At 58.5% G+C, this 56,762-nt stretch carries 50 protein-coding genes, 1 tRNA gene and 6 pseudogenes (1 of these 57 running past the window's edge); 27 read left to right on the top strand and 30 right to left on the bottom strand.

Annotated elements, in window-relative coordinates:
* The 3 genes from acpA to AACY52_RS21780 form a co-directional block, all read right to left on the bottom strand.
* Positions 1–1,436 carry the 5' portion of an acid phosphatase gene (acpA, locus tag AACY52_RS21790; protein ID WP_339427204.1) on the bottom strand. The gene continues 265 nt to the left of window position 1, outside the view, so the window shows 1,436 of its 1,701 coding nt (coding positions 1–1,436); its start codon is at positions 1,434–1,436; its stop codon lies beyond the left edge, outside the window.
* A 93-nt stretch (positions 1,437–1,529) separates the two neighbouring features.
* A complete protein-coding gene (locus tag AACY52_RS21785) occupies positions 1,530–1,850 on the bottom strand; it encodes a hypothetical protein (protein ID WP_339427203.1) in 321 nt (106 codons plus the stop codon).
* Between the two features lie 151 nt (positions 1,851–2,001).
* Positions 2,002–3,420 carry a TIGR00366 family protein gene (locus tag AACY52_RS21780; protein ID WP_339427202.1) on the bottom strand — a complete coding sequence of 473 codons (1,419 nt, stop codon included), beginning with the start codon at positions 3,418–3,420 and terminating at the stop codon, positions 2,002–2,004.
* A gap of 185 nt (positions 3,421–3,605) precedes the next feature.
* On the opposite strand from AACY52_RS21780, the gene AACY52_RS21775 reads away from it, so the two are divergent.
* On the top strand, positions 3,606–4,895 hold the full coding sequence (locus AACY52_RS21775) for an MFS transporter (RefSeq protein WP_339419682.1): 1,290 nt from the start codon (positions 3,606–3,608) through the stop codon (positions 4,893–4,895).
* Between the two features lie 100 nt (positions 4,896–4,995).
* Here AACY52_RS21775 and AACY52_RS21770 read toward each other — a convergent pair.
* Positions 4,996–5,211 (bottom strand): annotated as a pseudogene (locus tag AACY52_RS21770) (gluconate transporter); the annotation flags it as partial.
* Between AACY52_RS21770 and AACY52_RS21765 the strand changes: the two are divergent.
* Positions 5,190–5,654 (top strand): annotated as a pseudogene (locus AACY52_RS21765) (flavin reductase family protein); the annotation flags it as partial. The pseudogenes AACY52_RS21770 and AACY52_RS21765 sit on opposite strands and share 22 nt — an antisense overlap.
* 78 nt (positions 5,655–5,732) lie before the next feature.
* Here AACY52_RS21765 and AACY52_RS21760 read toward each other — a convergent pair.
* Positions 5,733–6,542, bottom strand: a complete 810-nt coding sequence (locus AACY52_RS21760; RefSeq protein ID WP_339427200.1) for an AraC family transcriptional regulator — start codon at positions 6,540–6,542, stop codon at positions 5,733–5,735.
* A 99-nt stretch (positions 6,543–6,641) separates the two neighbouring features.
* Between AACY52_RS21760 and AACY52_RS21755 the strand changes: the two are divergent.
* Positions 6,642–6,782: pseudogene (locus AACY52_RS21755) on the top strand (helix-turn-helix domain-containing protein); the annotation flags it as partial.
* A 66-nt stretch (positions 6,783–6,848) separates the two neighbouring features.
* Here AACY52_RS21755 and AACY52_RS21750 read toward each other — a convergent pair.
* The 3 genes and pseudogenes from AACY52_RS21750 to AACY52_RS21740 form a co-directional block, all read right to left on the bottom strand.
* Positions 6,849–6,941: pseudogene (locus AACY52_RS21750) on the bottom strand (D-alanyl-alanine synthetase); the annotation flags it as partial.
* Positions 6,942–6,991: 50 nt separating this feature from the next.
* A complete protein-coding gene (gene ggt, locus AACY52_RS21745) occupies positions 6,992–8,821 on the bottom strand; it encodes a gamma-glutamyltransferase (RefSeq protein ID WP_339439066.1) in 1,830 nt (609 codons plus the stop codon).
* Positions 8,822–8,857: 36 nt separating this feature from the next.
* Positions 8,858–9,637 (bottom strand): PhzF family phenazine biosynthesis protein, encoded by a 780-nt coding sequence (locus AACY52_RS21740; protein ID WP_339419677.1) that lies wholly within the window; start codon positions 9,635–9,637, stop codon positions 8,858–8,860.
* Between the two features lie 319 nt (positions 9,638–9,956).
* On the opposite strand from AACY52_RS21740, the gene AACY52_RS21735 reads away from it, so the two are divergent.
* Positions 9,957–14,129, top strand: coding sequence for an AvrE-family type 3 secretion system effector (locus tag AACY52_RS21735; RefSeq protein ID WP_339506823.1), 4,173 nt, complete (start codon positions 9,957–9,959; stop codon positions 14,127–14,129).
* Positions 14,130–14,861: 732 nt separating this feature from the next.
* Here AACY52_RS21735 and AACY52_RS21730 read toward each other — a convergent pair.
* Positions 14,862–15,275, bottom strand: coding sequence for a hypothetical protein (locus tag AACY52_RS21730; protein ID WP_339419675.1), 414 nt, complete (start codon positions 15,273–15,275; stop codon positions 14,862–14,864).
* On the opposite strand from AACY52_RS21730, the pseudogene AACY52_RS32325 reads away from it, so the two are divergent.
* Together AACY52_RS32325 and AACY52_RS21715 are read left to right on the top strand one after the other, a co-directional pair.
* Positions 15,265–16,124 (top strand): annotated as a pseudogene (locus tag AACY52_RS32325) (DUF692 domain-containing protein). The gene AACY52_RS21730 and the pseudogene AACY52_RS32325 sit on opposite strands and share 11 nt — an antisense overlap.
* A complete protein-coding gene (locus AACY52_RS21715) occupies positions 16,114–16,911 on the top strand; it encodes a DNA-binding domain-containing protein (RefSeq protein ID WP_339560771.1) in 798 nt (265 codons plus the stop codon). The pseudogene AACY52_RS32325 and the gene AACY52_RS21715 overlap by 11 nt, the downstream one beginning before the upstream one ends.
* Before the next feature lie 6 nt (positions 16,912–16,917).
* Here the strand turns inward: AACY52_RS21715 and AACY52_RS21710 are convergent, their stop codons facing one another.
* From AACY52_RS21710 to AACY52_RS21680, 7 genes are all read right to left on the bottom strand, one after another.
* Positions 16,918–18,870 carry an aconitase family protein gene (locus AACY52_RS21710; RefSeq protein WP_339419672.1) on the bottom strand — a complete coding sequence of 651 codons (1,953 nt, stop codon included), beginning with the start codon at positions 18,868–18,870 and terminating at the stop codon, positions 16,918–16,920.
* 111 nt (positions 18,871–18,981) lie between these two features.
* Entirely contained in the window at positions 18,982–20,217 is a 1,236-nt protein-coding gene (locus AACY52_RS21705) for an MFS transporter (protein WP_339419671.1), read from the bottom strand.
* 76 nt (positions 20,218–20,293) lie between these two features.
* A complete protein-coding gene (locus tag AACY52_RS21700; RefSeq protein ID WP_339560770.1) occupies positions 20,294–21,328 on the bottom strand; it encodes a cyclase family protein in 1,035 nt (344 codons plus the stop codon).
* 79 nt (positions 21,329–21,407) lie between these two features.
* Entirely contained in the window at positions 21,408–22,052 is a 645-nt protein-coding gene (locus AACY52_RS21695) for a glutathione S-transferase family protein (RefSeq protein ID WP_265042990.1), read from the bottom strand.
* A gap of 52 nt (positions 22,053–22,104) precedes the next feature.
* A complete protein-coding gene (locus AACY52_RS21690; protein ID WP_258627766.1) occupies positions 22,105–22,323 on the bottom strand; it encodes a 4-oxalocrotonate tautomerase family protein in 219 nt (72 codons plus the stop codon).
* Positions 22,311–23,588, bottom strand: a complete 1,278-nt coding sequence (locus AACY52_RS21685; RefSeq protein ID WP_339419662.1) for a pyridoxal phosphate-dependent aminotransferase — start codon at positions 23,586–23,588, stop codon at positions 22,311–22,313. The genes AACY52_RS21690 and AACY52_RS21685 overlap by 13 nt, the downstream gene beginning before the upstream one ends.
* Before the next feature lie 18 nt (positions 23,589–23,606).
* Positions 23,607–24,671: an iron-containing redox enzyme family protein gene (locus AACY52_RS21680; protein WP_339560769.1), complete on the bottom strand. Its 1,065-nt coding sequence runs from the start codon at positions 24,669–24,671 to the stop codon at positions 23,607–23,609.
* Between the two features lie 422 nt (positions 24,672–25,093).
* Here AACY52_RS21680 and AACY52_RS21675 point away from each other — a divergent pair, with 422 nt between their 5' ends.
* The 6 genes from AACY52_RS21675 to AACY52_RS21650 all read left to right on the top strand — a co-directional run bounded on the left by AACY52_RS21675 (position 25,094) and on the right by AACY52_RS21650 (position 32,212).
* Complete coding sequence (locus tag AACY52_RS21675) at positions 25,094–25,996, top strand: LysR family transcriptional regulator (RefSeq protein ID WP_339419658.1); 903 nt, start codon at positions 25,094–25,096, stop codon at positions 25,994–25,996.
* Between the two features lie 130 nt (positions 25,997–26,126).
* The gene (leuC, locus tag AACY52_RS21670; RefSeq protein ID WP_339419656.1) at positions 26,127–27,554 is read left to right on the top strand and encodes a 3-isopropylmalate dehydratase large subunit; all 1,428 of its coding nucleotides are present in this window, start codon (positions 26,127–26,129) and stop codon (positions 27,552–27,554) included.
* Positions 27,555–27,572: 18 nt separating this feature from the next.
* Complete coding sequence (leuD, locus tag AACY52_RS21665; protein WP_339419654.1) at positions 27,573–28,220, top strand: 3-isopropylmalate dehydratase small subunit; 648 nt, start codon at positions 27,573–27,575, stop codon at positions 28,218–28,220.
* Positions 28,221–28,389: 169 nt separating this feature from the next.
* A complete protein-coding gene (locus tag AACY52_RS21660; protein WP_339419652.1) occupies positions 28,390–29,379 on the top strand; it encodes a LysR family transcriptional regulator in 990 nt (329 codons plus the stop codon).
* Between the two features lie 12 nt (positions 29,380–29,391).
* Positions 29,392–30,801, top strand: a complete 1,410-nt coding sequence (locus AACY52_RS21655; protein ID WP_339419650.1) for an SUMF1/EgtB/PvdO family nonheme iron enzyme — start codon at positions 29,392–29,394, stop codon at positions 30,799–30,801.
* A 79-nt stretch (positions 30,802–30,880) separates the two neighbouring features.
* Positions 30,881–32,212, top strand: coding sequence for an MFS transporter (locus AACY52_RS21650; protein ID WP_339419648.1), 1,332 nt, complete (start codon positions 30,881–30,883; stop codon positions 32,210–32,212).
* Positions 32,213–32,267: 55 nt separating this feature from the next.
* On the opposite strand, the gene AACY52_RS21645 is transcribed toward AACY52_RS21650, so the two are convergent.
* Positions 32,268–32,534, bottom strand: a complete 267-nt coding sequence (locus tag AACY52_RS21645; RefSeq protein ID WP_339419646.1) for a hypothetical protein — start codon at positions 32,532–32,534, stop codon at positions 32,268–32,270.
* A gap of 985 nt (positions 32,535–33,519) precedes the next feature.
* Here AACY52_RS21645 and AACY52_RS21640 point away from each other — a divergent pair.
* The 4 genes and pseudogenes from AACY52_RS21640 to AACY52_RS21625 form a co-directional block, all read left to right on the top strand.
* The gene (locus AACY52_RS21640; RefSeq protein WP_339419645.1) at positions 33,520–34,926 is read left to right on the top strand and encodes a YfjI family protein; all 1,407 of its coding nucleotides are present in this window, start codon (positions 33,520–33,522) and stop codon (positions 34,924–34,926) included.
* The gene (locus AACY52_RS21635; RefSeq protein WP_339419643.1) at positions 34,913–35,266 is read left to right on the top strand and encodes a hypothetical protein; all 354 of its coding nucleotides are present in this window, start codon (positions 34,913–34,915) and stop codon (positions 35,264–35,266) included. The genes AACY52_RS21640 and AACY52_RS21635 overlap by 14 nt, the downstream gene beginning before the upstream one ends.
* The gene (locus AACY52_RS21630; protein WP_339419641.1) at positions 35,250–36,230 is read left to right on the top strand and encodes an integrase domain-containing protein; all 981 of its coding nucleotides are present in this window, start codon (positions 35,250–35,252) and stop codon (positions 36,228–36,230) included. The genes AACY52_RS21635 and AACY52_RS21630 overlap by 17 nt, the downstream gene beginning before the upstream one ends.
* Positions 36,227–36,484: pseudogene (locus AACY52_RS21625) on the top strand (hypothetical protein); the annotation flags it as partial. The gene AACY52_RS21630 and the pseudogene AACY52_RS21625, both read left to right, overlap by 4 nt.
* A gap of 139 nt (positions 36,485–36,623) precedes the next feature.
* On the opposite strand, the gene AACY52_RS21620 reads toward AACY52_RS21625, so the two are convergent.
* From AACY52_RS21620 to AACY52_RS21610, 3 genes are all read right to left on the bottom strand, one after another.
* Positions 36,624–37,847, bottom strand: a complete 1,224-nt coding sequence (locus AACY52_RS21620; protein WP_339419639.1) for a tyrosine-type recombinase/integrase — start codon at positions 37,845–37,847, stop codon at positions 36,624–36,626.
* A 165-nt stretch (positions 37,848–38,012) separates the two neighbouring features.
* Positions 38,013–38,089 (bottom strand) — tRNA-Met (locus AACY52_RS21615).
* 191 nt (positions 38,090–38,280) lie between these two features.
* Complete coding sequence (locus AACY52_RS21610) at positions 38,281–38,832, bottom strand: RNA polymerase sigma factor (RefSeq protein WP_339427196.1); 552 nt, start codon at positions 38,830–38,832, stop codon at positions 38,281–38,283.
* 262 nt (positions 38,833–39,094) lie between these two features.
* Here AACY52_RS21610 and sctW point away from each other — a divergent pair, with 262 nt between their 5' ends.
* Genes sctW through sctU form a run of 11 tightly spaced genes read left to right on the top strand, consistent with a single transcriptional unit; the run spans position 39,095 to position 49,232 of the window.
* Positions 39,095–40,159, top strand: a complete 1,065-nt coding sequence (gene sctW, locus AACY52_RS21605; protein WP_339419636.1) for a type III secretion system gatekeeper subunit SctW — start codon at positions 39,095–39,097, stop codon at positions 40,157–40,159.
* Complete coding sequence (gene sctV, locus AACY52_RS21600) at positions 40,156–42,249, top strand: type III secretion system export apparatus subunit SctV (protein ID WP_339419634.1); 2,094 nt, start codon at positions 40,156–40,158, stop codon at positions 42,247–42,249. Before sctW ends, sctV begins: the two co-directional genes overlap by 4 nt.
* Before the next feature lie 34 nt (positions 42,250–42,283).
* Positions 42,284–43,183 carry an FHA domain-containing protein gene (locus AACY52_RS21595; protein ID WP_339419632.1) on the top strand — a complete coding sequence of 300 codons (900 nt, stop codon included), beginning with the start codon at positions 42,284–42,286 and terminating at the stop codon, positions 43,181–43,183.
* Complete coding sequence (locus AACY52_RS21590) at positions 43,180–44,538, top strand: FliI/YscN family ATPase (RefSeq protein ID WP_339560768.1); 1,359 nt, start codon at positions 43,180–43,182, stop codon at positions 44,536–44,538. Before AACY52_RS21595 ends, AACY52_RS21590 begins: the two co-directional genes overlap by 4 nt.
* Positions 44,525–44,953 carry a YscO family type III secretion system apparatus protein gene (locus AACY52_RS21585; RefSeq protein ID WP_065879669.1) on the top strand — a complete coding sequence of 143 codons (429 nt, stop codon included), beginning with the start codon at positions 44,525–44,527 and terminating at the stop codon, positions 44,951–44,953. The genes AACY52_RS21590 and AACY52_RS21585 overlap by 14 nt, the downstream gene beginning before the upstream one ends.
* A complete protein-coding gene (locus AACY52_RS21580) occupies positions 44,950–45,408 on the top strand; it encodes a type III secretion system HrpP C-terminal domain-containing protein (RefSeq protein WP_339419627.1) in 459 nt (152 codons plus the stop codon). Before AACY52_RS21585 ends, AACY52_RS21580 begins: the two co-directional genes overlap by 4 nt.
* Positions 45,405–46,418, top strand: a complete 1,014-nt coding sequence (locus AACY52_RS21575; RefSeq protein WP_339419625.1) for a FliM/FliN family flagellar motor switch protein — start codon at positions 45,405–45,407, stop codon at positions 46,416–46,418. The genes AACY52_RS21580 and AACY52_RS21575 overlap by 4 nt, the downstream gene beginning before the upstream one ends.
* Positions 46,415–47,068: a type III secretion system export apparatus subunit SctR gene (gene sctR / locus AACY52_RS21570; RefSeq protein ID WP_339419623.1), complete on the top strand. Its 654-nt coding sequence runs from the start codon at positions 46,415–46,417 to the stop codon at positions 47,066–47,068. The genes AACY52_RS21575 and sctR overlap by 4 nt, the downstream gene beginning before the upstream one ends.
* Positions 47,069–47,075: 7 nt before the next feature.
* On the top strand, positions 47,076–47,339 hold the full coding sequence (gene sctS, locus AACY52_RS21565) for a type III secretion system export apparatus subunit SctS (RefSeq protein WP_339419621.1): 264 nt from the start codon (positions 47,076–47,078) through the stop codon (positions 47,337–47,339).
* Between the two features lie 10 nt (positions 47,340–47,349).
* Positions 47,350–48,138: a type III secretion system export apparatus subunit SctT gene (gene sctT, locus AACY52_RS21560; protein ID WP_339427194.1), complete on the top strand. Its 789-nt coding sequence runs from the start codon at positions 47,350–47,352 to the stop codon at positions 48,136–48,138.
* A complete protein-coding gene (gene sctU, locus AACY52_RS21555) occupies positions 48,135–49,232 on the top strand; it encodes a type III secretion system export apparatus subunit SctU (protein ID WP_339419618.1) in 1,098 nt (365 codons plus the stop codon). Before sctT ends, sctU begins: the two co-directional genes overlap by 4 nt.
* Here sctU and AACY52_RS21550 read toward each other — a convergent pair whose 3' ends face one another.
* From AACY52_RS21550 to AACY52_RS21505, 10 genes are all read right to left on the bottom strand, one after another.
* Positions 49,233–49,571 carry a transcriptional regulator gene (locus AACY52_RS21550; RefSeq protein WP_339419617.1) on the bottom strand — a complete coding sequence of 113 codons (339 nt, stop codon included), beginning with the start codon at positions 49,569–49,571 and terminating at the stop codon, positions 49,233–49,235.
* 11 nt (positions 49,572–49,582) lie between these two features.
* A complete protein-coding gene (gene hrpT / locus AACY52_RS21545) occupies positions 49,583–49,786 on the bottom strand; it encodes an HrpT family type III secretion system protein (protein WP_339419615.1) in 204 nt (67 codons plus the stop codon).
* Positions 49,783–51,918 (bottom strand): type III secretion system outer membrane ring subunit SctC, encoded by a 2,136-nt coding sequence (gene sctC / locus AACY52_RS21540; RefSeq protein ID WP_339419613.1) that lies wholly within the window; start codon positions 51,916–51,918, stop codon positions 49,783–49,785. Before sctC ends, hrpT begins: the two co-directional genes overlap by 4 nt.
* Positions 51,919–52,326: 408 nt before the next feature.
* Complete coding sequence (locus AACY52_RS21535) at positions 52,327–52,545, bottom strand: hypothetical protein (RefSeq protein WP_339419611.1); 219 nt, start codon at positions 52,543–52,545, stop codon at positions 52,327–52,329.
* A 94-nt stretch (positions 52,546–52,639) separates the two neighbouring features.
* On the bottom strand, positions 52,640–53,227 hold the full coding sequence (gene sctL, locus AACY52_RS21530; RefSeq protein WP_339427192.1) for a type III secretion system stator protein SctL: 588 nt from the start codon (positions 53,225–53,227) through the stop codon (positions 52,640–52,642).
* Positions 53,227–53,784, bottom strand: coding sequence for a type III secretion protein (locus AACY52_RS21525; protein WP_339427191.1), 558 nt, complete (start codon positions 53,782–53,784; stop codon positions 53,227–53,229). The genes sctL and AACY52_RS21525 overlap by 1 nt, the downstream gene beginning before the upstream one ends.
* Complete coding sequence (sctJ, locus tag AACY52_RS21520) at positions 53,777–54,598, bottom strand: type III secretion system inner membrane ring lipoprotein SctJ (RefSeq protein ID WP_339427190.1); 822 nt, start codon at positions 54,596–54,598, stop codon at positions 53,777–53,779. Before sctJ ends, AACY52_RS21525 begins: the two co-directional genes overlap by 8 nt.
* Before the next feature lie 6 nt (positions 54,599–54,604).
* Positions 54,605–54,967 carry a type III secretion apparatus protein RspB gene (locus tag AACY52_RS21515; RefSeq protein WP_339419606.1) on the bottom strand — a complete coding sequence of 121 codons (363 nt, stop codon included), beginning with the start codon at positions 54,965–54,967 and terminating at the stop codon, positions 54,605–54,607.
* Between the two features lie 112 nt (positions 54,968–55,079).
* Positions 55,080–55,283 carry a hypothetical protein gene (locus AACY52_RS21510; protein WP_339419605.1) on the bottom strand — a complete coding sequence of 68 codons (204 nt, stop codon included), beginning with the start codon at positions 55,281–55,283 and terminating at the stop codon, positions 55,080–55,082.
* Positions 55,284–55,463: 180 nt separating this feature from the next.
* On the bottom strand, positions 55,464–56,390 hold the full coding sequence (locus AACY52_RS21505; RefSeq protein ID WP_339419603.1) for a sigma 54-interacting transcriptional regulator: 927 nt from the start codon (positions 56,388–56,390) through the stop codon (positions 55,464–55,466).
* Between the last annotated feature and the right edge of the window lie 372 nt (positions 56,391–56,762).

Raw genomic sequence — 56,762 nt, 5'->3', positions numbered from 1 at the left:
TTTTCGTCGACGGTCACCACCACCACCATATTTTTCCACTGCGGGCTGTCTTGCAGGACTTTCAAGGCGCGGACGATGTGGCGGTCGCCCGAGGCCACGTCGGCATAGCCCGCGTGCATGTTCAGGTTGCCCTGAGGCTTGTAGAAGGTCACGGCGGGCAGCTTGCCGGCTTGGGCGTCGGCGAAGAACTTGTTGGTGCTCGACTCATCACCCAAGCCACCGTCGCGCAGGCGTTTATCACGTTCGGCGCGGTTCTCGGGGCCTTGTTTTTTGAAGTAGTTGAACGGCTGGTGGTGATACTGGAAGTTCGGAATCTTCGGAATCCCGCCCGAATCCCTGAACTGGTCCAACGTCGCTTGCCACGCGCCGGCGTACCACGCCCAGTCGACGTTCTTTTTCGACAGCTTGTCGCCGATGTGTTCGTGGGTTTGCGGCACCAGCACGTTGGGCAGGTCGGGCTTGGAGTAATCCGGATTTTCCGGATCGCGAATCCAGGTCGGCCAGTAGGGCGGTGCCAGGGTGTTCACGCCGTAGCCATCCGGGGTCAGGGCGCTGGGGCCGAACTGCGGGGGGCCAGTCATGGCGCTGGCCGGGGACTTGTCCAGCGGCTTGAGGCGCGGGTCGGTGGGATCTTCACTTTGCAGCGTGGCGATCTGCGCCTTGGCTACCGATTGAGCAGCATTCGGGTAAAACGGCGCGGTGGCGCTGATCAGGTACTGGTGGTTGAGGAACGAGCCACCGAAAGCCCCCTGGAAGAAGTTATCGCAGAGCACAAACTCCTTGGCCACGTCCCACAGGCGCAGCGAATAACGGCTCTGGGCGTAATGGCCCATCACCAGCCCGCCGGAGTCCGCCCAGGCGACGAAGTTATCGTTCTTGCCGCCGTTGATCTGCATCTGGTTTTGATAGAACACATGCCACAAGTCGCGGGTGACCAGGCTCAAGGGCAAGTCTTCAGCGTTGGGGCCCTTGAGGGCAAATGGCGCGTTAGGCAGGTTTTCCTGGAATTGCACTTCGCTGGGGTACGTCACCCCGTCCACAGTCTGCGGGCCGACTTGCAATACGCCGCCCCATACCGGGGGCAGAGTGCTCAGTACGCTGGCGTCGCGGTCGCGTTGTTGTGTGTCGGCGGCAGAAAGTGCCGACAGCGGTTTCTCCACCCCGGGGAAATCGGCAAATAAATTGTTGAAGCTGCGATTCTCTGCGTAGATGACCACCACGGTTTTCACCTGGTCACGCAGCGCTTTGTCGAGCGCCTGCGGCGTGAGCGGCCGCGTCACCGGTTTGCCTGGCGCTTCGCTGGTGTTGCCGCAGGCACTCAAGGTGGCGCCAACCCCCAACACCGCCGCCCCCCCCAGGAAGCGCCGGCGGCTGGTGTCTACTGGCGGTTGGGCTACGGAATCGGGGGAAGAGCGGTCTTCGTGATCGTCACTCATAGCGGGGAATCCCTGGCGAGTTGTTGCAAGATATTTCGCCAGGACGGTAGCAATGCAATATGACGGAAAGAAGACAGTTATTGAGTCAGAGGCTCACAACAGGCGCAGTGCCAACTGGCTGCCGGCACGCAAGTACTCCATCTGTGCCGTCAGCGCATCTTTGACGATGGCCTCGCCCGTGTCGGTCAGCTTGGCCTTTTTCGAATCGATAACCGTGGTCTGCAACAGCTGCATCGCCACGTCGATCGACTTCTGGAAGGCTGTGACGTTGTTGTGCAGGCCAAACTCCTTGATAACGGTCGCCATGCGCCGGTCGGCATCGTCTCGCAAAGCGCGGTACTCCGTGACCGAAACGTTGTCGTCCTTATAAATATCAGTGATCAACGCTTCCAGCGATTTTGATAGGGGCGTCATCGGATTTTCCTTGGTGTTTTGTGAGTGGGGATCCGAGTCAGGTTAATCAAAGAGGTTGGCGGGAGGAGTCAGGTATTGCCATCGCGTGGGGTGAGACAACCCCACGCGATTCATCAGAAACAGGCTTCAATCGACAAGCTGACTGCTGTCGTTAAGGCATCACCGGCGGCAAATACTTCAACGTCGTGCCCAACGCCCACAACAGGAACAACACCAGCGGCGTATGCACCAGTAACTGCACGAACGAAAAGCCGATCAAATCCCGCGCCTTCAACCCCAATACCCCCAGCAGCGGCAGCATGTAGAACGGGTTGATCAGGTTCGGCAACGCTTCAGCGGCGTTATAAATCTGCACCGCCCAGCCCAAGTGGTACTGCAGGTCATTGGCCACTTGCATCACATAGGGCGCTTCGATGATCCACTTGCCACCGCCTGACGGGATAAAGAAGCCCAGCACCGCCGAGTACACGCCCATCAGCAGCGCGTAGGTGTCATGGGAGGCGATGGAGGTGAAGAAGGTCGAGATATGGTGTGCCAGCGTCTGGCCGTCGCCGCCCTTGACCACGGTCATCAATGCCGCGATCGAGCCGTACAGCGGGAACTGGATCAGTACACCGGTGGTGGTCGGCACCGCACGGGCCACTGCATCGAGGAAGCTGCGCGGGCGCCAGTGCAACAGGGCGCCGACCATGATGAACAGGAAGTTATAGGTGTTCAGCCCCGAGATGGCGCTGATCGCCGGCTTGGTCGAGAACTCATGGAACAGCCAACCGGCCGCCAGCAACGCCAGCAGGATAGTCAGCAATGGGCTGTGTTCCAGCCATTCGCCCGGTCGGGTCGGTGCTTGTAGCTTGGGCAGGTTGAACGCCGGGTCGACGCCGCAGGCCTTGGCATCGCGCGCGCTGTTCGGACCGGGCGCAGTGGCGTAGGCGATGATCAGCGACACCACGATCAGCGCCAGCAACAGCACGCCCGATTGCCACAGGAAGATGGTGTCCGTAAACGGGATCATCCCGGTAATCGACAGAATCGACGGCGGTAGGCTCGCCGGGTTGGCCTGCAACTGCGCGGCCGACGACGACAGCCCCAACGCCCACACGGCACCGAGCCCCAAGTAGGCCGCGGCACCGGCCGCGCGATAATCCATGCGCAAATCGGTACGACGCGCCAACGCCCGCACCAGCAACCCAGCAAACACCAGAGACAAGCCCCAGTTCAACAACGAGGCGACCATCGAGATCAACGCCACCCAGGCCACGGCCGAGCGACCGTTCTTGGGGAAACGCGCCAGGCGGTCGATCAGCTTTACCGCAGGCGGCGAGCTGGCCACTACATAACCTCCGATCACTACAAAGGCCATCTGCATCGTAAAGGGGATCAGGCTCCAGAACCCATCACCAAAGGCTTTGGCCGCGTCGGTCGGCGCGGCGCCCATGCCCAGGGTCGCCACGGCGACAATGATCACGGCGAGGGCGGCAAACACCCAGGAGTCTGGAAACCAGCGTTCGGCGAAGTTGGAACAGCGCAGGGCAAATCGGGCATAGCGGCTTTCTTCGATAGCATCGGCCACGGGGCATTCCTCTTGTAGTTATTAGGTGGGAGGCAGTTTTCCGGCATGTTCCGCTACGGTCTTTGATATGGGAATGCAGTTATCTTCATCGATCCATGAGGAAAACAAATATATCTGTCGTGATTGCCATCATTGGACTCAGCTCATAACCTGCACGCCATTTTGTTTGTCTGCCGAGCCTTCATATGACTGCTACCTTTTCTTCACAGGCGCAGCGTTTTTCCCGCTCCGACTACAAAACCCTGGGCCTGGCCGCCCTGGGCGGTGCCCTGGAAATCTACGACTTCATCATCTTCGTGTTTTTTGCGCTGACCTTGAGCCAACTGTTCTTCCCCCCGGAAATGCCCGAGTGGCTGCGCCTGCTGCAAAGCTTCGGCATCTTCGTCACGGGTTACCTTGCGCGACCGTTGGGCGGCATCCTGATGGCCCATTTCGCCGATCACCTGGGACGCAAGCGCGTGTTCAGCCTGAGCATCCTGATGATGGCCTTGCCTTGCCTGTTGATCGGGATCATGCCGACCTACGCGCAAATCGGCTATTTCGCACCCTTGATCCTGCTGGCGCTGCGCGTGTTGCAAGGCGCCGCGGTGGGCGGGGAAGTCCCTAGCGCCTGGACCTTCGTTGCCGAACACGCGCCGCCCCATCATCGTGGCTACGCCCTGGGTTTCCTGCAGGCCGGCCTGACCTTCGGCTACCTGCTTGGCGCACTCACTGCCACATTGCTGGCGCAAGTTTTCACCCCGGCTGAAATCCTCGATTACGCCTGGCGCTTCCCGTTCCTGCTCGGCGGGGTATTCGGTGTGATCGGCGTATGGCTGCGCCGCTGGCTCAGCGAAACCCCAGTGTTCCTCGAAATGCAGGCTCGCCGCCAGGCCGCCGCAGAGATGCCGCTGCGCACTGTATTGCGCGACCACCGCGCCGTGTTGCTGCCGGCGATGATCCTCACCTGCGTCCTGACCTCAGCCGTGGTCGTCCTCGTGGTTATCACCCCAACCATGATGCAAAAAACCTTCGGCATGAGCCCCAGCCACACCTTCGCCTTGAGTGCCTTGGGCATCGTTTTCTTGAACATCGGCTGTGTATTGGCTGGCTTGCTCGTAGACCGCATCGGCGCCTGGCGTGCAGTGCTGGTCTACAGCCTGTTGCTGCCAGTGGGGGTTGCGGTTCTGTACGCAAGCCTGATCAGCGGCGGCACCTGGCTGGGCGCGGCCTATGCCGTGGCGGGCCTGAGTTGTGGCGTGGTGGGCGCGGTGCCATCGGTGATGGTCGGGTTGTTCCCGGCGCCGGTGCGAGTGTCGGGGATTTCCTTTACCTACAACATTGCTTATGCGCTGTGGGCGAGTACCACGCCGTTATTGCTGATTGCGTTGATGCCGACCAGCCCGTGGATTTGCGTGGTTTACTGCGTGGTGATGGGCGCGGTGGGGGTGGTGAGTGTGGCGCTGTTTGGTAGGCGCCACACCTTGGCCGCCTAGATATCAGGTCAATAAGTGCCAGAACAGCAGCGTACCCGCCAAGCCGACGACAGACACAATCGCCAGCGCCACCAACGAGCTTTGCGTCGCCGCCAACCCCGCCCTTATCGGCACGCGGCATGCCAGCGGCCCTTCCCATGCAGATCACGGCGGCGATCAGCGGTTCATCGAGGCATTTCAGGGTCAGGCCGACGGTGCTTTCGGCCGGCAGGGCGACCTTGGTCATGGTGCTGCCCAGCGTCAGGATCACCGGCAATAGAATGATCAGCAACGACACACCAAAGCTCGGATGGCGCGGCGCCTTGGGCGATGCCGTTGAATTTTGAACCGCCGACAGTCGCCGTGGTGTTGGACAAGGCAACATGGACCCGCCAACTGCTGGAAGGCGCCGGCACCTTTGTGCTTCAGGTGCCTTGCGCGGCTCAGGCGGATCTCGTGCAGACGGTCGGCAACACCACCGGCTCCGAGACTGACAAGTTTGCAGCTTACGGTTTGCAAGCGTTCAAGGGTGAACACACCGAAGCGCCGCTGCTGGAAGGCTGCGTGGCGTGGCTGGAATGCCGCCTGCTGCCTGAGCCTCGCAACCAGCAGACTTACGATCTTTTCCTGGGTGAAGTCGTCGCGGCCTATGCTGACGACCGCGTGTTCAGCGGCGGCCGGTGGCACTTCGAAGGGCATGATGAACTGCGCACGTTGCACCATGTGGCGGGCGGGCATTTCCTCACTATCGGTCAGCCGATTGATGGGCGCCAGCTCTAAGCCTTGCCAGCGCGCGTTTGCCAGCGCTTCGGCAAACGCCATCAGCTCCCACATTGATCGCATTTCAGGTTGGGGGTTTCAGCGCCCGAGCATCTTCACCCAACGCGACGGTGGCATGCCGTAGGTGCTGCGAAATTGCCGGGTCATGTGGCTCTGGTCGGTGAACCCCGCGGTCAACGCCGTGTCCACCAGCGACCGGCCCTGGGCCAACAGGCTGCGCACCAGGTCCAGCCGACGCATGGTCAGGTAGCGGTAGGGGCTGGTGCCGAACAGCAAGCGAAAATCCCGCGATAGCGCCCAGCGATCCCGGCCGGCGTGGTCGGCCATTTCATCCAGGGTGATGGTGCGGCCCAAGGCGCTGTGGATAAACGCCCGGGCGCGCTCGGCGGCGACGTAATCGAAGGTCTTGCGGCTGACGATACCGCCCGAGACGTTGCTCAGCGCATGGGCCAAATCGAATAGGGCGTCCTGCTCCAGCAACGGGTCGAGGGGGTTATCCAAGTTTTGCAGCAGCACTTCGCTGGCGCGGAACAGCCTTGGGTCTGTGGATAGACCACTGGGGATAAACGGCAACGGCTTGCCGCCGAGGATCTGCTGGATCAGCGATGGCTCGACGTAAATCATCCGGTACTTGAAACCTTCATCACTGCCGGCGTGACCGTCATGGGTCTCATCCGGGTGAAGCACCATGGTTGTGCCAGGCAGGCTGTGGATCATGGCACCGCGATAGTGAAAGCTTTGCACGCCAGTCAACGTGCGCCCGATCGCGTAGGTGTCGTGGCGATGCGGGTCAAAGGCGAAGCCGGCAAAGTACGCCTCGATACGGTCCAGGCCATTGGCGTGCGGGGCGCGGTGCAGCCAATCGAGGGTGACGGAGGGTTTGCCCATGGTGAGTGGTCACAAAAAAGAGGTGGAAACACGTTAACCCAGTCTGCGGAAGGTTGTCTGCCGGGTCTTGAACGATTGTGCGAGTGTGTCGCCGTGGAAGCAGCCGCCATCGGGATTACCGAACAAAACCTGTTGTTGCTTAAACAAGGCAAGGTCAAAGGCATCAGGTTGGGGACGCTGGATGCTATCTGCGCCTATCTGGATTGCCAGCCCGGTGATTTGCTTGTACATATGCCATAGCCGGCTGCCGACCCGTAGGGTCTTGTTCACACCGCGAAGAAGGATCATTCGATGCTGCTCACCCACCTGCCGTACGCTGCTCCGTTGCGTGGGTGAGGTGCAGTAAGTACATACCTTACTCACCTCGATCTGCTCTCGTCGAACGCCTGCTGCATGCAGATGAACACCTCTGGCTGCTGCACGGGCGCTTTCTCCGTTGATTGAAGTGTTCAGTCGCCGACCGCCTGGCCTTCACGCCGAGGGTCGGCGCCGCCGCTCAGTGACACCTTCCCCTGGGCATCCCGCGTGCGAACGATGGCCTGGATGCCGCTGGTCATATCGATCTCGCTCACTGCATGGCCCTTGTCCTTGAGCGCCTGCTTCAATGCGGGACTGAACATACCAGCTTCCAGCTCGGTCGCACCGTTGCGGCTGCCAAAGTTGGGCAGGCTGATGGCGGCTTGCGGGTCGAGTTTCCAGTCGAGCATCGCCACCAGGGACTTGCTCACGTATTCGATGATCTGCGATCCGCCGGGCGAGCCGACCGCGGCCAGTAACTCGCCGCTTTTGCGGTCGAACACCAGCGTCGGCGCCATGGTCGAGCGCGGGCGTTTGCCGGGCTCGACACGGTTCGCAACAGGCTGGCCATTCTCTTCGGGAATAAACGAAAAGTCGGTCATCTGGTTGTTAAGCAAGAAGCCCTGGACCATGACATGCGAGCCAAACGCCGCTTCCACCGTGGTGGTCATCGACACGGCGCCTCCCTGGTCATCCACGGCCACCACTTGCGAGGTAGAGATGCGCAGCGGCGAGCGATCGGGTGCGTAAGCCACCTGGATACCTGCTGGCAAGCCTGGCTTGGCGATGCCCATGCTGCGCTCGCCGATCAAGGTGGCGCGCTTGGCCAGGTAGTCCGGTGCAACAAGGCCCGCCACCGGCACAGTGACGAAATCGGTGTCGGCGACATAGAGCGCGCGATCAGCAAAGGCCAGGCGACCGGCTTCGGCCAGCAGGTGCACCGCTTCGGGTGTCGGCTCAAAACCTGCGTGCGATAGGCTTTTTACCGGTTGCATCGCTGCGATGGCCAGCCCAGGATCGCGGCCTTCCAGCGCTTGCAAGGTGCCGAGGATTTGCGCGATGGCGATCCCACCCGATGACGGCGGCGGCATGCCACACACCTTCCATTGTCTGTAGTCAGTACACAGTGGCGTGCGTTCCTTGGCGGCGTAGCCCTTCAGATCTGCCAGCGACAGGCTGCCCGCATTACGATTGCCCTGCACTTTGCGGGCGATCTCATCGGCAATCGGCCCGTGGTACAGCGCATCCGGTCCTTCCTTGGCGATGCGCTTGAACACGTCTGCCAGTGCCGGGTTTTTCAACACGCTGCCGATGGCTTTCGGCGTGCCATCGGCGTTCAGGAAGTACGCCGCCATGTCTGGCGATTGCGCGATGTAGCGATCGGCCGCGATCAAACTGTGCAGGCGCGGAGAAATCGCGAAGCCTTGTTCCGACAGCCGGATCGCCGGTTCGAACAGCTTGGCCCACGGCAGGTGGCCGGTCTTTTCGTGTGCCATTTCGAGCGCACGCAAGACACCTGGCGTACCGACCGAGCGCCCACCGATCTGCGCCTCGGGAAATGTCATTGGTTTGCCGTCGGCCTTCAGGAACAACCGCTCGGTTGCCCCGGCTGGTGCGGTTTCACGGCCGTCATACGCCTGCACATTTTTGCCGTCCCACAGCATGATGAATGCACCCCCGCCGATGCCCGATGATTGCGGCTCCACCAGGGTCAATACCGCTTGCATCGCAATCGCCGCATCAATCGCCGAACCGCCCATGCGCAGCATTTCGCGTCCGGCCTCGGCCGCCAGAGGGTTGGCGGCGGCGGCCATATGACGCTCGGCGTGTTGGGTCGTGAGGTCGGTGCGATAGCCTGAACCCAGCTCCGGTGCCGGTGGCTGTTCGTTGACAGGCGTGTGGCAGGCAGCCAGGGCGAGGGCTGCGGCAACCACTGACAGTTGACGGCGAGAAATCGAAAACACGCGCTGAACTCCGTTCATTTTGAGAATGATCTGTTGTCCTTGGTTACTGCGTTTTTACAGATAAATCGTGCCTTGCAGGTAGAGCACCGCATGACCGGAAATGATCACGCGGTCACCCTCGAGTTCACAGCGCAATTGGCCTCGGCGCTTGCCGCCTTGTTCTGCGGTCAGTTGCGACTTGCCCAAGCGTTCGGCCCAGAAAGGCGCCAATGAGGTGTGGGCCGATCCAGTAACCGGGTCTTCATTCACGCCCACATTCGGGCCGAACCAACGGGAGATAAAATCAAACGGCGTGCTTTTGGCCGTTACCGCAATCCCGCGCTTGGGCAGGCCCTTGAGGGCTGCGAAATTCGGCGTCAATGCGGCAACTTGGGCTTCGTCTTCGAGCAGCACGATGTAGTCATCGGTGCAGAACACTTCGGCCTGTTCAATGCCCAGCGCGCTCAACATGCCCGCGGGCGGTTCGCAGCGCTGAGGTTGCTTGGCGGGGAAGTCCATCGCCAGTTCATCGCCCTGACGCGTTACCCGTAGCTCGCCGCTACGGGTAGCAAAGCGCAAAACGTCTGGCGCATCCGCGATCTGGTGGATCAGCACCCACGCCGCCGCGAGCGTGGCATGGCCACACAGGTCTACTTCGACTTGCGGGGTAAACCAACGCAACTCATAGAACCCCTCACGAGGGACGAAGTAGGCGGTTTCGGAGAGATTGTTTTCCGCTGCAATGTTCTGCAGTTGCTCATCGCTCAGCCACTCGGTCAGCGGGCAGACCGCCGCCGGGTTGCCGCCGAAGACGGTTTGGCTGAAAGCGTCGACTTGAAAGATATCCAGTTTCATCGAGAGCACTCCGTTGAGGGGGGAGCCGGACACTAACAGTGGGTCAAGCGAGCGTCAAAATACAGATGGAAGGTTTTTTCGAGCGCATGAAGGTGGCGTGGTGATCAGGCATAGGTGGAACCAAAAATAGCGAGTACCCACTAGACAGCTGTGATTCATTTTGTTTGGGAGCATTACCATGCACACAGGATTAGATCCGCTTCTCAAATTACAGCAAGCCCTTGGAAATTGCTCGACGAAATGGCACCAGCAAACACCTCCGCGTAAAAGCCCGCCGCCAGTGTCGTTGCTCCACTATCAAACACTGCAACCCACCTCAATGCAGTTCGATGCCCGACTCATCAACGGGAAGGTGCAGGCTGATACGACGCTTGCGGGGCGTGATATCGCCCAGCACCTCAACCAGCCGAATAAACACTATGTAGCCGATGGTTCTTCTGCAGCGGGTACCTATACGTTGCGGATGAAGGATGAACGCCAGTACCTGTTTCATATTCAGTCCACGCCTGCTGTTGCAGCGGTGTTCAAAAGCAGCCTTCCCGATGCTGCCGATGGCGCCGGTAACGGCCCGGGTCGCGCGCATTTGGGGCGCGTCAGCGCCATTCAAACAACTGCGCAGGGCCAGCAGTTTCGCCTGGATGGCGCACGGCTGTTTCGATTCGAGCCGCTCACGCTTTCCTGGAAACCAGACGCAGATACCCGTGCATTCTCCCGTATTGGCCTGAGCAAAGAAGGACAGCTGCTGAAGACGCCCGAAGGGTTTGCAGACAGCAGCGCCCAAGGGGGCACCACGGTGCTGCTGAGTCAGGACCGGGATATTTCTGTTGTGCATCTTCAAGGGGCTGGCGCTCACACTGTGTGTCCGGTCGATGAGGTAGGTTTGCCGGTGCAGCTCATGCGTATCGGGGTGTCGGGAAACACCTTGTTTGGGGCGACCACGGACGGTGAGTTGGTCCGTGCCGACCTGCGCATGGCACGAGATGACAAGCTGCCCATGGTCAGGCAAACGGTCGACGCGCTGGAGCGGGCGCTGAAGGGCGCCGTCAATGTGGAAGGCTTCTTTCATGATGACGCCGGGCAACTCAATGCTCAGGTGCGCGACGCACGCCTTCAAGTGCACAGCGTGCCCTTGAGTGACGCACAGGCACTCCGCCCGCAATGGAACCTCAGCGATGTGCTGGTCAAACACATCGAGAAAGGTTTGCCCCTGCCCAGCCTGCAGGCGCTGTCGACGGCAGTGGACCTCGGGCAACGAGGCAAGATTGCACTCGATGCAAGCCACCTGTTGACCTGGGATGCGACGGCCCAACGTTGGGAGAACGCTGGGCAGCCTGGTGTCGAGCATCTGGCGTGTGGGTTGGATGGTCGCGCCTATGTGCTGCAAGAGGGGCAATTGAAGGCGGTTGCCATCAGTAAAGTGTGCGACCCGTTGATTGAGGGCGCCAGTCACGACTTGGCCGCACTTCCCGCGCCGCGCCCACACGTATCCCTTGGCGAGGTGCTCGCCGGGGATAGTCAAAAGCCCGTGACCGGATTCGCTGTAGCGGACGGCCGAAATTTTGTGACGGTCAATCGGGAAAACCAGCTGCAGGTCCATCAGGACGGCGTCGCCAGGGCGTTGGAACTGACCCCCTTGATTGACATAAAGACACTCGCCTTGGATCACGCGGGAAACCTGTATGCACATACCCAGGAAGGCGACTTGTTCAGGTTGGATCGCCAGGCCTGGCAGGGCAAAACCGAGCACGCGCAACGCTGGAGCAAGGTTGATCTACCGAATCGCCAGCCCTTGGAGTCCCTGCGGATGGGTGCCGATAAGCACTTGTTTGGCGGGTGGGACAAGCAGTTTCACCGGCTGGAGAACGCCACCGCCAGCACGATGAAGTGGGGCCCGGTGCAATCGATGAACCAGGCACCGTCATTGGCCGATACATTCGCTGATACGTCGATGCGTGCGCAGTTCAATGGTGCCGCGCTGACCGTCAGCAGCAAGGTGATGGGCCAATCCCATGAAGGGGGGCGGCTCAAGCGCAATTTTATCGAAGGGATCAAAGCGCACTTCCACCCACTGGAAGGCCTTAGCCAGGTGGGTAAGGATATTCAGCACCATTTCAAAGGCCGTAAGGGGCTGGAAGGGATCTACGCTGACGATAAACGCCTGCATGAACAGCTCAAGGTGCTGGCGCAGAGTAGGCCAGTTCCTGCTGACCTGGGTGTGCGGCTCGCAGCCCTGAGCAAGCCGGGGCCGCGTCAGGCGTTGGCCGAGCAGATCCGCCAAGCGCTGACTGACGTAGAACACAGTAGCCATTCAAGCGCACATCGCCTGGCAGACGTGCATGGCGTGGCGTTTGACGCTCGGCCCACGTTGAGCCGGGCGGCGATTGATCCCCGTTCGACGCTGCATCAACTGTATGAAGTGTTTAAAAGAGTCTCCCCCTCGACGCAAAAATCGACCGCTGCGCTATTGGCCAACCTTGAGGGCCAAGGCTTGGCGCTTCCCGCCTGGGCGCCCGAGCGCAAGCGCAACCTTGACCACCCCTCGGCACTCATCGAGGGCGACCTGATTCATCATGCAAGCGCGCTCAAGCAACTGGCGGATCTGGCACGGGCGCTCGACGATATGTCAGGCGTTAGCCCAAGCGGCCTGGAGCGCCTGGAAACCTCCCTGCGCGAGACGATGCAGGCGTTTAAAGACAGCCCTGTCCACACACTGGCCAGCCAAGGTATTGCCAGTTACGAGCAGGCGGAATCGTTGTATGGCAACTTCAAACTGTTGGCCAAGGACCTTGGAACACCTGGCTCTGCGCTTCACTGGCATCTTTCGGGCCTGTTGGGGTTGCCCACCGATGCTTCCATCAAGGCGGCAATGACGCAGCAGGTACAGCAACTGGGCAGTGGCCAGACCCTCGCGCCGAGCCGGGCCCAAGGTCAAAGCGTGGGGTTGATGGTGACGGGGGTAAAACCCATAGCCCCCGTGGAGTTTTTCTTGGGAGCCTCCAAGTCGCATACCCACGGTGTGAGTATCAGCCGTACCGATAAAGGCGCGCGGGTTGAGATCAGTACAGACGACATGCGGCGGCTGGCCGGCTCGGTGGCCTCGGGCCTGACGCTAGGGCGAGGCCCGGAGGCGGTGGGGCCGGGCTTGAGGGTGGGTGCGGAATTGACTGCAGCGGTGGCGAAAAACACCGGGTCGAGCATCGCCTTTGACGTGAAAGAGGCAGACTTTGGCACGATGATGTCGATCCTTACCGGCGAGAACGGTACCGTCTACGACTTGCTCGCGTTGGGTGAGGAGCACGCGACAGGCAAGAGTTCCAAGGTCAGTGGTGACGTCAACCTGGACGTACTCGCCCAATTGCGCTTGATGTACACCCCGCAAGAAAACATCGCCGAGTTGGACTCAGTGATCCGCGCTGGCGTCGGTGTGGTAGGCAACCTCAATCTCGCGCATGCGGACAAGGGCCAGTCGACCACGCACACCGCAACAGGTACCCGCCAAGGTACGACAACCAGCGCTCAATTATTCAGGCAGGCTGGCGTGGGCGCCAACACCGCGCCAATCAATGCGTTGGCGTTAGGCCGGGCCGACGGTGACTGGCCCAGCGCGGCGGCGGCCTCGTCGCCGGAACTGTCGGTGATGGTGAAGTTTGATCGCGGGGAGTCGCAGGCTTTCAGTTTTTCGTTCAAGCATCCGCAACCGGTTACTCAGTCGCAGATGGATGAACTCATACGCAGCGTGTCGCTTTACTCGCCGACTTTCAGGCGGGAGCTGGCTGCGATCGGGCTGTCGGGGAACACCGTTGATCAACAGTTGGCCACGGTGCAACGGTTTCTCACGACTCATTCGCCTATAGCAACGAAGCCGGACGCTTATCACGGCATCAGCCAGTCACTGGATAAATTAATCACCCAGCAGGACCTGGTGAAGAACGGGCTGCGCCAACTGACGTCGGTCGAGTCTTCCGTCACGCGTGTGGGGTTACGGGACGACGGGCGCCATGCGTGGCTGGATGATGTGGCGCCGGCCAACAAGGCGGCCATTGAACAGTGGTTGAAGGATGACCCCCAGTTTGCCCAGGTACTTGATCAGTGGCGCCAGAGTGAGGGCACTTCAGTGAAGCTCGGCATGGAGCTCAAGCCGCAGGTAGTGCGCGCAATAGAGCGTAGCCATCTTGCCGGTGAAAGTACCGAACCGCTGATCCGGCGTGCCCTGAGTGATCGCACCAATCTGCGTGTCAAAAACCTGAGCTTGAGCTACACCACCACGCAATCCCACGGCATGTCGATACCCACTATGAATCTCAGCTTTTCCAGCAGCGCTGGGCTGAGTCTCACGCAGAAGCGCGTCAATGCTGACCTTGAATACGGAATGGACCCCGATAAACCTTTGCGCATGAACTTGAACGATACGCTGGGCAGTCTGCCCCGGCATGATCTGACTATTGACCTGGCAGATCAGCGGGTGAGGACACAAACCCAGCCGATCATCTGAATCACTTCGGCGAGTGAGCTGGGCGTCGAGGTGCTGCGTCAGGCGGTCCCAGCACTTTCCGCGAGGCATAAAAAAACGGCCTACCTTTCGGTAAGCCGTTTTTAGTACTTGGTGGTACACAGTCATTTGAACGAAGCTACTAATATGATGTATTTAAAATGGTTTTTTATTATCAAATCAATTAGGCATACACACAGGCATACATGCTACGGGGATCTGAGTGAGCGTTCCCTTATAGCTGCGCTCGGGCATGATGCCATCTGTCTGAAACAAGGCCTAGATGTCGGATTGACCATAGAAAGATGTCATTCAGTCTCTCTCAGTGGCATTACTAGCCAGATAAACTGGAGAATCTGGTTTACTGCCGGTGCCGGTGCCGTTGTATTGCTGATTTATCGTTCATCGTGATTCGATTTGAGCCCCTGAACATAGGAGTGCGTAACCTTCCTATGTCCAGGGGCATGGTCTGAAAGATCTGAGTAAGCTTTATGTGTATGACATACCTCACGAAATAGCGTTCCCCCTCTGCTTGTATTTGATCTGGCAACATTTCTTCGCATCCATGATAAGCGGTGACGTATTTACCGCTTTCGGGACAGCGTGCAGAAACCGGACGATTGTGTTGAAAAAGTCGGACCGCCCAAACTGCCAGATCATTGACTGGTGAAACGCTTTTTTTGCACGCTGTCACGTGAAATCAGAGTCCGGAAGCCTCTGCCAAGAGTAAAGATTTCAATCTCGGATGAGTACTTTCCTGATGTGCAAACCATGGACGATTTTTTCAACAGGATCGGACAATACCGGGGCAATCATGTCGATTCTGCGTTCACCAACGGCCATGATGAGATCCAAGTTGGCGTAACGACGTGCGAGGGTAATGACCGCCCACCAGAAATCCAACTGCACCGTAAACAGCATGACTGCCCACACCAGTCGAGCGCGGCGGCACGGCGGATGCGGAACACCGTCAACGCGCCCAGCAGCACGCAGGTGAAGGAGATATTCGGGAAATTGCTCGCGGCGCCCACTCACGTATTGGCTACCGTTGACTCTAAGTGGTGTTGTCATTTCGCCCGCAACGTCGCCGTTGTCTTCAGCCGGTTGCGCAGTTGCACAGATTGATTCCGTCCGCATAATGGGGGTCATGAATCCATTGCCCGACGAGTCACGAATGCGCCCGTTACCGCCGATTGGTGTTGGTCTGCGCGCTGCGCATTACCCCGACTTTCTGCAGACATTGCCGCCCGTCGACTGGCTTGAAGTGCATACCGAGAACTACTTCGGGCCCGGTGGCTGGGATCTGCATGTGTTGCGGCGCCTGGCCAATCACTATCCGATCAGTCTGCATGGGGTGGGATTGGGCATCGGCTCGGTACATGGGTTTTCCATGGAACATGTCGAGCGCATTCGCCAGTTGGCAGCCAGCGTCAGTCCCTTTCTGATTTCGGAACACCTGACCTGGGGCGCGGTGGAGGGGCGCTGCATTAACGATCTATTGCCGCTGCCGCTGACCGAAGCGTCTCTGAGTCTGGTCTGTGAGCGCGTCGATCAAGTGCAGAGCGCCCTCGGTCAACAACTGTTGCTGGAAACGTGTCGACCAGTCTGCGCTACAAGGGTGATACCTTGGGTGAGACGCAGTTTCTTGCGGAAGTCGTGGCGCGCACCGGGAGTGCGGTGCTGCTGGATCTGAATAATCTTTACGTCAATCAATGCAACCACGGCGAACCGGCGCTGGCCGCCATGCAAGCGCTCGCTGTTGGCTGCATGGGTGAATTGCATCTTGCGGGTCATAGCCATGAACAGGGCTTGCTGGTGGATGATCATGGCAGTGCGGTTGCCGAGCCGGTCTGGGCGCTGTATCGCAGCGCATTGCGCCAGTTTGGCAGCGTGCCGGTGCTGATCGAATGGGACACTCGTCTGCCGCCGTTTGAAGAGCTATTGGGTCAGGTCGAGATTGCTCGGGCGATTGCTGCGGAGGTGCCGATTGACGCGTGAAGAGTTGGCGTCGCTACAAGCCGATTTCGTTGCAAGCCTCGACGAATCGTCAGCACCCGCGATTCTGCCGCAGGGTTGGTTTGACGCTGCCAGTTCCGATGATCTGCTACGTTTTTCGCGTTACCGCAGTGCTCTCTGGCAGCACCAGGAGCGCTCGCTGGCGTTGACTTATCCGGTGATCAAGGCGTTGGTCGGCGATGAGTTTTTCCGCACGCTTGCGCATACTTATGGCCAGCGATATCCATCGCGCCAGGCCGATCTGAAAACGTTCGGCGCGCAGTTTGCGGCGTTTCTCAATGATTACTTGGCCGTTCACGCCTACCCGTATTTCGCTGACGTGGCGGCGCTGGAGTGGTCGGTGCAGTGTGCGGCGTTCGCTGCTGACGCTGTGGCATTGAGTGCTGGCGAACTAGCTGCGCTGAGCAGCAGTCAAATCGATGCCCAACGTTTGACCCTGCATCCAGGCTGTTCGCTGCTGCACAGTGACTGGCCATGCGCGGCGTTATGGACTGCTCATGTGACGCCGGGCCAGGCATTTCCGGATCTGCAAGCGAAACACCGGACGACTCTGGTTTATCGGCTCGGCTGGGTGGTGAAGGTGCGGGAGTTGAACCCTTGCGAAGCGGCGGGGTTGATCTGCCTGAGTGGCGGGGCCAGCCTGAGCGAGGCCTTGTTGGCCGCTCAGGCGCGATTCGCCGAGGCAAATCTCCCATCGCAGTTGGTCGATAGCGCAGCGCTGGTTACGCGCTGGTTGAACGATGCGCTGCTGGTTACCGTCAGCGTCTAGTGATCCTTACGGAACGCCAACTGCCAGCGTCGCCTGAAGTTCGGCGAAGGTGGTGATGCTGCCGGCAATCGCGCTGGCGGCCACGGTGTAGGGGCTGGCCAGCCAGACGCTGCCGGGCCCCGAACGGCCGGGAAAGTTACGGTTGATCGCGCTGATGGTGACCTGTTCCGCCGACACCGACTGCCCCGGTCCACAATTGGCGCAGGCGCCGCAACCCGGTTTGATCAGCACCACGCCGGCCTGCTCGAAGGTTTTCAGGTAACCGCGCTGCTGACAGTAATCGTGAACGTCCATCGTGCCGAACTGCAAAAACAGCCGTGTGTCTGCGTTCAGGGGATAGTCGTTGGCCAGCGCCCACGCCAGGACTTCGTGATAGCAGTCAAAATCACTGCGCTTGCCGGCGGTGCAGGACCCGCCATAGGCGATGTCCACGTTCACCGGCGCGGGCAGATCCGCCACTGCCACGCCGTTGCCGGGATCTCCCGGACGGGCCAGCATGGCTTGCAACTGGGAGCCGTCGATGTGGATCACTTCGCGATAGTGGGCATCCGCATCACTGCTCATCCAGTCTTCGAGCTGGAAGTCGATGCCGCGCCGCTCTTTGAGAAAACTCACGGTTTTGGCATCGGGCTCGACAATGCCGGTCATGCCGCCGAGCTCGGCGACCATGTTGGTCAACGTCGCGCGTTCATCAATGCTCATTCCTCGAATGGCTGGGCCGCCATATTCGAACACTGCGCCGATTGCACCACCGGCCTGGATCGACTCCATCTGCAGCAGATACAGCACCAGATCCTTGGCCATCACCCCAGGCGCTAACGTGCCGCTGACCTCGATCCGAATCGTGTCGGGGACTTTGCAGCGCACGTAACCGGTGGCCCAGCTATTGGCCATTTCGGTCGCACCAACGCCGAACGCCAGACAGCCCAGCGCGCCGGAATGCGGTGTGTGTGAATCGGTGCCGGCGACCACTTGTCCAGGCAGGGCGTAACGCTCGATCATCAAGGCATGGCAAATGCCCTCTGACCCGGATTTGTCTTGCAGCGCCCCGTGGGAACGCACCGGATACTGCTCGGAAAAGTGCCTGTGGCCACGGGCAAGATCCGCCACACCGTCGAGCAGTCCCTGCTGGATGTGCGGGATGCTTTGCGGCGCGAGGACCAGATGATCCTCAAACGCAATGATCCGGTCTGGATCGATCAGGCTGGCCGGCTGACCGAACGCCTGATGCATGAGGTGGGCGCTCATGCCGGTGAAGTAGTCGTGACTGAAGCGGTAATCTGCGGCGATGAACACGCCCTCGCCACGGGTGACGGTCTGCGCATCCGGATGCAGGTGACGAGTGATGATTTTCTCGACCAAAGTCTGGCCTGTCTTGCTCGCGGTAACCCGCTCGCGGTCCGGCAGTGGCCAGTGCGCAGCGCGGCTGTACTTGAGCAGTCCACCGCTGCGGATTATCTGCTGCGTCAGTTCGTCGCGACCTTCCAAGAAGGTCGAAAATTCGATGGCTTCGCCAGCAGCAATGCGCTCAAGCACAGAGAAATCGGTGGTGGTCAGAATGCCAATGTTGTCGCAGTTCTGTTGATAGATCCGCTCAAAGCTCTCGGCCACGATCAGGCGGATACCGGCCGACAGTTCAGCCACCGGCGAGGATTCGCGTGACGACCCTTTGCCGTAGCGCTTACCCGCGACGGTGATCTCGAAACCGCCTCGCTTGATCGCATGGCGAGCAATCGGTAATTGCTCGCCAGCCTTGAAGCCGACATAGGGGAATTCCCCCAGGCGCTCGTCGTAAACCATCATGACGGTGACGGGGGTGATTTCGTCAGTAGAGATGTTGTCGCGCAGCGGCTCGGCGCTTGCCAAAGTCAGGTCTTCGCCGTCGAGCTGACGGCGAAGACACTCAGGGTTCTGCGACAAATACAGAGCGCGCCCGGAAAAGCGAATTGCATTGTTCATAGATGAGTTCTCCTGATTGCACTCTATCAGCGGGGAAAACGCCCCGCGCTGATGGTTGGAGAACACAGCGATGCTGGTTGGAGACGAATCGCCAAGCGCTGTGGGCAAGGCTCAGACATCGACCGGGAGCTTGTCACAAAGTGCTTTTCGCCGTTGCTGCACGCTCAATTGGCAGATCCACAGCGCACAGCCGAGCAGCAGCACGCAGGTGGCGATGAACACCGAACGAATCCCGATGTGTCCGGCAAAAAAACCACCGGCGACCGGCCCCAGCACTTGTCCGGCGTATTGCGCGGAGGTCGAATAACCGAGCATGCGGCCGACCGAGCGATCATCGACATTGTGCCGGATCAACGCAGTTACGCAGGGCAGCAAGCCGCCGAGCGCCAGGCCCATGCAGAAACGCAGGGCAATCAATTGCCAGATATCGCTGACAAAGGCTTGTGGAATCAGCAGCAGCCCGGCCAGTGCGAGGCTCGCGGCGACCACTTTAAGTCCACCGATCCGGTCAGCGATCTTGCCCAGCCGCGGCGCTGAAATGATGCTGCCCAGCGCGGCGGCGGACATGGTCAAACCGGCGTAGAACGTCACGCTGCCGGCGGCCTCGACCAGTTGTTGCACGTACACGGTGATGATCGGCTCGATGGACATGTTGGCGACCATCAGCAATGACGCCGTGGCGAGCATCGAGAAGACCACGGTGCGCTGATTATTCGATAAACCGGCGTCGGTCGTGGGGGGGGGCGCCGCGTTCGTCCTGGCTGGGGCGACACGCTTTTCTTCGCGGACGAACAGGCACGTGGCCAGGAAGTTCAGAAAAATACAGGCGCTGGCGAGGAAGAAGATGCTGCGAATATCCAGCACCGCCGGCAACACACCGCCAATCAACGGGCCGACTAGACTCCCGGCCATGATGCCCGACGCCAGGGTGCCCAGCGCCCAGGCCGAGCGATCCTTGGGCGTTTGTGCCGCCACGATCACATATGACCCAGACGTGTAGCCGCCCGCCAGTCCCACCAGAAACCGCAACAGAACCAGCTGCCAGACATTCTGCGCCAGGCCGATCAGCGCCATGCTCACAACCATGCCCAGGCTCGCGCGGATGAGGTTTTGTTTGCTGCCATAGCGATCAGCCAGACGCCCCCACAGCGGCGCCACCAGAGCAGCGGAAAGGAACGTGGCGCCATAGGCGATGCCCGACCACTGGACGATTTGCGCATGGCCCTCAACGCCCAGTTGCTCGATGTAGATCGGCAGAAAAGGCAACAGCAACGTCATGGCGACGATATTGATGAATGAGCCGAAGAAACAGATGGCCAGGTTACGTTGCCAGTACACGCTACTCATGTGATGAATCCCTGTAAAAATGATCGAGCGCATGGGCGTTGCCTGCGCCATGCCGATGCGCTCGCCGGCGCCGGGTTCAGACCGTGGCCACCGGCGTCACCGGCGAGGCCACGGCGCCAGTCAGACGCAGGGGCGGCGCGGTCAACAAAAAACGGCTGCGACCGTTTTCCCGCAGCCATTGGGCGAGTGGCGTCAGATACCAGAGTTCGCCCAAATGGATGCCCAGTTTGAACAGACACAACTCGTGCAGCGGCAAAATCGGGTAGTGCGGCAGATCGAGTTTTTCCGACGGGAAGGCTTCCACCGCATGATTATCCGCTGCAATCGCGCTGATCTGCGCTTCGTCGATCCAGCGTAGCAACTCTTCGTCACGACCGTTGAGGTCGACGCACGAGTGCTCAAGCAAATGCACGTCCGGATCGCCTTGCATATCCACCAGCATCTGCGCGAAACCGGTGTGGAACAGTACGATGTCGCCAGGCTCGACCACAATATTGTCGGCCTCCATGATCTGACGGATCTCGGCATAACCGACGCGCCGCTTGGCATTGCCAAAATGTTTGTGCAGGTCGATCAGTACCGCCCGGCCTTGCAGTCCGGTGGCGGCCATGTGCTCGACCCCGAGGAACCTGGCCGGCGCCGGTGGGAAATCGCCGTGGGCATCAGGCTCACGTTCGATCTCGCCAAAAATGTCCTGCTCGGCGCGGAAACCATTGTAGAAGCAGCTTTGCAAGCGCCCGTCACCGTCGATATCGAACAGGCTGCCGACTTGCGCAAGGCTGTCCCACTGGGTCGAATACTGTGTGCAAAGGGTGACGGTGTGGTCGCACAGCACATCGGTCAGATGCGGATCATCCTGGCTCAGTTGGTAGTCGATGTTCGAGCGATTGTTGCGCAGTACCGGTTTCAGCACGGGTGGCTGGCGACGCGAGTTCCACTTCGAACCGCCCGGCAGGTCAAGCGGCAGACTCAGGCAGAATGATTTGCCGGCACGAACCTCGGCGGCACCTTGACGGATCTTTTCAGCCGTCAGCAGATTCAGCCGTCCGAGTTGATCATCAGGACCGAAATCCCCCCAGTTCGAACCCGCCGGACGTTGCTTGTAGCGCATGTTGATACTCCACTCAGACCAGTGGGCAGCCCGCAGGCTGCCCGTTTCAACTCAGATGCTCGGCTTGAGCAAGATCGATTCAGTTGTGTTCGGTCGGGTCTGGCTCAGGTGGTAACACGGCAAAGCGCTTGAAGCCCGGGCGCTGGCTGATGCGCTGGTACCAGGCGTCCAGATGCGGGGTGTCGGGTTTGTTGTCGAGCTCGAAGGTTTCATAGGTTTGCGCCAGCACACCGAGGGCAATATCGGCGATGGTGAAGTACTCGCCGGTGATGAATTGCTTGCCGGCCAGGTACTCGTCGGCAATCGACCAGTTCTTCGCCAGGCGCGTCGATTGAATGCGCACGGCATTCATGTCGCGCCGCTCGGGAGCGGTGCGGATCAGTGAAGTGAACAGCGGCACGATATCCGGCCACAGCGCACCGACAGACCAGTCCAGCCAGCGGTTGCAGTCCGCATGCAACTTCGGTTCGGACGGGTAAAGGCTTGGCGGGCCGTAGCGCAGCGCCAGGTAGCGCATGATCGCGTTGGACTCCCACAGCACGAATTCCTCATCGATCAGCGTCGGTACCAGACCATTGCGATTGAGCCGCAGGTATTCCTCATCATTGGTCCGGCCATACTGGCGGCCGGCATCGATTCGTTCAAAATCCAGCTTCAGGTCTTCAAGGCACCACAACACCTTCTTGACGCACAAACCACGTTCTCTGCCCCAAACTGTCAACATGACTATCCCTCGCACGATTTAATCAGATGGCTACTGCTTGCGTTGACCGACCTTAAGCGGACGGTTTTTTCATGAATGTTTCGCGATACTCCGGCACTTGCAGACCAGCCATGCCCCAGTTATCGACATGGACTTCATCGATGACCACCGTGGTACTTCGCGGGTTTTTCTGCAGCACGCGTTCCAGCACCGCGGTGACTTCGGCGATCAGCTCGCGTTTCTGCTCGCGGGTGACGCCTTCATCGGTAATCTTGATATTTACGTAAGGCATGCAACGCTCCTTGGGTTGGCAGCGACGAGGCTCGGCACCGGGCCTTGCTTCGCCAACTCTGTTTGTAAACCGCGCGCCAGACGCTCCATGGCACGGCGCAGCAGTTCGGGTTTCTGGGCAAAACACACGCGAATGAAGCCTTCTCCCGCGGGGCCGAACGCGCTGCCCGGTGCGATGGCGACGCCATGTTGTTGCACCAGCGCCATGGCCAGACTTAGGCTGTCCCTGACGCCCTCTAGCTGGATGAACGCATACAGGGCGGCGTCTGGCTGGTGGTAGCGGATGCCTGCAACACTGGCCAGCGCGGCGGACACGATCGCCCGCCCGGTCAGGCAGTAATCGCGGAACCCGTCCACGAATGGCCGATCCTGCAACGCCGCCAGCGCCGCCATCTGCACGAAGGGCGCGACCCCGGAATGAGTCAGCTCGATCAGCTCACCAAGCTTTTCCCGCTGGCCCTGCGGCACCACCAGCCAGCCGACTCGATACCCTGTCATGGCCCAGGTTTTGCTGAAGCTGTTGCACACCACCAGACGATCCTGGGCCGTGGCGATGTCGAGCATCGAAGGGGCGGCTCGCCGGCCGTCATAGATCAGGCGTGAATAGACTTCATCGCTGACGATCCACACCCCGTAGCGGCGGCACAGGTCCAGAATTGCCTGCATCTGTTGCGCACTGGCGGTCCAGCCGGTGGGATTGTTGGGCGAATTGAGAAACAGCACCCGGCTGCCCGGCAACGCCGCTTCCAACGCTTCCAGGTTCAGCGTGAACCCCTGTTGGTCGAGCAATAGCGGCACGTCGCGCACATTCACGCCTTTGAGCGCCGCGAGATTTCCCGGGTTGGGCCACGCGGGCGAAATCAGTACCGCCGTGTCGCCTTCGCGCAGCAGCGCAGCGAAGGCGACGTTGATTGCGGCCATGCCTGAGGCGGTCACGGCGATCCGATCCTCACTGACTGGCATTTGATGCAACTCGCTTAGGTAGTCGGCCAGCCCTTGGCGCAGGGCCGGTACACCGCGAATATCCGGGTAGCGGGTGTGCCCGGCATCGAGCGCTTGCTTGAGCGCGGTTTGTGCGCAGACGGGGCTCGGATGATCGCTTTCGCCAAAGCACAGGAAGTCCACATCCCCGAGCCGAAACGCTTCCCGGGCCACCTCGACCAACTGCGAGCCTGCGATGTGATCGAGATCGAACGTTGCCAAGTGTTCGAATGCATCGGACACCGAGTCGGGCAGCGTTCTGTCATGACTGTTCAAAGAAACCACGATGCACCCCTCAGCCGGTTAGGCAATCGAAAGAACGTTCTGTGGCTGCGCAACTCTGTCCTGACGCTGCACGTGGGCGAGCAGGGCGTCGAGGAAAGTGTTCGACGAATTGAGGCGGATCAGTGCGCCGTAGAGGATTTCCCTAATGACACGCGGATCCTGTTCGACTGCCGGTTCTATGACGTTGTCGAACCAGCCTTTGCCATGAATTGCATCGATGCGGATGTGCAGGTCGTGGTAAGCCAGGCCAAACTCCGGCAGCCCCAGGCGCCGCCAGCCGGCAACCAATTTCTTGAAGCGCCGAGGGGCGAGGTATTCGGTAACTCCGAAGTAACCGATGGCTTTGTAATGATGCCGCGGGCTCAGGGCCAGGCAGGCAGAAAGGTTGCCGCACACCCGCGCCTCAGGGAGCAATGCCTTGTCGATGTAAGCGGCGTCGACATTCAGCGCCTTCAAGGCTTTGCTGAACAGCAGGGTGTGCACCTCTCGTTCATCACCATTGCCCATCTCGTCGAAATAGTTTTTGGCAATTTCCATTTTTTCTGCGCCGACTGTGCCCACTTGCATCAGCGCCAGAATATCGTCGAAGCGCGGGTCGAGAGTGGTTTCCTGGGCCAGGAAAGTTCTGAAAGCTTCAACACTTGCCGAGTCGCGAAGATAGTTCTGAACGAATGGGTGCGCGCCCGCAGGATGTTGGGCTATCAGTTGTTTGAACCAACTTACAAAAGCGCCGCCGTTAGTCGGCATCTGATCGAATATGTCCGCCGGGATGATATCGATTTCATTTTGCAGGATGACCGGTTCAAGTAAGGTAGTGATGTCGGCGAATACACAAGATACATCAACATCGACTGTTTCCATTGGCGGCACTGAAAAGCGGTAGTCATAGATGACGGCCAGTACCCGATGCAGTTGTTCACGCGGTTCCTGTTGGCCGCAAGCGCAAAGACGTTTCAGGCGGAGGCACTCATCGAGGACTTTTTGGCGCATGTCACTGTTCAGCGCATATGGCTGCGACCCACTGAACCCTTGCTTGCAATAGTCAGTGATGAATGAAAGCAAATTGAAATCTTGCGTTTGCATCGTGCACTCCTTCGAACGAGTAAAACAACTTTCACGGACAAATAGTGGCTCGCAAAATTGCGCTAATAGAGTCGATTGCTTTTCTCTTAGTGCAAGTAGATAGGGCGCTATTCAGTTACGCTCCATGGTCTATGGCGGTGCTGTGAAAATCAATTCTCGAATTTTCTACAGTATTCAACTTAATGAGAACGGCCGCTTCGGTTTGACGTGCTTCAGTGCGCTGAGCGGGCGGCGGAGTTTCAGTTGGTCGACCTTGTGTAGGGTGGGTTGATACTTCCAATGGTGTTGAAAAACGTGTATTCCATGTCAGCAAGTCGCGCTTCGTGCTCAGTTTGAGTGGCGGTTTAATATCATTAAATAAGAAATATTCGTGTTGGCGTGTCTGGAGTTAGTCGAGAATCTGTCGCGCCCAAGGGAGGGCCATGAATCACTTAGTCAGAAAACTGGACTTCACTTCGTTGCGCTTGTTCGTGACGGTTTGTCAGGAAAAAAACATCGCCCGCGCCGCTGAACGCGAGTGCATCACACCCTCGGCCGTCAGCCGGCGTATCGCCGAGATCGAGGCGATTGTCGGGCTGCCGATCATTCATCGCGAATCGCGCGGCATTTCCGTAACGCCGGTCGGTGAAATGATCATTCGTCACGCCAAATCGATGATTGCCAGCCTGGAAAGCCTCAACGCCGAGCTCTCACAGTTCACCTCGGGCGCTAAGGGCAGTGTGCAGATTGCCGCCAACCTATCGGCCATCGTTCAGTTTCTTCCGGAGGATCTGGCGGCGTTCAAACGCTTGTTCCCGGAAGTGGAAATTCTCGTCGATGAGCACAGTAGCGCCCACGTGATGCGCAGCGTCACCGAGGGCAACGCTGAAATCGGTATCTGCAATGCCAATTACGGTACCGCAGAGTTGGAGTTCTTGCCTTATCGCACGGACAGGCTGGTGCTGGTGGTACCGCGCGGCCACCACCTGGCCGAAGCCAGTTCTGTAACGTTCAACGATATCGCCCGCGAGAGCTTCGTCGGTTTGTCTGAGGAAACCTCGTTGATGACTTTGCTGGCGCAGCGCGCCCGGGACATTGGCGAGGAGCTGGACGTGAAGATTCGTGTGCGCAGCCTCGACGTGTTGTGCCGGATGGTGCACGTCAAACTCGGGGTGGCGGTGGTTCCGCAACTGGTGGCCGAGTTGAATATGAACGCGCTGGACCTGCGTGTGGTGCCGATCGTCGAGCCGTGGTCGATCCGCAAACTGGTAGTGGTGTTTCGCCATCGTGATCGCCTGACTGCCACCGCAGCAGCGTTGGTCAATTATCTGACCAACAAGCACTGAGGATTTGGCAGAAAAGTCTTGAGCAAAGCACGTGTCACTCGCCAATCGGCACGTTAGCCATCTCGACATGTCATGTCTGGGATTGGATCCAAGTAGTAATATTTGGATACATCTCCGACGGGACTTGCCCATGACCATCGCCACGCCAGCCAAAACCCTCTACGAAAAGCTCTGGGATGCGCATGCCGTTACCACCGATGAAGACGGCACGGCTCTGCTCTACATCGATCGCCATCTGATCAACGAAGTCTCCAGTCCGCAGGCTTTCGAAGGGCTGAAACTGAGCGAACGCACGCCGTGGCGGGTTGCCTCCAACCTTGCCGTCGCCGATCACAACGTGCCGACCAGTGATCGTACCGGTGGCAAGATCCGTGATCCGTTTTCGCGGATGCAGGTTCAGACGCTGGACGCCAATGCGCAGACTTATGGCTTCACCTACTTCGGGATGAACGATCCCCGCCAAGGCATCGAGCATGTGATCGGCCCGGAACAAGGCGCGACGCTGCCCGGCATGACGGTCGTCTGCGGCGACTCGCACACCTCGACCCATGGCGCTTTTGCTTGTCTGGCACATGGCATCGGCACCTCGGAAGTCGAGCATGTGCTGGTCACCCAGACTCTGCTGACGAAGAAAATGAAGTCGATGAAAGTCCAGGTCGACGGCCAGTTGCCGCCCGGCGTGACCGCCAAGGACATTGTCCTGGCAATCATTGGCAAGATCGGCACCGCCGGCGGCACGGGTTGCGCGATCGAGTACGCCGGTTCGACCATCGAAGCGCTGTCGATGGAAGGGCGCATGACGATCTGCAACATGTCGATCGAGGCCGGTGCGCGGGCCGGGCTGATTGCCTTCGACGACACAACCCTGGCCTATGTCAAAGGCCGGCCGCTGGCACCCACCGGCGAGCAATGGGAGCAGGCAGTCCAATACTGGCGAACCTTGCACTCGGATGCGGATGCGCAGTTCCACGAGGTGGTGACCCTGGACGCCACAACCATTGAACCGCAGGTGACGTGGGGCACTTCGCCGGAAATGGTCGCGCCAGTCGGTGGCCTGGTGCCAGACCCGAGTCAGGAAGCGGATCCGGTCAAGCGTGACGGCATGCTCAAGGCGCTGGCGTACATGGGTCTGCAAGCGGGGACTTCGATCAAAGATATCGTCCTCGACAAAGTATTCATCGGCTCCTGCACCAACTCGCGAATCGAAGACTTGCGCGCCGCTGCCGAGGTTGTGCGCGGGCATTCGCTGGCGGCAAACATCAAGCTGGCGATGGTGGTTCCAGGCTCCGGGCTGGTCAAGAGTCAGGCGGAGCTTGAAGGTCTGGACCAAGTGTTCATTCGCGCCGGATTCCAATGGCGCGAACCCGGCTGCTCGATGTGCATGGCAATGAATGACGATCGCCTGAGCAGCGGCGAACGCTGCGCTTCAACCTCCAATCGCAATTTTGAAGGGCGCCAGGGCCCCGGTGGGCGAACGCATCTGGTCAGCCCCGCGATGGCTGCGGCGGCAGCTATTGCCGGGCGTTTCGTCGATGTCCGCACACTCAAACACCCATAACCATAAAAGGAAATGACTATGACGCCATTGATCCAACATCGCGGTCTGGTTGTGCCTTTTGATCGAGCCAACGTCGATACCGATGCGATCATTCCCAAGCAGTTTCTCAAATCGATCCGCCGCACAGGCTTTGGTCAGAATCTGTTTGACGAGTGGCGCTACCTCGATCATGGAGAGCCAGGGCAGGCCTGTGAGCAACGGCCACTGAACTCGGATTTCATCCTCAATCAACCGCGTTACAAAGGTGCGTCAATCTTGTTGACGCGCGCCAATTTCGGCTGCGGATCGTCGCGCGAACATGCGCCGTGGGCGCTCGAGCAATACGGATTTCGGGTGATGATCGCGCCAAGCTTTGCCGACATCTTCTTCCACAACAGCTTCAAGAACGGCCTGTTGCCGATTGTGCTGGAGGAGGCGCAGATCGATCGGCTGTTCGAGGCGGCCACTCAGACCGAACCTTTACATTTGACCATCAACCTAGAACAGCAGCGCATCACATCTGATGCGCACGCCGTTTCCATCGCGTTCGAGATTGATCCGTTCCGCAAATTCTGCCTGCTCAACGGGCTGGATGATATCGCTCTGACATTGCAACGCCAGGCGCTGATTCAAGCCTTCGAACGCAACCATCTCAAACGCTTCCCATGGCTACTGAACACTCTATAAGCGACAGCAACTGACCGCGTTAACGGTGGGGATTGCTACCGAGCATTCGGTTCGATCCCCGGGGGATCGAAATGACCTGCACGGCGCCGCGCTGCAAGCGGCTACCGGGGGGAAAGGAATGGATACCCGCTGCGTGCTTTGGCGCGCACAGGTTTAACGGAGTGAGTACATGTATCCGATCAGTTTGTTACACCACCTGGATCTGACCACGCTGAAGCTGCTGCTTTCGATCAGCGAGGAAGGCAACCTGACCCGCGGTGCCCGACGAGAATCCATCGCTATTTCGGCCGCGAGCAAAAGACTGCTTGGTCTGGAACAAGCCATTGGCCTGCCGCTGTTCATTAGGAAGTCCAAGGGCATGACGCTCACCGCAGCCGGTGAAACCTTGCTCGACCATGCGCGGCAGATGTTGCAAGGTGCGCAACAGATTCATGCTGCACTGATGGAACATGCGCGCCAGGCGCAGGATTGCGTCAGGGTCGCTGCCAACCCATCCTCCATCGCCCAGTTTGTGCCCGACGATGTCAGTCATTTTCTCAACGCCCACAAGCGGATCTGCGTCGACCTTCAGGAAGATTCCAGCCTTAACGTGTTGCAGGCCGTAGAGGCGGGCAAGGCCGATATCGGGGTGTACGCGGACAATGGCGTGCCACACGATTTGTACTGCGAACCGTACCGCCAGGATCGCCTGATCATGGTTGTCCATCACAAGCATCCGCTGGCAGCGCGCGGTCAGATCCGCTTTGAAGAGTCGCTGGACAATTATCACATCGGTCTCCACGGCAACGACTGGATTCTGAACCACGCGATGAAAAGCTCGCTGGAAGCCGGCAAACCGTTGAACATTCAAACGCAGGTGCCGAGTTTCGAAGTGTTATGCCGCATGGTCCAGGCCGGGGTTGGCGTAGGGCTGATTCCTTACCAGGTGTTCAAAAGCCTCGGGCCGCCGAAAAATCTGGTTTCGCTCGACCTGCGCGACGAATGGGCCACGCGCCACTTGAAAGTGGTCGTGCGCGATCCCCGGCATTTGTCGCCTGCAGCCGGAAAATTGTTCACACACCTGACCCAGGCTAACAACGAACACCGCGCTGGCGTGTGGCTGGTACGTCCGGGCGAGCGAGTTGCGGGCGGCAATCCACATCAGTTGTTCATGTCCTGAATCCGAGCCCTGATGATGAATATCAAAGATCTTCTGTTGGCTTCGGCATTGGCCTCAATCGGTGCAACGGCCGCGAGCGAAGCCGATGCCGCCGCACAAAAAAACGCCGAAAACGAGGTGTGTTATGGCGTGGCCAAGGCTGGCCATAACGACTGTGCCGACACCCGTTGTTTTCACTCCTGCTCCGGCATGAGCAGTGTCGACAACGACCCGGGCGAGTGGACCATGGTGCCCAAAGGCACTTGCGTACAGTCAGGTGGAACGATTGCCGCCCAGCCGCAGGCTTGCTCGGCGCATGTAGCTCCGCTGTCCGCCACGGCCGACCTGCAAGCCGGCGCCAAACTCTACGCCGAGGGTGATCACGCGCGCGCGATTCCGGCCTGTACGGCGTGCCATGGCGTGGCCGGTGATTCGCAAAACAGCGCATTTCCAAAACTGGCAGGCCAATTCGCCAGCTATCTCGACGCTCAGTTACGCGCTTTTCGCGACGGCACGCGAGCTTCGCCGATCATGGACGTCGCGGCCAAATCCTTAACCGACGAGGAGGTCGCGAACATCGCCCAATTTCTTGCCGCACGCCAACCGGTCAGCGTGGCGAACCGCCTCAGAGCGCAAAGCCTGCAGGCCGTGCTCAGCCAAGCGAAGCCCCAGTCCGGCGAGCCGTTCAGTGATTGCGAGGATGCTTGTCCACCCTTGATGCCGATCCCTGCAGGTGATTTCGCGATGGGTTCACCGCCGAGCGAGGCACAGCGCTTCGGCAATGAGCAACAGCATTCGGTGAACATTGCCAGGCCCTTCGCCATGGCGGTTACCAGTGTCACGTTCCAGCAATGGGATGCCTGCCTGGAAGATGGCGGTTGCAACGCGTACAAGCCCAGTGACGAAGGATGGGGGCGTGGCAAGCGTCCGGTGATCAACGTCAGTCTCAGCGATGCGCGTGCCTATATCCAATGGCTCTCGAACAAGACCGGTCATCTGTACGCACTGCCCAGCGAGGCGCAGTGGGAATACGCCGCCCGTGCTGGCACGTCTACCGCGCGCTGGTGGGGTGAGGCCGCCAGTCGCAGTCAGGCCAACTACGGCCCGGACGATTGCCCTGCGCAAATTCGCTGTGGCGGCTTTATTTCGGGACCGGATCAATGGTTGAACACCGCTCCTGTCGGCAGTTTTGCGGCGAACGATTTCGGGTTGTTCGACATGCTCGGCAACGTCTGGCAGTGGACCGACGATTGCTGGCACAGCGATTACCGGAATGCACCGCAGGACGGCAGCGCCTGGCAAGAGCGGCAATGCACGCAAGGGGTCATCCGGGGTGGTGCCTGGGGCAATATCCCGGCGTTCATCCGCTCGGCGAGCCGCGCCGGCTACAAGGTCGAGGGGCGGACCAGCAATATCGGTTTCAGGGTGGTGCGTGAACTGTAGAACCTTTTAATGCAGCAACCGGCTGCCATGCGTAGCCGGAACAAATGATCTCCAACAACTACAATTAAGGAGAAATATCATGACAACTGCCATTCAAGGCGCTGTGGTCGATACGGCCAGCGTTGATGAACTCATGCTTTACCGGCGCATTGCCTGGCGTATTCTTCCGCTCACCATGGTGTGCTTCCTCTTCTCGTATTTCGACCGGATCAATATCAGTTTTGCCAAGACCCAGATGCAGGCCGAGCTCGGCCTGTCGGATTCGGCGTACGGGTTCGCCGCCAGCATTTTCTTTTTTGGTTACGTGCTTTTTGAAGTGCCCAGCAGCTATGGACTCAAACGCTACGGCGCACCTAGCTGGATCTGCCGCATCATGATTTCCTGGGGGCTGGCGACCGCCGCACTGGTGTTTGCCTACAATGAATATTCGTTGTATTTCCTGCGCTTTCTGATCGGGGTGATGGAAGCCGGTTTTGGTCCGGCGCTGTTGTTCTATCTGGCGTGCTGGTTTCCGAAAAAGAATCTGGCGAGCATGAACGGCATCTGGTTCCTCTCGATCCCGCTAGCCGGCGTGCTCGGTGCGCCGGTGTCGGGCCTGATCCTCGAATACATGAATGGCTTTCTCGGACTCGCCGGATGGCACTGGCTGTTTGTCTTGTCCGGGTTACCCTGCGCTCTGCTGGGGATTGTCGTGCTGTACAAACTTGATCGCGACATTCAGTCCGCCAAGTGGCTCACCCAGGACGAAAAGGATGTACTGCAGTGCAACCTGGACAACGACAAGAAGCAGTCGCAGCCGATCCATGCCTCGCTGTTCAAGGTGGTCTTTACCCGCCAGGTCGCGGTGCTGTCGGTGATCTATTTCATGATCAAACTGACCGGCTATGGGCTGAACTTCTGGATGCCGCACCTGATCGGCGCATCGGGGATAAAGAGCGAACTGACGGTCGGGTTCCTGACGGCACTGCCGTATCTGGTGGCCGCCATCGGCATGATCATCGTCACCCGGCGCTCGGATGCCTCCGGAGAGCGGCGCAAGTACTTGTGGATGTCGATGATGGTCGGCGCCGTCGGCTATTTCGCCGCGTGCTATTTCAATGAACACTACATCCTGCTGACGGCATTTCTGGTGCTGGCCACAGCGGGTATTTTTATTGCCATTCCGATTTTCTGGACGATTCCGCAACAGGCGTTTACCGGCCTGGCGATTGCCGGCGGGATTGCTGCGGTCAATACCGTCGGGCAGTTGAGCGGCATGGTGGCGCCGTTGTTGGTGGGCTACATAAACGACGTGAGCGGTAACACCTACATGGGCATGTTGGCGCTGGCCCCGTTCTGCGTCCTGTGCGCGGCGCTGATCCATTGGGGCCTGCCGGATGATTCAAAGACCGCGAGGCGGGTTATGGTTTGACGCGATGCCGGGCCGACAGTCCGCTCTGTGTTGATCGAAGTCCCTGGTCGAAAGCTCACTCGGTTGCAGCCACTTGACCGGGGCGGCGTTGAATTGCTAGTAAGCGCACAAGCTCGTTGAGGCTGTGCCGCGAGCGATGGATCAAGCCGATATCGTGTTGAAACGCACACCCGCAGGCAATTGCTGATAGGTTGCGGTTTTTGGCAACAACGCTGCCCGGTTGCAGCATGCGCTGATCATGCGGCGTGAGGCGGTGATTCCAATCAACGAGCTTTAATGCCTGAGTTGTAATTGACGTTTGAGACTTTGCTTTTTCGGCCAAATCCTCCGATCCAGCGATCTTTGATCGCGCCGATCGGAGGGTTCACTCGTTTTTTTAAGCCACCTCGTTCCTCCTCCCATTTCAAATTTGATTAGCGTCACGCCATCTTTTACCCGTCAGAAATGACTCACGATGGTTATCGAGTACAGCTCCAGTGTGAGAGCGGATCTTGTCGTGGGGCCAGGGCTAGAGATGTGGCGACACCGGCGACAGCGGCGACAACCCATGCAGAACAGGGCCTGGAGCGTGGCGACAACAGTGGCGACAGTCGCCACTTTTTGCACGCTTTGGCCGTGATGCTTGACCACCTTTTCGAGTGGGTATAACAATTGGCGCACGGACCGCTGTCATTGACAGCACCTGCCCAGGTAGCCAGAACCTTCAAGGCTATGCCACTTAGGTGGTGGTTCTCCCGAAGTGCGATTAGCGTCCGGCGGCTCGCACGGCACTCTCCAAGAGTGATGGATGCCTACTCGACTTATCTGTCCACTGCGGCAGATGATGGACCCTTCTCGCTGCGCCAGACTGCGCCCGTCTCTTTCTCCTGGAAAGAGACGGGCGCTCGTAGCACTGCTGCAAGCCACGTCGTACCGGGCATTGCCGCAACTCTCCTCGTGACAATCGGCCTGACAAATCCGATCCGTCGCCATCCGCAACGACACAGGCACCGGTGCCGCAGCCAATGGAAAGGCTGCACCTGACTGACAGTCAGGCATGCCCCAGGTGTCGATGTTGTTGCCTTCTCCCTCTCAGGATCTCCAGGTGCCGAACTCGTCAGTCGGCACAGCCTCCACCCGCCCGCATCTTCGGATGCGTCTAAGGAGGCCAGATTCATGGGTTTATGCCCTTGCTCCCGGTTGTAAGGAGCCGTTCGTTCCGCGTCAGTGAACACCTCACAGGCCGCAGGGGCCTTGATCCCTGATAACACTCAACAGCCGTGGCGGGACTACGTGAGGACAACCAGCAATGATTGAGGAGAGGGCCCATGCAGCAGTTAGATCCGAAGCTTGAACTACCACGACCTCCTCGACCGTTGATTGAGTCGAGTTCCGTGGCCCAGCCTTATCCGGTGCCGGCACTGGGTGGGATTCTTGGGCCTGCGGTTGAGCGCATGGCCGAGGTCATCGGCGTGCCCCAGGCACTGGCCGCGCAATCGGTCTTGGCCACCTCGGCGCTGGCGACCCAAGGTCATGCAGGCTTACAGCTCGATGGGAGGAATTATCCCCTGTCGCTGTACCTGATCACGGTGGCCGCGTCAGGAGATCGTAAAACGGCGACAGATCGATTTGCATTGCTGCCAGCACGGCAATGGGAGCGTGAGCAGTGGCAACGCTATCGCGAACAACTTGCCCGGTACCGTGCCGCACAGCGACAAGCGCAGCGTATCAATCCTGCCGATCCCGCCCCCACAAACAGTGTACCGCTCGAAGCGGGGCCTTCGGCCCCTCGGCTGATCACCACGGACCCGACTATCGAGGCCCTGATCAAGGGGCTCTGTTATGACTTGCCGAGCATGGGCCTGTTCTGTGATGAAGGGGGGCAGTTCCTCGGCAGCAGCACCATGAGTCGGGACAACCGTTTGAAAGCGGTCACGACCTTGTCGTCGCTCTGGGACGGTAGCCCGATTGATCGTGCTCGCTCCATGGCGGGCGAAAGCCTACGAGCATATGACCGACGTCTGAGCCTGCACCTGATGCTGCAACCGTATTTGGCCATGCAGTTACTCAGTGACCCGTTGCTCCAGGGGCAAGGCATTCTAGGGCGCTGCCTGATGACCTGGCCCTCCAGCCTGGCAGGGCAACGTAGCTACCAGGCTGTCGACTTGTCCAAAGACGCCGCGCTCAAGCGCTATCATCACCGCCTTTCGGCCCTGTTTTATCAGCCTTGGTCACTTTCCGCTGACGGAGCCTTGCAGCTGTCAAAGCTGAGCCTCAGTCCGCTGGCGCGTCGTCGCTGGATTGATTTGCATGATGCTATCGAAGCTCAGTTGGGGGAGTTTGGCGAGCTGGCCAGCGTACGGCCCAGCGGATCAAAGGCCGCCGATAACCTGCTGCGCGTCGCCGGCATTCTTGCAGTTGTGGAGGAGAGCGGCGTCGTGGAGGTCGACCATATCCAACGGGCCTCCGCTTTAGTCGGCTACTACCTCACCGAGATCCAGCGCCTGACTGAGCAGGAGCCGGTGTGTCGAGTAAAAGAGGAGGCAGACCGCCTGCTGCGATGGCTACAGGTCAAAGATTGGAAGCGTTTCAGTATTCGTGAATTGAATCGCAACGGTCCCCGCTTTGCCCGCAAGAGCAGTCGTCATGCCGCAAAGCTGCTGGTCGAGTTGATTGATCATCAGTGGTTGATCTCCGACGGCCACACCTTCGAGGTGCGCCATGTTCAATCTTGATGAAGCGCTACGCAACCATCTGGCTCAACGCCAAAAGGAGCCGAAAGTGCGATTTGTCGCCGGTACTGTCGCCACTTTGTCGCCACGTTCAAAACCAGGCAGGACGAGGGTTGTCGCCGCTGTCGCCGCTGTCGCCACTACCCACAAAACTATTGCCTCGACGACAGCCATCATCCAATGGTTGGAAGAGCAGGGCGCGCAACTCTACGTCGCCAACAACACGCTTTGTTTCCGTCCAACTGATTGGGCCCAGTTCGCTATGGTGAGTGCACACTGGCAAGCCCTTCTACATGAGCTTGCTGCAGTCGATCAGGAACAGAAAAATGGCTCGCGTCGGTAAGCGAGCGGGGCGAAATTTCGGCTTCGGTCGCCAGCTCAGCTATGCCGGACCGCAAGCCTTGAAAGATCTGTTTGGCGACGGCCATTTTGCTACCGTCAAAGCCCATAGCGATCGGTGGCAGGCCTTCGTGAATTGGTGTCGATCCGAGGAAGGGCCGAGGCTCAATGACGCGCGTCAGATCGACCGCGAGATCCTCATGCGGTACGCCGCCTATATGAGGCAGCAGGTTGACCAGGGCAACGTCGGCATCGCCACCGCGCAGAACCGACTGTCCAGCGTGAACCGAACGATGGCTGCGCTGCGCGGTGATCAGTACGTCAAAATCCCCAGTCCGAGCAAGGCGCTGGGTATGCAGCGCTCAAGCGTGCGTAGTGAGGCACCGCAAGGCCAAGATCGTGCTCAGATCGAGTTGATCGCACTCGTACTGTCAGAGCGAGGTCAGCAACGTGTGGCCGCAATTGTGCATCTGGCCCGGGAGACTGGTATGCGCCTGCGTGAAGCGATCTTGGCGGACCTGCCCCGACTGCAACGTGAGGCCAGGCAACTGGACAAGATCAACATCCAGGACGGCACCAAAGGCGGTCGATCAGGCGCGTCAGCACCGCGTTGGATCGCGGTTACTGATCAAATTCGTGGCGCCTTGGATAGGGCCTGGGAGGCTTCACCCAGTGGCAGTCGGAACCTGTTGGCCCCCAACGAGAGCTACAAGGTGTTTATGCAGTCAGTTGTGCGACCGGCACGGGACCTCCTGCATGAACATGGATTGAAAGGCTTTCATGAGCTGCGGGCGGCTTACGCCTGTGAGCGTTATGAGCAACTGACCGGCTTGAATACACCCGTCAATGGCGGTCTTGTTCATCGAGAAGATCGAGAGCTTGATCAGCGTGCACGACAGCAGATCAGCCACGAGTTGGGACATAACCGCATCGATGTGGTGAGTGCCTACATCGGAGGCCGGCGATGACGGCCGAGTTCGACATAGCGTTGTTCCTGCGCCCCGTGCTCAAAGGTGCACATGCCACGCAGCAGCGGCACATCAGGCAAGCAGAAAGGATGCACGAGGTGATTCGTGAACGCTGGGGTTGCGCGACTCCCTGGTTCTGGAGAGAGAAGCACGTGAGATGGTTTCTGGAGCACTATTTGCGATGCTCAGCTCCAGCTACCATCTATTACTACGAGTTAACAGCAGGGTTAATTCGTAGGCGTCGTGTAAGTATTAAAGCTGACTGTCGGCTCAATTTGGATAAGTGCTCACCAAGCTGTGGCGTCACGCAACTTAAATGGTCGACTTCAAGCTAAGCCTATCAGGACGCTCTGCGGACATTCTTCGCTGGGCAAGAAGCTAAGAGGCCGTAGTTTATACGGCTCTGATATTTCCTGTTTCCAGCCCGTCAAGATGATCGGCGTACCACTGCATCATTGCCGTACGTTGCTCCAGATACTGAGCCTTGTTATAGATTCCTCGGACACCTGGCGGCTTGTGACTGAGCTGGGCTTCAATGTGGTCCGCTGGAAAACCATGCTCGTTGAGTACGGTGCTTGCAATATGACGGAAGCCATGTCCAGTCTGTCGTCCTTCGTAACCAAGGCGCCTTAGCGCCATCAGAAAAACGGTATCGCTGCGAGGCTTGGTTCGATCGCTTCGACCAGGGAACAGCAATGGGTACGCTCCCGTGATTTTTCGTAGCTCATTAAGAGCGCTTAGTGTCTGCTTGCAGAGTGGTACAAGGTGTTCACGCCCTTTTTTACGGCCTTTGCGTTCAACGGGGACGGTCCAAAGCCGTTTGTCAAAGTCGAACTCAGCCCAGCATGCCTCTCGAAGCTCGCTGGGGCGGACAGCCATGAGAGTAAGCAGTTGGAGGCCAAGCTGAACATCCTTGGCGTGTGGGTATGATCGTATTGCTCTGAGCAGTGCGGGAAGTTCTTCCAGGGAGACATGGGCGTAGTTCTCGACCTTTCCCGATGACAGAAACTTATGAACCCCCTCTAAGGGGTTGTTCATCGCCCTGCCGGTTACGCGAGCCAGGTCGTAGATGTCTTTGCAGTAAGCCCTCACGCGACTCATCTGCTCCAGGATTCCCTGACGTTCGAGCCCTCTCAAAAGCTCCATCCATTCCATCGACATGATGGAGACATAAGGACGTTTTCCTACAAGAGGGAACACGTGGCGTTCCAAGGCTCCAAGTACTCTTTTCGCTGTGCCGACATCCCAGCCACCCAAGCGAGACGTATGCCATTCACGAGCCAAGGCTTCAAAGGTTTCGTTTGTTGCTGCTACCTCCGCAGCTTTTCTAGCTTTCTTGGCGGCTATCGGATTTTTGCCGTCTGCTGCATCCGATCTCAATTCGGCAGCTTTTTGCCGAGCAAGGGCGCCGCTGACTTCTGGGTAACCGCCAAGCCCGAGCCACGACCATTTGCCGTCGGGTTTCTTATAGCGCAACTCCCACGATTTCTGCCCGTTAGGCTTTACTCTGAAATACAGCCCCGAGCCGTCTAGCTCACGGTAGGCCCCCGCTTCGGGAGCGAGATTGACTAGTGCGGTATCGGAGAGAGGACGGCGTTTAATATCGCTGCGTTTCATCCGTGTATGCCTCCAGTTCAATTTTTATTGAAGCATACATGGGGGCATACAGGATGTGAAGGATGTAGGTGGATCGGCTTGGACGTCCAGATACAAGAAAGCCCGCACGAGGCGGGCTTCTTGAGGTGATTCATAGACTGCTGTAGACATCTATGGATCGGTACTTGGTGGCTACACAGGGACTTGAACCCCGGACCCCAGCATTATGAATGCTATGCTCTAACCAACTGAGCTATGTAGCCAAGTGGCGCGCATTATTCGCGTAGAACGGAAATGCGTCAAGCATTTATTTTGAATTTTTATCTACGCTTTCAACTGTTTAAGCGAAATCACCGGATCTGGCGACGAGTGGTTCGTGATTCACCCTGTCGAGTCCCAAAAAAGCCTGATCGCGTTGGGCAGATATCCCTGCCGCCCAACGCGTGGTATGGCTTTAAGGAAGCTGCGAGTTGTGAGTGGCGCGTTTAAGCTGTTCACGCGCCCTTGAAAGGCGCGAGCGAACAGTGCCGATAGGAATGTCCAGTGCGTCGGCTGTGTCCTGGTAGCTGCCGTCGGTTTCCAGTGAGGCGTATAGCGTCTTGCGCATTTCCAGCGGCAAGTGGTCGATGGCGCTCAGGGTTTTTTCCAGGCGACGGTTCACCTCAAACTCCCAATCCAGGTTGTGGTTGTCTTCCTGGCCATGCCACAGCGACTCATCAAATTCGCAATGCACAGGCTTGGCGTACAGGCGCCTGAAGTGATTGCGGATAAGGTTCTGCGCGATACCACACATCCAGGTACTGAGTGTGGCATTGCCGCTGAAACGCTCTCGGTTGCGCCAGGCTTCCAGGTACGTCAATTGCAGAAGGTCGTCTGCATCTTCCGGGTTGAGGACGCGCTTGTGAATGAAGCGCCGCAGTTTTTTTTGCTGATCGTCTGTCAGGTGAAGCATGAATTGAGGCGAGCTGCCAACGAGGTGCGCTAAAGCTTCAATAGGGATATTCATGATTGTTTCCTTGGGGTAGACGCCGTCGAAAGTGTGTCGACGGGAACCCCTTTTGCACTGGCTGTGCCAAGAAAAAATCTTTGCTAACTCATTAATTTATATAGATAAATATTTTGAAATAACGCGTTTTTGTGCAATGCCTTGCGCAGAGCTCTGAAGATCTGTGCAAGTCTTTTCAAATGTGTCGCTGGATCCGGCTGGATGGAACCGTTTGAGCAGGCCTTGCCACACAGGGAAACACTCTTCCTGTTCAGGTCTGTCCATGAAAGTCGAATCCTCCCCCGATGTGCAAACGGTCCGTCCTCTGGATCAACCTGCTGTCATCCAGGCCTCTACGCCTGCGCCCGTCAATGGCGTGGATGAGCTCGCCTACCTGTTCAACCTGGAAGTGGAAAACAATAGCCAGCCCTTGAGTCAGCGGAAGATGAGCGTGCACGTGCCTCCGATCGAGCATATGGCGGAGCTTTATCGTCAGCTAGGTCATCCGGCCAAGAAGACCCTGGCGATGATTTCTTTGCTGGTCAGGGAAGCGCTACGGCAGCGGGCAGACGTTGGAGAATTGCTGAAGCTTTCCGAAGGCGACCCCGCGCGCGCGTTTGTCGTGCTCAAATATGTGGCGGCCCAGGCAGACACTGACGTGCGACCGTCCGAGGCGGCATTGGCGCGTGATGCCATGGCCAAGCTGCAGGTCCGCTTCAAAGGGGAGATTCAGGCCGGCCTGAACATCGCCGTGGCACTGCAGGCGGCCAGTGTCGATCCGCAGGAGCGCCAGGCGCTGCGTACGCTCTACTACGCCAGTGTGGTCACGCGCCAATCGTTGTCGACGATGATGCAGGCGTTGCTCGGCGTGTACGGCGGCGAACGGTTTGCCGACGGGCTCAACGTGATGCGCAAAGCGCTGGCGGACGATATCGCGGCCAAGGTGTCGTCAATGCCGACACCGCTGTTGCGCACGTTGTTACTGGGCCTGCAAAGCTGTGGGCAGTTGAGCGGGGTGCTGGCGGGTTGTCATGCGCTGCTCCAGCGCCTGGGCATCAATCACGACGCAGTGAGCTTGCTGCAGCGCATGCTGAGTTTCGCCGGTACTGGTATCACCGCTGCTGAGATTCTACGGATCGGCGATGAACTGGCGGGTGGTCCGAATGCCCAGCAATTGGTGGCGCTCAATGCCCTTTACCCCTTGGTCCAGCAATTGCCCTTAGCGTTATGGCTCGACAGTCGAGTGCGTGAAGAAACCCTTCGTGGCTTCCTGGCGGTGATGGGGGAATTGGATCGGCTCGCGCGTGGCCCTGCACGTTTTCCGAGTGAACTGGGGGCCATGGCGTGACGGCAATTTCGGCCATCAACCGCTTTTTGCTCAAGGTTGCGCAGCGCGCCGAAGTGCTGGGCGCTGTGGTGGTGCTGGCCATCGTCTTCATTTTTATCGTGCCGTTGCCCACCTGGTTGGTGGACATTCTGATCGCGCTCAACATCTGCATCTCGTGCCTGCTGATCGTGTTGGCACTGTACCTGCCGGGCCCCCTGGCGTTCTCTTCGTTCCCGTCGATTCTGCTGTTGACCACCATGTTTCGCCTGGCGCTATCGATCGCGACCACGCGCCTGATCCTGCTGGAGCAAGACGCCGGTGACATCGTCGAAGCCTTCGGCAATTTTGTGGTCGGCGGCAACCTGGCCGTGGGGATGGTGATCTTCCTGATCCTGACCCTGGTCAACTTCCTGGTGATCACCAAGGGCTCGGAGCGGGTGGCCGAAGTGGCGGCGCGGTTCAGCCTGGATGCGATGCCCGGCAAGCAGATGTCCATCGACAGCGACCTGCGTGCTGGCCTGATTGACGGCATGCAGGCTCGGGACAAACGCGAGCAGTTGTCGCGCGAGAGTCAATTGTTCGGGGCTATGGACGGGGCCATGAAGTTCGTCAAGGGTGATGCCATCGCGGGCTTGATTATCGTTGTGGTCAACCTGTTGGGTGGCTTCTCCACGGGCATGTTCCAACATGGTTTGAGTGCTGCGGATTCAATGGCACTGTATTCGGTGCTGACCATCGGCGACGGCCTGATTGCGCAGATTCCGGCGCTGCTGATTTCTCTCACCGCCGGCATGATCATTACCCGTGTGGCACCGGACGGACGCAAGGGTGCCAGCAACATGGGCGCCGAAATTGCCCGGCAAATGACCAGCGAACCCAAGAGTTGGATGATCGCCTCGGTGGGGATGCTTGCATTTGCCGCAGTACCCGGCATGCCTACCGGGGTGTTTATCCTTATCGCGACGATAACCGGTAGCTTGGGGTACTACCTGATGCGCCAGCGTCAACGGCAGGAGCAACCCGAAGCTGAAGCCGCAGAAGCGGTGCGTCCCGAAGAGAACGGTCGTGAGGACTTGCGTGGGTTTGATCCGTCAAGGCCATACCTGTTGCAGTTCTCTCCGGTGCTGCGAGGGACGCCTGAGGTGACGGATCTTGTCCACTCGATTCGCCAGGCCCGGAACGCACTGGTCGCCAATATCGGCTTGACACTGCCACCGTTCGAGGTGGAGCTCGATGATTCGCTCGCCGATGATGAAATGCGCTTTTGTGTGCATGAGGTACCGATGGTCAAGGCCTCGGTGGTCACTCATGTGGCGGTTGAGCGTAAGGCGCTGACGGTCGAGCCTGCACACGCGATACCGGGTTTGGCAGATCGCGATGAACAGCATTGGGTCTGGCTGGCGCCGAATGATCCGCTGCTCGATGATCCACAGGTGGAACGCTTCACCGCGGCGAGCCTGATCGTTGAGCGCATGAAGCAGGCAATGATGCTCAGCGGGCCCCAGTTCCTGGGGATTCAGGAGAGCAAGTCGATCCTTAGTTGGCTGGAGCACAACCAGCCGGAATTGGTTCAGGAGCTGCAGCGGATCATGCCGCTGTCGCGTTTTTCAGCGGTGTTGCAACGCTTGGCCAGCGAAGGTGTGCCGTTGCGGGCTGTACGACTGATTGTCGAGTCACTGATCGAGTACGGCCAGCATGAACGTGAGCCGGACGCGCTGGCCGACTACGCGCGCATTGCGCTCAAGGCACAGATCTACCATCAGTACAGCGAAGCCGACGGTCTGCATGCCTGGTTGCTGTCGCCGCAGACCGAAAACATCCTGCGTGAAGCGCTACGCCAGACGCAGACCGGGGTGTTCTTCGCACTCGACGACGAACATAGCGCGGCGTTGGTCGGGCTGCTCAACCAAGCCTTCTCGGTGCGCCCGAAACTCAAGAGCGTGATGTTGGTGGCGCAGGATTTGCGCAGCCCCCTGCGGACCTTGTTGCTGGAAGAATTCAACCACGTGCCGGTGCTGTCCTTTGCCGAGCTGAGCAGCACGTCCAAGGTCAAAGTACTGGGTCGTTTCGACCTGGGCCAGGATGAATTGATGCGCGGTGCGGTGGCATGAAGGTTGGTCTGGGTTCAGCACGGAGGGCTCGGTGATGTTCGAGCTGCGAGTGCTTGATGGGCTGCATCAAGGCGCTGCGTTGCCATTGTTTGGGGAGCAGTGGAGCATCGGTGCACACGCCGATGCTGACTTGGTGCTGAACGACCCGGGCATCGCCGAGCAGCATGCGCGGCTGCGACTCATCGACTCGAACTGGTCGGTGCAGGCTGAAGCGGGGCTTTTGCAGGATGCCGATGGTCAGATGTTGTCACAGATCGCACGCCTGGCGCTCAACGTCACGTTTTTGGTCGGCAGTGTGCGGCTGTGTGTGACCTTGGCCGATGAACCCTGGCCCCAGGCGCCCGCCCCCGTAGCGACAGCGTCGCCACGGGTCAATGAGCCTGCACGGGCGCTTAAGTTATCGGCCATCTCGCATTCGCAGCAGAAGCGTCTGATTACGCTGGTGCTGGTGGTGACGGTCATCTTTGTTGTGGTGGGCATGGCGTCCACCGGGAAGCCCGAGGCCATGGCTTCCTTGATGCCGCCTGTGGTGCAGAAACAGGAACTGGCCTCACCGTTTGAGGTACGCCAGCAGTTGTTGAAGATGCTCCGCGAACGGGAATTGAGCCAGCGAGTCGGTTTGCAAGTGATCAATGGGCAGGTCGCGCTCAGTGGGGACGTCTCACAGGATGAAGTGGACCTGGTCGCGCGCATGCTCAGCCGCTTTGGCGCGCAGTTCGACAGCGCGGTGCCGGTGATCAGCCGTGTGCGCGTACGCGATGGGACGTTGCCGTTCAAGATCGTACAGATCGTAGGTGGGCCCAATGGTCATGTGGTCCTGGAGGAGGGCAGTCGACTTTTTGTCGGGGATGAGGTGGACGGCCTGCGCCTAGTGTTGATCGACAACAGCAAGGTGGTCTTCGATGGCGTGCAGCGTTATGAGGTGCGCTGGTGAGCGCGGAACTGCAAGCACGCCTCGACGCCTGGCAGCAGCGCCAGGCCCAGTCGTTGGCCACTTTTGCGCCTGTGACGATGCGAGGTCGCATTCAGCGAGTCAATGGCATGTTGCTGCAGTGCCGGCTGCCTCAGGCGCATATCGGTGATTTGTGTCGGGTGGAGAAAAAACCTGGCGACTACATGTTGGCCGAGATCATTGGTTTTGATCAGCAAGATGCCGTGCTCAGTGCCTTGGGCAACCTGGAAGGGGTGCGGGTGGGCGCTGGCGTGGAGCGTCTTGGTGTAGCGCATCGGGTCCAGGTCAGCGACGCATTGCTGGGCCAGGTGCTGGATGGTTTCGGGCGGCCGATCACGGGAGAAGGCCCCAGTGCGTTTGTCGAGGCCGACTTGCCGGACACGAGTGCGGTGTTGTGTGAGGCGCCGTTGCCCACCGAGCGCCCGCGGATCAACCGCGCGCTGGCCACCGGGGTGCGCTCTATCGATGGCCTGCTGACGCTGGGCGAGGGTCAGCGCGTGGGTCTGTTCGCGGGGGCGGGCTGCGGCAAGACCACCCTGTTGGCCGAGATCGCCCGTAACGTTGAGTGCGATGTCATCGTGTTCGGTCTGATCGGCGAGCGGGGTCGGGAGCTGCGTGAGTTCCTCGATCATGAGCTCGATGAGCAACTGCGTTCCAAAGCAGTACTGGTGTGTGCCACGTCCGATCGTTCCAGCATGGAGCGCGCCCGTGCGGCCTTCACGGCGACTGCATTGGCTGAAGGGTATCGGCGCAAGGGGCTTCGCGTGTTGCTGCTGATCGACTCCCTGACCCGATTCGCCAGGGCCCAGCGCGAAATTGGCCTGGCCGCCGGCGAGCCCCTCGGTCGTGGCGGCCTGCCGCCTTCGGTGTACAGCCTGTTGCCGCGGCTGGTGGAGCGCGCCGGGTTGACGCGTGAAGGGGTGATCACGGCGATCTATACCGTGTTGATCGAGCAAGACTCCATGAACGACCCGGTGGCTGATGAGGTTCGCTCGCTGCTCGACGGTCATATCGTGCTGTCCCGCAAGTTGGCCGAGCGCGGGCACTACCCCGCAGTGGATGTGCTGGCGAGCCTGTCGCGGATCTTGAGTAACGTCGCCGAGGCTGCGGATATCCAGGCGGGTACGGCGTTGCGGCGTTTGTTGTCGGCCTATCAGCAAATCGAACTGATGCTCAAGCTAGGTGAATACCAACCTGGCAGCGATGCCTTGACTGATCTGGCGGTGGACAGTCGCCAGGCGGTCGACAATTTCTTGCGCCAGGACTTGCGTGAGCCTGCACCGATGGAGGGGACGCTGGCGCAACTCAAGGAGCTGACGGCCTATGTCCCTTTCTGATGTGTTGCTCGGTGAAGTCGAGACGTTGCGGCGCCTGCGTCGGCACCGGGCAGACCGGGCCGAACGTGCCTTGCGTGAGGCCAAGCGAGCCCAGCAGGCTCTGCTCGCGCATATCCAGCAGGCCCAGGATGCGCTTGAGCAAACCCGGCAGGAGGAGGCCCTGCAAAGTGCTCAGTTACTCAGCCAGCACCAGGGGCAGGTACTGACCCTGCAGGCCCTGAAATCCTGGGGAACCCAGGAGCGCTCCTTGTCGGCCAGCACCCGACGAGACATGGGGCAGTTGGAAGCCTTGCGGGGCCAGCGGGAAGAAAAGCAGACCCGCGTTGGCAGTGCCCAGAAACAGGTCACGGAATGCCTGCGGCAGGTGGAAAAACTTCAGGAGTTATCCCTTTTACTGGCGCAGGAGCCGATATGACCCAGGTTTCAGATAAACCCGCAGAACGCCCGCAGCTGCGGGAAACACGCGAGGCGCGAGAGTCGGGAATTGCAGGCGTAGTGCCCGCGGAGTTGACGCGGTTATTCGCCCAGTTTTGGGCCGATGACGGTGACGGCTCGGGTGCGGGAACTTCTCTGTCGGGAACGAAGGGCGTGGAGGGTGCAGCCATGATCGAGGCGCTTGCCGAACAACTGGCACCTCGTCTGCAGGCCGCTTCGCAGTGGCCGCTTCAGGCAGTGTTGTACCTGCCTCGCCTGGGGCGGATCAACGCCAGTGTGCGTCGCGAGCAGGGTGCTTGGAGTATCGACCTGGACGCGGAGGAAGAGGCTACTGCGCGTTGGCTCAGCGGCGTGCGGCAACAGGTTGAGGGCCGGTTTACGCAAATGCTGGGGCGGCCAGCCAGCGTGTTAATGGCCAATGTCGGCTTCGCATGATGGTGCCGCTGCTGACACTCCCTTTGGTCAACGGCGATACGGTTGCCGCCCGGCGTCGACTGGGACGTGGGCTGTTCCTGGCGTTTGAGGTGGCGGGGCAGGGCGGTCAGTTGCGGCTTGAGCCTGGACGTGCGCCCGCGGGTGGCGAGGCTGTGTGCTTTGAAACCGTGTGTGGTGTGCTGGCGCTCGCCGAGGCAGGACCGTTGCTTAGCCTGCTGGGTGAATGCCCGGTGACGCTGGCCCCGTCCGGTAATGATCCGGATTCGTGGTTCTGGGCGGTGTTCCAGCATCACCTGAGTCCTCAGGTGAGAGCGCTGTTCGGCTTTGTGCGATTGCTGGAGATCGATCGACCCACAGCGTTTGGCTGCCGACTCAGTGTGACCCTGGGGAAATCTCGGGTCGAGGGGTATGTGTGGCTGAGCGCCTTGAGCTTCCTGGCGTTGTGCGATGCCGGGCCATGGCGTGCTACGGCGGTGCCGATGCCCGCCTCGTTTCGATTGGCCATTGCGGTGACCGTTGGACGTCTGCAGTTACCGATCGCGCAGGCACGCAGCCTGAGGCCCGGTGATGTGCTGGTGCTTGAACAGATCTTTTTTCTAGCCCAGGGCAGTGGCTATTTACAGGTTGGTACCCAGCGACTGCGCGGTTGTATCGACGATGACACTGGACCGTTGCGCCTGACCCTAACTTCAATTGAGGACACGTCTGTGGACGAGGATTTCATAGCCCCCCACTACTCAGGGGAAGAGGAGGATGCACCCGTCATGGATGTATTCGGCCACGAACCGTTCGATGAGCTGAGCATGGCGCTGAACGTACGCTGCGGCACGCTGAACCTTACCCTGGGTGAGTTACGCAACCTCTCGCCCGGCGCGGTTTTGGGTATTGCCGGTTACGCGCCGGGCATGGCTGGCCTCTATTACGGGGACCGGCCTATAGGTCAGGGGCAGTTGGTGGAAATTGACGGCCGCCTGGGCTTGCAGTTGTCCCGCGTGATGTTCGGTCAATGACATTTCAGGGGGTAGACCCCCTCATCCTGGCGATATTCGTTGCTGCGTTGTCGTTGATGCCGATGCTGTTGATCATCTGCACATCGTTCTTGAAGATTGTCATTGTGTTGATGATCACCCGCAATGCCATCGGTGTGCAGCAAGTGCCGCCGAGCATGGCCATCAATGGCATAGCGTTGGCGGCCACCCTGTTCATCATGGCGCCGGTTGGCTACGCGATCGCCGAGCGCCTCAAGGTTTCCCCCCTGGACACGTCCAACGTGCAATTGTTTCTGCAGACAGGGCGTGAGGCCATCCAACCGTTGAGTGCCTTCATGCTGCGCAACGTGGACCCGGATGTGCTGACTCATCTGCTGGAAAATACCGCACGCCTTTGGCCGGCGAAAATGGCCCAAGAGGTACAACGCGAGGACCTGATCCTGTTGATCCCGGCGTTTGTCCTGTCGCAACTGCAGGCGGGGTTCGAGATCGGCTTTTTGATCTACATCCCCTTTATCGTCATCGATCTTATTGTCTCCAACCTGCTGCTGGCGCTGGGTATGCAAATGGTTTCGCCGATGACTATTTCCCTGCCGCTCAAACTGTTGTTGTTCGTGATGGTGTCCGGTTGGTCGCGTCTGCTCGACAGCCTGTTCCTTTCCTATCTCTGAGGGGCTTATGGAACCGATTGTGTTGTTCAAGCAGGGCATGCTGCTGGTGGTCGTACTGACGGCACCGCCGTTGATTGTGGCGGTGGTGGTGGGTGTGTTGACATCGCTGGTACAGGCGCTGATGCAGATACAGGACCAGACGCTGCCCTTCGGTATCAAATTAGTGGCGGTGGGTATCACCTTGATCATGACCGGGCGCTGGATCGGCGTGGAGTTGATCCAACTGATCAATCTGGCCTTCGACATGATCGGCCGCTCGGCCCTGAACTGAGGTAGCGCCTGTGCTGCTGTACCTGGAGTATCTGCCCAGCTTGCTCATCGGCATGGCGCGTATTTATCCCTGCGCCATTCTGGTGGCAGCGTTCTGTTTTCAACATATTCGCGGCAGGCTCCGCGGCACTATTGTGATGGTCCTGGCGCTGCTGCCCGCGCCGGGTATTCACGCGGCGCTGGAGGGGCACGACTATTCGGCGCTCATACTCGGTGGGCTGGTGCTCAAGGAAATTGCCCTGGGATTGTTGCTGGGGGTGCTGCTGTCGATGCCGTTCTGGATGTTCGAGGCAGTGGGAGCGTTGCTGGATAACCAGCGCGGAGCCTTGGCCGGTGGCCAGCTCAACCCTTCGTTGGGGCCGGATGCCACCCCGATGGGGCATTTGTTCAAGCAATTGGCCATTTTTCTTCTGATGACCACCCTGGGGTTGGGCGCGCTGACCCAGGTGATCTGGGACAGCTACCTGATCTGGCCTCCCACGGTGTGGTTCCCGCTACCGGCGGCGAATGGAATGAGCCTGTTTGTCGATCTGCTGGGCGATACCTTTACACACATGATGCTCTACGCAGCGCCTTTTATTGCGGTACTGCTGTTGCTGGAGTTTGGTATCGCGCTGCTGGGGGTCTACAGCCAACAGTTACAAGTGAGCACGCTTGCGCCACCGGTCAAATGCCTGGCAGGTATCGGTATTTTGTTGCTGTACTTTGCACTGCTGCAGGACCTGATCGTCGGGCGCATGAGCCTGCTGGGCGACTTGAAACACTCACTCGGTCTCTTGATAAAGGTCGCCACCCCATGAGTGATTCCGGCGAAAAAAAACACCCTGCCTCAGCCAAAAAACTGCGTGACCAACGCAAGAAAGGCCAGGTTGCCCAAAGCCAGGATGTCGCAAAGTTACTGGTGCTGACCGCCATCAGTGAGATTGCCTTGTTCACCGCCGAGACCAGCCTGCAACGCTTCCAGCAATTGATGATCTTGCCGATGTCACGCCTGACGCAGCCCTTTGCGCGAGCACTGGAAGAGGTGCTGTCCGAGGGTTTGGTGGTGTTTTTCTCATTCGCCCTGTTGATGGTCGGGGTTGCGATTGCCGCCAAGCTCATCAGCAGTTGGATGCAGTTCGGGTTGCTGTTCGCTCCGGAGACCCTGAAGCTGGATTTCAACCGCCTCAACCCGATCAGCCAAATCAAGCAAATGTTCTCAGCCCAGCAATTGATGAACCTATTGATGAGCGTTGCGAAAGCATTTCTTATTGCTTTGATTTTGTATGTGGTGATCCGGCCCTCATTGGGCACGCTGATTAACTTGGCCAACACGGATTTGCAAAGTTATATCCTGGCGTTGATTGCGCTGTTTCGTCACCTGCTGCATGCCTGCCTCGGCGTGCTGCTGGTGCTGGCGCTTATCGACCTGGTAATGGTCAAGCACTTCTTTGCCAAGCGCATGCGCATGACCCAAGTGGAGGTCGTCAAAGAGTACAAGGACATGGAAGGTGACCCTCACGTAAAAGGGCAGCGACGTGCACTGGCGCATCAGATGGCTCAGGAAGAACCCAAGGTCAAGCTGCCCAAGCTGGAAGAGGCCGATATGCTGGTGGTCAACCCGACTCACTTTGCCGTGGCCCTTTACTACCGGCCCGGTAAAACGGCGCTGCCCCTGCTGGTGAGCAAGGGCACAGATGGCGAAGCGCGCAAATTGATCCGGCGCGCCAAGGCGGCCGATGTGCCGGTAATCCAGTGTGTGTGGCTGGCCCGCACGCTCTACACGAAAAAACTGGGAGCCAGCATTCCCCGCGAAACCTTGCAGGCTGTGGCGCTGATTTACCGCACCTTGCGCGAACTCGATGATGAAGCCAAGCGCGAAACTCTGGAACTGCCGGAACTCGAGCAGCGTTAATCATCTGTCCAAGGCTTGCAGATTGGCCAGCGACAGCATCCGGCTGAGGACCCTGTCGAGGGTGCTGTTCGTTGCCGGCAATGCATGCCAGATCACCAAATGGCCTTTGGCGTCGAGGTAGATAAAACAGCCATCGAACGCCACCGCCTGTTCAAAACGTCGCTCCAACGCTCGCTGCAATTGCCCGGGCTGCAACGTTTCGCGAGCGACTTGCAGGGCCAGCCCTGGGCGATTTCCGGCGGGCAGTGAGCACACCTTGATACCGGGCGCGAGTGACAAGTGAGCAGCAGCGCCGCTCACCAGGTTGTCCAGAAATACCTGGCGTTTGTCGTCGGGCATTTCTTGGGTCCTCATCGTTCCAGCGACACAGTCTGGTAATCCGCCCGCTCACCGGCGGGGCCAGGTTCGACGCGCATCTGCGGCGGCCACCAGATCACCATCTTGTCCTTGGTCGATTGCGGGCGTGAGCACGAATCACCTTTGCAGGTGGGCGTACAGCCGGTGATGAGCAGCGCTGCGCCGATCAGGGTCATGCACAAAAGTCTGAGTTTCATGGCGTAGCCTTTTTATCGGAAGTGATCAAGGACGGACGGGGCACACTGACATGTTCATCCTTCAACGCGGGGCGCATGGCGATAAATACCTCGGCTTCTTCACCTGGCTTGAGCCAGGCGCGTGGCCACACGGTGACCCCGAGGGTCTGCGAGTTGCTGCATTCCTTTTCATCGATACGCACATTGCGCTTGAACTGGTTGCGCAACACCACGACCGCCACGTTGTATTCCGGTCCGGCGTACCACTGGCTGCGTTCGGTATTCAATGCCAGCAAGTCTCGGGTGCTGCACAAGGTGTTCAGCCCCAGAGGCATCGGTGCCGGGTTGAACGCCTTGGGCACCTCCCCGCTAACGAGGCGTGCCAGGGTGCTGATGATGTCACTGCGTTTGATCACCGGCTCATGAGGGGAATAGCGCCTGGCCAGTGGTGTGAGAGCGGCTTGTAACTCGCCCTGGTCGGCTTGCGGCAAGTAGCGTGACGGGTCGTCCTGGTCGCCGATGACGCGTGGTGTGAGGATAAACAAGCGCTCACGCCGATTATTCTGGCGTTCGGTCGAGGAAAACAGCGCCTTGCCCAACAGTGGAATATCCCCCAGCAGGGGGATCTTTTTTTGCCTGTCAGAACTTTCAGTGACGTGGAAACCGCCGACCACCAGCGAACGTTTTTCTTCCATCACAGCTTGTGTGCTGACCTTGCCCCGGCGCACATCCAAGTGATTGGGGTCGGGGTTGGTCTCGTCGAAATTGCCATCCTCAATATCCACTGCCAAATGGATTTGGTGAACGCCGCGGCTGGTGGTGACCCTGGGCACGACCTGAAAGCTGGTGCCCACGGTGACCGGTAAGATAGTTGCGTATTCGCTGCCGGGGGTCAGGTATTGGGTGCGGTTGAAGTCAATCACCGCAGGTTGGTTTTCTAGGGTGAGCACCGAGGGGTTTGAGACCATGGTTGCCAGCCCTTTGGCTTCCAGCGCGCGGATATCTGCGTAGAAGCGATCACGGTTCTCGATCGATAACTGCGACGAGGTACCGGGTGCCATGTTCGCGCCACCCCGGAAACGACTGTTCTGGAAGCCCCAGGTCACCCCGAATTCGCGCAACTGCGTGCGCTCGATATCCAGAATGATCGCATCGATTTCGATCAGCTTGCGCGCGACGTCAAGTTGCGTGATCAACTCACGGTACATGGCCTGGCGTTCCGGCAAGTCATAGATCAGCACCGCGTTGTTGCGCAGGTCGGCTTCGACGCGTATCCGGCTGTTGGAGACCGGCGCGCGCGGGGTCAATGCGGGGGCTGCGTCGAACTGCCCGCTATTGCCATTTGCACCGAGCATTTGGCCTAGCAATGGGTTGCCCAGCCGAGGGACGTTAGGGGTGAGCGGGGCAGGCTGGGACGTCGGGCGCCGGCTCAGTCCAGTGAGCGCAGAGGCAGAACGTGGTTCCAGCAGCCCCCGCAGAATAGTGGCGACGCCAGGTACGATGAGCTTCTCACCGCGATAATCCACGTGACGGTCTGCCGCACTGGCAAACTTCAGCGGGTAACTCAGCACGCTCTGCTTCTCATCCGGCGAGCGGCGCTGACTGCTGAACTGCTTGATCTGATCGATATAGCGCTTGGGGCCGGAGACGAGTACCACACCGTCTTCCGGCAACTCGCCCCAACCGAAACGGCTGTCGAGCAATCCGATATCGGTCAGCGCCTGCTTGAGGTCGGCAATCGTTTCTGAGGAGACTTCCAGGCGCGCGGACTCCTGCTGGTCCAGCGTACTGATGAAGAGGGTGTTGTTGTAGAGGTACCACTGAAAACGGTGCTCGACGCCCAGCCTGTCCAGCATCGATTGCGGGGTATTCGCGCGGATCTTGCCGTTGACGTCGCCTTCGAGCAGGCCCTCGATTTGCAGTTGCGTGCCGAAGGTCTGGGCGAAGTCTTCGAGCACTTCCCGTAAGGGTTTGTGTTCAGCTTCATAGGCGTAGGCGGTGTTTTTCCATTCGGCGGGGATGGCGGCAAGGCTGTTGTGCACCGGGGCCAGCAAGCAGGCAAATGCGACCAGGCATCGCCAGTCAGGCCGTTTGCAAGGAATTTCAGGCGGGTTGAGGCGCAAGCTGCTGCGCTTGAGGAGATTGTTATACATAAAAGCTTCCCTATCTAGTGCTGCAACGAGCGTAGCGACGTAGGTTTGAACGGATGGACCGGCTTGTTCAGGCGCGCGACAGTGGCGCGCCAGGTATCGCGTTGGTTGAGCAGGGACTCGATACAGCGCTGCAGATGCTGTGCGTCGTGTCTGTCGTGCACGCAATGAATCAGCCAGAGGTCACCCCTCACTGGAGACTGAGCGAGAGCACCCCGAAAATGTGCCAGGCTGACCGCTCCGAGTCGCATCCAGGTCATCAGCGTTGATTTATTGGGGGGGGATTGGGTCAATTGGACGCTTAGCAACAGAGTGGTCGAACAGAGACGCAGGACAACTTCGTCATCATTCTCGAATAATCTGAATTCCCCAGTGCCACGACTCAAATACTCGGCAAGTAACGCTTCCAATTTACTGTGCGCTGTCCAGGCCGGATTTGAGTAGCATGAACTGCACGCGGGTCTGCTCGTTCAGTGCATATTCAGATTTGCGATGGTGAGTGATGAGGTCGAAAAAAAATTCCATATCTTCCGCAGACCCGGAGTTGTTTTCTAGTGCGTAAGTGAGGTCTCGTTTAACGTGGCGTGCATCACTTAAGAGTTTGCTTTTAAAACCGTCGAAATAATTCATGGGATTTCCTCTAGGCGTACATCCCTTTTTGGTAAATATTTCAAATTGGTTCCATGGGACTCGGGTTTTATTTCATGAAATGTATTCATTCGTCTTATTTCAAAGGGCCGTCATCATTTTTCATGAGGGTGTTGACCATGGAGATCCAGTCAATGCGGAAGTCGCCCTCTTCGGTATTCAATAGGAGCATTTGCGGTTCGATCGAATTTTCTGCGCGCAGCGTCCAGTGATTATTACCGCCGCTGTCCAGGCATCGCCTTACAGTCTCAAGTTCATGTGGGTTGCACACCAGTGTTGCTTTGATTGCGGGAACGTGGCATGCCACCAGTTGCTTGATAAGGGCGGCAATGCGGTGTGGGGCGGGCGTTTCTTCAAGGAGCAAATAGATAGCCTGGTTGGCAATCGACGTAGCGTGTCGTTCGAGGCTGTCACATAACGCCTGACGCTCGACTTCCCAACGTTGAAGTTGGGTATTCACACGCTGCCATATTTCCAGGCCGGCTTTTTCGAGCAAGGCTTCACGTTGTTCGTGTGCCTCTCGAAGTAATTGCCTAGCCGCTGCCTTCGCCTGTTCCACCACGTCACCGGCCAGGGTGTAACTTGCGAGTGCTTCGCACGAGACCAGGCTTCCCGGGACGGGAGGTGTTGCGCCAAGCGAGTCGATTTTGCGTCGGCATAACATCATTGATCTCCCTGTTCCCATGAATCAAAAGCGTCACTGTTGCCGTTCGTGCCCATCCGCCATACCACCGCATGCCAGAGGGTATCGAGACGGCTATGAGAGCCGTTGAGCGTCAGTGTTTTTTCTTCCAGGTCAAGGACGCGTCGGCGAGGAAAGCGCAGCCTGATTCGTTGCCAGGTAGCAGGGCTGATCCAGACGCGTAGTAATTGCAACGGATCGTTATTGGGCTGCAGGATATCAACGGGCAACGCTTTGGACAGACTGTTACACCACTGGTGATGGTGCTTATCCAGTGCCGTTGCGTAGGTAGGACGGTAGATGCCGTCGATCAGGGCGAGGCCCAGATCCAGTTGTTTCATTGAAGCAACTGCCAATTGAAGTACTGTGGGGTCAGGTACTGGAGGCAGGCAGGGGGCAACGCCGTAATGTGTACCCGTGACTACCTGCCGACTGCGATGAAGCTCCACAAGCGCGGCGTATTTTTTTATCGTTTTCCAGTCTTCATGCGCATGTAACCATGGGGCTGCCCACCATTGGGCCCATACAAGATTACTCATTGTTTGAATGCGCCGGCAGGTCATGGGATGGCCCATGTGTTTGAGCCGGTAATACAGAGTCGTGCAGGACTTGTTGGGTTCGCTTATGCCAGAACACGCCTGCCGATATCAAAAGCACTATGGCAAGCAGCGTGACAGTCACTAGGGTTTGCCAAAAAAAGATGTCATCTCCAGGAACCAGAAACGGCCCAAAGTAGGCCAGCCGCTGTGGGTCCAGATAAGCTGTCGCGGGCACGAAGACGACTGTCAGTTTTTGCGGGTTGTCGACTGCTACGGCCATACCCGGAATGCTACTTGCAACCATCCTGCGAACACGCGCCCTGATTTTGTCCGGGTCAAGCCGCGGGTCATGTTTAATGAACACGGAGGCGGAGGCGGGTTGTACCGGCTCCCCCGGAGCAACACGCTCCGGCAATACCACATGTACGCGGGCTACGACAACGCCGTCAATGTTCGATAAAGTTGTTTCCAACTCTTGGGATAATGCGTAGATGTAGCGGGCTCTTTCTTCCAGCGGCGTTGAAATCACGCCTTCTTTACGAAAGGTGTCGCCCAGCGTAGCGCGTGCTGCTCGAGGGAGCCCGACGGCCTCGAGTGTTCGTACGGCACGCGCCATGTCGGATGCATTGACAACCACAATGACGCCATCTTTTTCGGGGACTTTCGTGGCGCGAATATGTTTGTCTGCCAGTTCTGCTACGACTTCATTGGCCTCCTGTTCAGTGAGTTGGCGATGAAGCTCGACACGTTCACTGCAGGCATTCAATAGGAATGAGAAAAACAGGATGAATGCGATATATAGCGGGCGGTTCATTTTAACCTACTGGAGGTTGCTGATTTTATCGATACATTGGGCCGTCTTGCCGACGCTCTTCGTCAACAGGTGCGTCAGTAGCAAGGCGTCGGAAAGCTGACTTGGATATTTTCTAGCCTCGTCGAGTTTGTTTGTGCCGCTGAGTGCGCGCAAACTCTTGGTCATGCGATCAGTGACGGAAGTTAGCGTGTCGGCGGCGTCGGCAAACAGGGTGGGTGGATTGAAATGACTGACCGCCATGTTCGGGAATGAAGAGGGAGTCAAGGCCGAGTTGAAAAAGTTCACATCTGTACTTGAGGCGTGCACGTCGTCTGTTCTGGAGACACCAGACAGTCTGATTTCAGCAGGATTTATAACGTTTATCATCATGGAGCCCCGCCGCTGAGTGGTATAGATTTGCAGTGTTTAGTGGGAATAGCAAAGTTCACTTGATGGCCTCTCCGCAGAGGTATGTCGGAAAGGCCAAGGTGCTATCGTTTAATTACAAGCGCAGGGCGTCAACGGCTGATTTGATACCGCTGGTATTAGCATTTTCTGCCGCTTTGAATGCGTTTTTTACGCCATCCGCCCGTTTTTTTGCTTCTGAGGCTTCAAGGCCTGCGTCGGCATCTTGAGCAGACATGCTGCTGTTATTGCCGAAACCGCCCGAATAAGGTGAAAAGGATGAGCTGCCAGGAATAGCCATGTTGTTTCTCCTTGTATAACGTTAGTTTTACTGGATTCAGCGATACTTTAAGACGGGGTTATCACCGCAATGCTGTTCCACTATTTATGTGGTTCAAGAGATGTATGCGTTCCCTGCGGCACTGGAAGGTATGTTTCAAAAAATGTGCTACTTTTTGCCCGGCGCACGTTCAAGGCATTCTCAGTTCAGTGATACGCCTAGATGCTTCATTCGGTGGTAGAGCGTTCTTTTGGCAACACCCAGCTCATTCGCCACACTGTCGACACAGTGGCTGTTTTGACGAAGCGACTCCTCAATCAGCGACTTCTCCATCTGATGCAAGCGTGTCTTCAGGCTCATGTCTAGTTCCTGGCGGATCATCACTGTAGTAGAGAGCGGTGGCAGGCCGAGTACGAAGCGCTTCGCCGTGGAGCGTAGCTCGCGGACATTGCCTCTCCAGGAGTGGCACAGCAACTGCTGTAACAGCTGGTTACTGGGAGGGGGAGGGGGATGGCATTTGAAGTGATCAGCCTCCTGCTCAATCATCTCAAGGAACATAGGTATGATCCGCCCTGGCTGATCCCGCAACGTTGGGAGGTGGATACCTACGACATTCAAGCGAAAGTATAGGTCGCGACGGAAGGTACCTTGCTCGACCATGTCGTGCAGGGCGTGTTGGGCTGATGCAATCACGCGCATGTCTACTGGGATGAATCGGGTAGAGCCTAAACGTTCCACCCCACGGGATTCCAATACGCGTAAAAGTTTTGCTTGCAGCGTCAGCGGCATGCTGTCGATTTCATCTAGGTATAAGGTGCCCAGATGGGCCGCTTCAATGAAGCCAGCCCGAGATTGCATGGCGCCCGTGTAGGCGCCACTGTTTACGCCGAATAGCTGGCTTTCGGCAAGGCTTTCCGGAATGGCAGCACAGTTGACCGCGACGAAGTTTCCTTTGCGGCGGGAGAGGTGGTGTATATGGTGCGCCAAGGTATCTTTACCAGTACCTGTTTCTCCCAGTAGCAGAATATCTACATCGAGAGCCGCTGTGCTATTTACCGTGGTTTCGATACTCGGGCAATCAGAAAAAGATATATCTGTTATAAGCCTATTCTGACTGAGCGTCGACATAGCGTTTTGCTCCAGTGTGGTGGCTGCTTTATGTGGGTATATCTCCATGTGCACTCAGTTAAACAGGATTTTTTTCTGATGTCATGATCCCGTCAGTGCATAACATCATGTTTAAGGCTTAAGCAGTGGGTGTTAAAAACTATCAAGGTTCTATTGGCTTGTTTATAAAAAATGGGTGTAAGAGAAGTCTTAAAATAATAAGGAATAGCTTTGGTGCGAGCGGTTTTTTTCGGTAAAAGGTGCGGTGTAGTGGTCTAATTTCCCCGGACACCTCGATAGGTGGAGAATGCATCTATCGAGGAGTTTTTCATGACTGGCAAACGCAGGACATTCGACGACAGCTTCAAGCTGCAAGTCGTAAAAATGATCAAG

This window comes from Pseudomonas sp. EA_65y_Pfl1_P113 (assembly GCF_963970525.1).
Taxonomy (GTDB): Bacteria; Pseudomonadota; Gammaproteobacteria; order Pseudomonadales; family Pseudomonadaceae; genus Aquipseudomonas; species Aquipseudomonas tritici.
This window is presented reverse-complemented; position numbering and strand designations above follow the sequence as displayed.

What these genes read in the sequence shown, in the direction of transcription:
- AACY52_RS21785 (WP_339427203.1), bottom strand. Translation starts at nt 1,850, where the DNA reads ATGACGCCCCTATCAAAATCGCTGGAAGCGTTGATCACTGATATTTAT.
- AACY52_RS21775 (WP_339419682.1), top strand. Translation starts at nt 3,606, where the DNA reads ATGACTGCTACCTTTTCTTCACAGGCGCAGCGTTTTTCCCGCTCCGAC.
- AACY52_RS21760 (WP_339427200.1), bottom strand. Translation starts at nt 6,542, where the DNA reads ATGGGCAAACCCTCCGTCACCCTCGATTGGCTGCACCGCGCCCCGCAC.
- ggt (WP_339439066.1), bottom strand. Translation starts at nt 8,821, where the DNA reads ATGAACGGAGTTCAGCGCGTGTTTTCGATTTCTCGCCGTCAACTGTCA.
- AACY52_RS21740 (WP_339419677.1), bottom strand. Translation starts at nt 9,637, where the DNA reads ATGAAACTGGATATCTTTCAAGTCGACGCTTTCAGCCAAACCGTCTTC.
- AACY52_RS21735 (WP_339506823.1), top strand. Translation starts at nt 9,957, where the DNA reads ATGCAGTTCGATGCCCGACTCATCAACGGGAAGGTGCAGGCTGATACG.
- AACY52_RS21730 (WP_339419675.1), bottom strand. Translation starts at nt 15,275, where the DNA reads ATGACCCCCATTATGCGGACGGAATCAATCTGTGCAACTGCGCAACCG.
- AACY52_RS21710 (WP_339419672.1), bottom strand. Translation starts at nt 18,870, where the DNA reads ATGAACAATGCAATTCGCTTTTCCGGGCGCGCTCTGTATTTGTCGCAG.
- AACY52_RS21705 (WP_339419671.1), bottom strand. Translation starts at nt 20,217, where the DNA reads ATGAGTAGCGTGTACTGGCAACGTAACCTGGCCATCTGTTTCTTCGGC.
- AACY52_RS21700 (WP_339560770.1), bottom strand. Translation starts at nt 21,328, where the DNA reads ATGCGCTACAAGCAACGTCCGGCGGGTTCGAACTGGGGGGATTTCGGT.
- AACY52_RS21695 (WP_265042990.1), bottom strand. Translation starts at nt 22,052, where the DNA reads ATGTTGACAGTTTGGGGCAGAGAACGTGGTTTGTGCGTCAAGAAGGTG.
- AACY52_RS21690 (WP_258627766.1), bottom strand. Translation starts at nt 22,323, where the DNA reads ATGCCTTACGTAAATATCAAGATTACCGATGAAGGCGTCACCCGCGAG.
- AACY52_RS21680 (WP_339560769.1), bottom strand. Translation starts at nt 24,671, where the DNA reads ATGCAAACGCAAGATTTCAATTTGCTTTCATTCATCACTGACTATTGC.
- AACY52_RS21675 (WP_339419658.1), top strand. Translation starts at nt 25,094, where the DNA reads ATGAATCACTTAGTCAGAAAACTGGACTTCACTTCGTTGCGCTTGTTC.
- leuC (WP_339419656.1), top strand. Translation starts at nt 26,127, where the DNA reads ATGACCATCGCCACGCCAGCCAAAACCCTCTACGAAAAGCTCTGGGAT.
- leuD (WP_339419654.1), top strand. Translation starts at nt 27,573, where the DNA reads ATGACGCCATTGATCCAACATCGCGGTCTGGTTGTGCCTTTTGATCGA.
- AACY52_RS21660 (WP_339419652.1), top strand. Translation starts at nt 28,390, where the DNA reads ATGTATCCGATCAGTTTGTTACACCACCTGGATCTGACCACGCTGAAG.
- AACY52_RS21655 (WP_339419650.1), top strand. Translation starts at nt 29,392, where the DNA reads ATGATGAATATCAAAGATCTTCTGTTGGCTTCGGCATTGGCCTCAATC.
- AACY52_RS21650 (WP_339419648.1), top strand. Translation starts at nt 30,881, where the DNA reads ATGACAACTGCCATTCAAGGCGCTGTGGTCGATACGGCCAGCGTTGAT.
- AACY52_RS21640 (WP_339419645.1), top strand. Translation starts at nt 33,520, where the DNA reads ATGCAGCAGTTAGATCCGAAGCTTGAACTACCACGACCTCCTCGACCG.
- AACY52_RS21635 (WP_339419643.1), top strand. Translation starts at nt 34,913, where the DNA reads ATGTTCAATCTTGATGAAGCGCTACGCAACCATCTGGCTCAACGCCAA.
- AACY52_RS21630 (WP_339419641.1), top strand. Translation starts at nt 35,250, where the DNA reads ATGGCTCGCGTCGGTAAGCGAGCGGGGCGAAATTTCGGCTTCGGTCGC.
- AACY52_RS21620 (WP_339419639.1), bottom strand. Translation starts at nt 37,847, where the DNA reads ATGAAACGCAGCGATATTAAACGCCGTCCTCTCTCCGATACCGCACTA.
- AACY52_RS21610 (WP_339427196.1), bottom strand. Translation starts at nt 38,832, where the DNA reads ATGAATATCCCTATTGAAGCTTTAGCGCACCTCGTTGGCAGCTCGCCT.
- sctW (WP_339419636.1), top strand. Translation starts at nt 39,095, where the DNA reads ATGAAAGTCGAATCCTCCCCCGATGTGCAAACGGTCCGTCCTCTGGAT.
- AACY52_RS21595 (WP_339419632.1), top strand. Translation starts at nt 42,284, where the DNA reads ATGTTCGAGCTGCGAGTGCTTGATGGGCTGCATCAAGGCGCTGCGTTG.
- AACY52_RS21585 (WP_065879669.1), top strand. Translation starts at nt 44,525, where the DNA reads ATGTCCCTTTCTGATGTGTTGCTCGGTGAAGTCGAGACGTTGCGGCGC.
- AACY52_RS21580 (WP_339419627.1), top strand. Translation starts at nt 44,950, where the DNA reads ATGACCCAGGTTTCAGATAAACCCGCAGAACGCCCGCAGCTGCGGGAA.
- AACY52_RS21575 (WP_339419625.1), top strand. Translation starts at nt 45,405, where the DNA reads ATGATGGTGCCGCTGCTGACACTCCCTTTGGTCAACGGCGATACGGTT.
- sctR (WP_339419623.1), top strand. Translation starts at nt 46,415, where the DNA reads ATGACATTTCAGGGGGTAGACCCCCTCATCCTGGCGATATTCGTTGCT.
- sctS (WP_339419621.1), top strand. Translation starts at nt 47,076, where the DNA reads ATGGAACCGATTGTGTTGTTCAAGCAGGGCATGCTGCTGGTGGTCGTA.
- sctU (WP_339419618.1), top strand. Translation starts at nt 48,135, where the DNA reads ATGAGTGATTCCGGCGAAAAAAAACACCCTGCCTCAGCCAAAAAACTG.
- AACY52_RS21550 (WP_339419617.1), bottom strand. Translation starts at nt 49,571, where the DNA reads ATGCCCGACGACAAACGCCAGGTATTTCTGGACAACCTGGTGAGCGGC.
- hrpT (WP_339419615.1), bottom strand. Translation starts at nt 49,786, where the DNA reads ATGAAACTCAGACTTTTGTGCATGACCCTGATCGGCGCAGCGCTGCTC.
- sctC (WP_339419613.1), bottom strand. Translation starts at nt 51,918, where the DNA reads ATGTATAACAATCTCCTCAAGCGCAGCAGCTTGCGCCTCAACCCGCCT.
- AACY52_RS21535 (WP_339419611.1), bottom strand. Translation starts at nt 52,545, where the DNA reads ATGAATTATTTCGACGGTTTTAAAAGCAAACTCTTAAGTGATGCACGC.
- sctL (WP_339427192.1), bottom strand. Translation starts at nt 53,227, where the DNA reads ATGTTATGCCGACGCAAAATCGACTCGCTTGGCGCAACACCTCCCGTC.
- AACY52_RS21525 (WP_339427191.1), bottom strand. Translation starts at nt 53,784, where the DNA reads ATGAGTAATCTTGTATGGGCCCAATGGTGGGCAGCCCCATGGTTACAT.
- sctJ (WP_339427190.1), bottom strand. Translation starts at nt 54,598, where the DNA reads ATGAACCGCCCGCTATATATCGCATTCATCCTGTTTTTCTCATTCCTA.
- AACY52_RS21515 (WP_339419606.1), bottom strand. Translation starts at nt 54,967, where the DNA reads ATGATGATAAACGTTATAAATCCTGCTGAAATCAGACTGTCTGGTGTC.
- AACY52_RS21510 (WP_339419605.1), bottom strand. Translation starts at nt 55,283, where the DNA reads ATGGCTATTCCTGGCAGCTCATCCTTTTCACCTTATTCGGGCGGTTTC.
- AACY52_RS21505 (WP_339419603.1), bottom strand. Translation starts at nt 56,390, where the DNA reads ATGTCGACGCTCAGTCAGAATAGGCTTATAACAGATATATCTTTTTCT.